Below are 55546 nucleotides of genomic sequence, written 5' to 3'. Positions count from 1 at the left end.
TCCCAGATCTCCTAATTTCTTCAGAGACAATGTTTGTGATTATGCGCGAACCGCTTTGCTTGGAACGAATTAAGAACTATTTTGAGGATTTGGGTTATAGAATAACATGTATTCTTTTTTTGCGTCACCCTGCCACTGGATTAGACTCGGCGTATTCGCAAATGGTTTCCGCCTTTCAACGCTTTGATAGTTTCCGCGAATTTGCAGATCGACGGTCTTTGCAATTTACTAGACTGCCCTTATGGGGCTCATTCAATAGGTTTCCTGAAATCGAAGTGAGAGTGCTGCCTTACACTAGGGAAGTGAAGTGTGAAGGAGTCGCAAAACGTTTTTTGCAAGAGCTGGGAATCACGGACTTTGGCGCGGCGGCATCCGAGCAGCGTCTTAATGTCGGCGCCGGGCCGAGAGAGGTACACTTTAAGAAATGGGTGCGATTCAATTGCGCTGAAGCAGGAGATACGATTTCTCAGCTGCAAAGAGCGAAACTGATCGAGCTTACAAAAGGTTTGGATTTTAAAGATACTGAGCGTTATCGAGGTCTAACGCCAAGCGTGCTTGAGAACTTTCTCCAAAAGACCGAACAAGCAATCAAACAGGGGCGTGATGCACGTTGGATTGGTGCTTGGGAGCAATTGAAAGAAGACAATGTGGAACAGCTTCTTCCCGCCAATGATCCAGACCTGTTTTCAGATCCTCACTTGAAAAAGATACATGATCCAGAATTGGAGGACCGCTTGCTACAGGCTTGGACGATGGCGAGCCAGGTTAAGGAGCCTGATGGTCAAAAAAAACTTCGTGCGAACACCATAATAGAAGCAATGCGTGAAATGGGCTCTCAAATTTAGACAGGCCCGGCAATTCAAGTCTAAGCTTGGGATGGGGCGTGTATTTGGAATCACCTGCCTTAGTCATTGGCCATATTGGCAAAACTGATTGCCTGAAGTACCCATTTGATTTGCATCGCATTTTGAAACCAAGGTCGGAGGACCTTGCATGGTGGCTTCGACCCAAATTGCAAAGTAACGGCACGAGGTTGGGACACCTCGATGGATCAATGGCTGATTGAGGGCACTATTAACTATTAGTTGCACACGTGACAGCCGCGACCCGATTGCTGAACGCAGCTCTGTCACTACGCCAACTCGCGATGTTATCGGGGTTGGTCGGCATGCTGCATAGCGCAAGTTATCGAGTGTTACATGCAGGCAGTTCCGAATGAAAACGACACGGTATTGCCTAAACCCAATCGAGCAAAATCGCGGCCTAAAGGCACAAAAACATAATCGCACCGCTAATTGTGGGCGCAAGAACGCGGCAAGGCGTCACGAAAGTGGTTGACTGATTTGGAGGCGAGTACCGGAATCGAACCGGTGTACACGGATTTGCAATCCGCTGCGTCACCACTCCGCCAACTCGCCTTTTCAAGTAAAATCAAATACTTGCCGTGGTGTGCGTGGGGTTTTAGCAGCTTTCCTCAGGGTCGTCCAGTGGATTGCGTGCAAATTTGGCGACAAGATTGAAATTCGCGGTACCTCATGACTGAATTCGACAACGATGAAGTTGGGTTGCGGCAACAGGGCCGTTGCTGGCCGGGTCAGGATGTGGCACAAGCCGGACATCCTTGGGAATGAGACGAGATATCCAATGAAAGATTTCGCAGCCCGGCGCCGCACAATGGTTGATACACAGGTTCGACCCTCTGACGTCACCAAATTCCCGATCATTGACGCGATGCTGCACGTCCCTCGCGAAAACTTTGTGCCAAATTCTCAGCGTGAAGCGGCCTATGCCGATGCAGTGATCGATATGGGGAACGGGCGCGCGATGATTGAGCCGCGCACCCTGGCCAAGATACTGGATGCGCTGAACATTTCGAACGATGAGATGGTGCTCGATATCGCGCCTGCCATGGGATATTCCACGGCCGTGGCTGCGCGGATGGCGCAGTTGGTCGTAGGAGTGGAAAGCGACGAGGCGCTTGCCGCTGAGGCGCAGAGCCTTCTGGCCGAGGCGGATGTCGACAATGCCATTATCCATGTGGGGCCGCTTGAGCAGGGCGTTGCTGAACATGGACCGTATGACGTGATCATGGTTCAAGGCGGGGTTGAGCAGATCCCCGCAGAATTGCTGGACCAGCTCAAGGAACATGGTCGAATCGCTTGTTTGTTCGTCGAAGGCAACCTCGGCACTGTGCGGATCGGTCGGAAGTCGGGCGGTCAGGTCAGCTGGCGCGATGCGTTTAACGCCAGCGCACCTGTTCTTGAGGGTTTTTCGGCCGAGTGTGCATTTTCGCTATAGTCCGCCGATAGATTCTACTGCCGCCTTGATTAGTTGAAAACAAGGCCGCAAACTGCCTGCAGGGCAGTGTAATTTCGTTTTGAGAGGATTTCGGTATGCGTGGTACGGCGACAGGTAAGCTGGTCAGGGCGCTTGCAGTGACCGCAGGACTTGCCATCAGCGTGATGCCAGGGCGTGTAGCGTGGGCAGACAACATAACAGACGCCTTCATTGGCGCGTATAACACAAGTGGTTTGCTGGAACAGAACAGGGCGCTGTTGCGGGCTGCGGATGAAGATGTAGCTATTGCGTTGTCGGCGTTGCGGCCCATCATCAACTGGACCGTGCAGGTCAGCCAGGACTATACCCGTTCACGGACTAACAATGTGGTTACGACCAACGAACCTTCTCGGTTCTTTACGGGTCTGACCCTGGGTCAGCTTTTGTATGATGGCGGCGCGTCGATTCTGGGCAAACAGTCTGCGCAGGAAACGGTGTTGTCGACCCGACAAAGCCTGATCGATATTGAGCAGCAGATTTTGATCCGCGCGGCAAACGCTTACTTGGGCGTGCTGCTGCAGGAAGAAACCGTTCAAATCCGCCAGAACAACGTCGAGGTTTCAGCTGAAGAACTCAGGGCGTCGAATGACCGATTTGAAGTTGGCGAAGTGACCCGGACAGACGTTGCCCTGTCCGAAGCGCAATTGGCGAGCTCGCAGGCGGATCTGGCGGTCGCCCGTGGTGAGTTGAGCATCGCGCAGGCCGAATATGTGAATGCGGTTGGTAAAGCGCCGGGGCGCACAGCGGGTCAGCCGAGCCTGCCCAACCTGCCGCGATCCGAGGCTGAGGCCATCAGCCTGGCCCAACGCAACCATCCGGCGATCCTGTCGGCGCAACATCAGGTTCGCGCTTTTGACCTGATCGTGGAGCAACAACGGGCCAATCTTGGTCCGAATGTCAGCCTGAACGCAGACGCAGGGGTGACAGAAAGCTACGACAACAATGATTACATCAACGATGCGACCATCTCGCTGAATTTCAATCAACCCATCTATGCGGGTGGCCGGTTAGCGGCGAATATTCGTCGGGCAATGGCGACACGGGATGCGTCGCGTGCAAACTTGCTGAATGTGCAGAAAAACATCACTCAAGGTGTCACCGATCGCTACGCGGCGTTTCAGGCCGCCAGTGCCAGCCTTAGAGCGTCAACGGAACGAGTTCGCGCCTCGCAAGTGGCTTTCGACGGCATTCGCGAAGAAGCGACATTGGGTGCTCGGACGACCTTGGATGTTTTGAACGCACAGCAAGACCTGCTGGACGCGCAGCTGGCCGAAGTGGCATCGCGCACCGAGCGGTCCCGCGCGGCCTATCAGTTGTTGCAAGCGCAAGGTTTGTTGACGGCCGAGCGCCTGGGTCTGGCGGTTCAGATCTATGATCCGACCTTGTACTATAACTTGGTGAAAAATGCACCAGCACGGGTCAGCAAACAAAGCAAGGATCTGGATCGTGTCCTCAAAGCGTTGCGTCGGGACTGATCGACTATACTATTTGTTGTGAGTTTGGGATTGTTTAACTACACTCGATCCAAGGATAGAGCGGTAGAGAACAATGACTGATAATGTCGTAAAAGCAGGGATCGAAGACGTTCTGTCTTCGGTCAAACGTTTGGTAAGCGAAGACACCCGCAATAAATCCGTCTCGGATCAACAGCCTGCAACAAAAAAGCCAGGACGGCTGGTTTTGACGGATGCTTTGCGTGTCAGCTCATCCAATCAGGCCAATGGGGTTTCTGCTCAGGCCGACTCGGATTCTGAGGTTTCCGACTCGGCCAAACCTATGTTGCTTCGGTCCTGTGATATTGTGCAGGCGGGCAAGCAGCCGGCCAATGCTGCACAGGACGAGCCCGACGCGCCAAAGCCTGCGCGATCGGCGGATGCTGCATCCAGCCTGAGCGCCAAGATCGAAGCCCTGGAAGCTGCGATCGCGCAGACAGAAGATCAATGGGAACCGGATGGTGACAGCGAAGACGCCTATTCCGGAACGCGGTCGCAATCTTTGCCTTGGAATGTGGAAGAAGAATTTGCTGCAGCCGAGTCCATAGGTTCGAATGACGTCAACCTAACTGGCGGTATCGAGGAAGAGGGCGACGCACACGTAAAGGCAGAGTTCATCCGCGCGCCGCGGGAAGAATCCGAGGTGGTTGCAGAGGCTGCCGACAAAGATCGAACGATCGATATGGATGAAGAAGATTTGCGCGCTTTGATCGCTGAAGTTGTCCGGCAGGAATTGCAGGGCACGATGGGCGAGCGGATAACGCGAAATGTTCGCAAGATGGTCCGACGCGAGATTGCGCGCGCCTTGGCCGCAAAAGAACTGGATTGAACCTCAACCGCGCTGAGGCGGCTGGGCAAGGCTTAGCAGCAGATCAAGGTCCATGTGGCGTTCAAGATGATCTGCCAGATCGTCCAGCGCCTGTTCCACGCCGTCCTCATAAGTGACGTCAGAGGTCACGCCCAACTTTGAAAGATAACGTGCCCGGAACGCGTCGGACGAAAAGATGCCGTGCAGGTAACTGCCCTTGATCCGTCCATTGGCGCTGGCGGCACCTTCCGGTTTTCCATCGACCTCCAGCCACGCCCGGTCGCAATCAGAGCCGTTGGTGTGACCCATGTGGATTTCATACCCGCTGACCGGTTCCCGGTCAGGCAGGGCATGAGCCGAACGCAGAATGACTTGTTTCTGTCCGCCCATAACGGTGTGAACGTCCAGTAAACCCAACCCGTCGACCTTTCCGGGTCTGCCATCGACGCCATCTGGATCAGAGATGGTCTTGCCCAGCATCTGATACCCACCGCACAGTCCCAGAACATGCCCGCCACGCCGGACATGGCCGTAAAGATCGATATCCCACCCCTGCGCCCTGAAGTAAGTCAGATCCCCTATGGTGGACTTGCTGCCGGGCAGCAGAACCAGATCAGCGTCGCCGGGCAGGGGGCGTCCTGCGGGAATGATCTCAACGCTCACACCAGGCTCAGCTGACAGCGGGTCGAGGTCATCGAAATTGGCCATACGTTCGAGCTGAGGCACGACGACCTTGCACTTACCTCCGGTATGGGACCGAATGTCCATCATATCCTCGGCAGGCAATTTCCATGCGTCGTGAAACCATGGAACCACGCCCAAACACGGCCAGCCTGTGCGGACGGCAATGTCGTCGCGCCCTTCGTCGAACAAGGACACATCCCCTTTGAACCGGTTAACGGCAAAGCCCCGAATCTGGGCCAGATCGCCGTCGTCCAGCACGGCCTGCGTGCCGACGATCTGCGCGATCACGCCGCCGCGATGAATGTCACCGACCAGAACCACCGGAATACCTGCGGTACAGGCAAAGCCCATATTGGCGATATCACCCTTGCGCAGATTGGTTTCGGCTGGACTTCCCGCGCCTTCGATCAGGACCAGATCAGCATCTGCACAAAGCCGGTCGAAGCTTTCCAGCGCGGCCCCCAGCAGCTTGGACTTGTCCTTGCGGTAATCTCCGGCCTTCATAGTTCCCGCGCGCTGCCCTTGAACGATGATCTGCGCGCCGGTATCCGTTTCAGGTTTCAGCAGAATGGGGTTCATGTCGGTATGGGTCGCCCGCCGCGCTGCACGGGCCTGAAGCGCTTGCGCGCGGCCGATCTCGCCCCCGTTCTCGGTGACGGCTGCGTTGTTCGACATGTTTTGTGGTTTAAACGGAGCAACCCGCATGCCACGCCGGGTAAAGGCCCGCGCAAGCCCGGCCACAAGAACCGATTTTCCGACATTGCTGCCAGTGCCTTGAATCATGATGGCGCGAACCATGGTTTGTCTCCTATATGTCGGGGCGCAGATGACCTGATTTGAACCGGAAGGGAAAGCCCCGGATGAACACGCCAGCGCATCTTTTGATCGGTGCCGCCGCTTTTGCCCGGCCGCCGCAGGGGCGTATCCTGTTGGCCGCCTTGCTCGGGGCGGTGCTGCCGGATCTGTCTCTGTATCTCATGGCGGCGGTGTCGCTGTTTGTTCTGGGTATTCCGGAACAGGTGGTCTTTGGGCAACTGTACTATTCGCAGGCCTGGCAGACCGTCTTTGCCATCGACAACTCCTTTATCATCTGGGGGTGTGCACTGTTATTGGCAGTTTGGCGTCGCTGGCACTTTGTCGCTGTCGGGGCTGCGGCAGGTCTTTTGCATCTAGCGACAGACTTCTTCCTGCACGCCGGGGACGGACGACAGCAGTTCTGGCCGCTGAGCGATTGGGTGTTTCACAGCCCAGTCAGCTATTGGGACAGCAGCCATCACGCTTTGTGGGTGGCACCAGTTTCTGCGGCAGTGTGTTTGGCCGCTTATGTTGTGCTTTGGCAGCGTGGCCTGCCTGTTTGGGGCAGGGCCATGTTTGGTATCATGTTGGCGGCTGAAATTTGGGTGGCGCGCCAGTGGCTGTTGTTTTTTTAGGCGCAAAACCGCGAAACAAAGCAAAGAAAAACGCGCTCTGACGGGCAGAGCGCGTTTTTTCTGGTGCGAAATCGCCTGGGATCAGGCGGCTTCAGCCTGCTGAGCGGCATTGCGACGCTCGCTTTCTTCGCGTGACAATGCGACCGAGGTCCGCACGCCACGGCCAACGAACTCCATCAGTCCGCTGACAACCCGTTCGTTAGGGTCAATACCTGCGCAGGACAGCACCTCGCGCCCATCGCGCGAACGTGCCCAGCGGGCGATTTGTTCGGGGCCATTGCCGTATTTCTTGTCGTCGGCGATAGCATCGTCAAGTGCAGCCAACACAACGGCCGCGAAAAGTTTGCGCGCACGATTGCCTTGCTCGTTGTTAAAGGCAGTGCCGTCAACGAAATCTCTCATCTCGTCTTCCTTGTTGTTCTTGCTCTTGCATTTTCGGCGTGAGGGTCCTTATGACCTATTAGGTGCGATTCGGATACAGCTAAAATGCATAGTTGCGTTGCGTCACTTGCATGGCTTGCTGCAAGTGCAGCACTAGGTGTCGTTGTCTTGTCAGGTGTGGTCCCGCCAGATATAGGGACCGCAACTGATGCATCAACCGTTTGTGAAGGATTTATGTAATGCCCAAGATAAATGGGAACGAAATTCGCCCCGGCAATGTGCTTGAGCATAACGACGGCCTGTGGGCAGCGGTCAAGGTAGACCATGTAAAACCCGGCAAAGGCGGGGCATTTGCCCAAGTGGAACTGCGCAACCTGCGCAATGGCTCGAAATTGAACGAACGCTTCCGGTCAGCGGACAAGGTTGAACGCGTCCGCCTGGAACAGAAGGACCAGCAATTCCTGTACGAATCCGACGGGATGCTGGTGTTCATGGATACCGAGACCTACGAACAGATTGAATTGCCAGCAGATTTACTGGGCGAACGTCGTCCGTTCCTGCAAGATGGCATGACCATCGTCGTTGAATTCTACGAAAGCGAAGCGCTGAACGCGACGCTGCCGCAGAAAGTGACTTGCCAGATCGTCGAGACCGAGCCTGTCGTAAAGGGCCAGACGGCGGCAAATTCGTTTAAGCCTGCGGTACTGGACAACGGCGTGAAGGTCATGGTGCCGCCTTTCATCGGACAGGACGAAATGATCGTCGTGAATACCGAAACGATGGAGTATTCCGAACGCGCGTGACGTTTCGTCACTTTTTACAAGAGACCGCGCAGGCATTCGCCGCGCGGTCTTTTTTTATGCGTTAGGGCGATGACGATACCGTGTTGGGTCGGGTCCAAACAGTTCCAGCATCAGTTCATACTTGATGCGATTGGCGCTGACCTGGCGATAGAAAGCGATCAGAAATGCAGTCGGCCCCTGTATACGGCTAAGGCCACTGGCGGCGGCCACAACGGTGCCCACATCCGTTTTCCCCTGTAACACCAGATAACCGCCCAACATCAGAATGCCGACGGTTCCCGCTCCGTTGATCACGCTTAGCAGGAATTTGGCCGACAGTTTCCACAGGAACATACGTCGCCGCGTGTCATAAATGTCGTCAAACATAATGTTGATGTCCCGCTCAACCGCTTCCATATCCTCGGTCGTCAGCCGGTCTGTGGCGCCGCGCAGGATATGGACACGCTCTGCCACGAAAGTGTTCACTTTGCGTTGCGAAACCAGAACGATGATGATCTGCGGCACGATCATCGAGAAGGCGATCAGCCCAAGTCCCGGTTGCGTGGATGAAATATAGCCGATTACGCTTATCAGCGTACCGATCTGAACCACCGGATCCGAGAATGCGCCGCCCGCAAATTTCCCCAGTTCTTCGGCTTCGGCGGAAATGGCCGTGGTCATGGTGCCTTTGCGCAGGTCCGCGCCCGTTTCCTTCAGATCGGTTGAACGCCATAGCAGGCGCTGCCGGATCAGTCGGATCATGTCTTCACCTAAGGTACCCGCGCGGTACCCTAAAACCCATTTCAGCCCCAGGCTCAGCAGGATAACGGCCATCATACCAATACCCAATTGGATCAGCTTTTCAGTGCCGACATCATCCGCCGTCAGATGGTTGACGATATCGCGTTGAAACTCCAGCGGAACGGCGGCAAGCGCCGCAATGGCGATGGACAGTACGATAAGGATGATCTGCCGTCCGGCACTGGCGCGCCAGATCGCGGAATATAGTCGAAACATGGGTGTATCCGGTTTGACCTGTTTCCCTCAGTTTGGCAGGGCTGGGGAACAGGTTCAAACTTGGGGATGTGTGTCGACGAGGAGTTCGTGCTGATTAGGCAACAAGCGGTACTTAGTCGGTAAGTCGCACCGTCGCCTCGCCCGCCTGCATTTCGCCGCCTGCGCGGTCGAAACGCAAATAGGCGATGGCGTGGCCCCCAGATTGAGTGAACAGGGTGCCGGCCGATTTGCCGTTGGCTGTGATCTCGGTCCCCACGGGCGCGGTGCCGTTGACAACAACGCGACGCAGGCCCTTACGCAATTCGGTCTTGTGCTTCATGCGCGCGGTCACTTCCTGACCTACATAGCAGCCCTTTTTGAAATCCACGCCGTTCAGCGCTTCGAACCCAGATTCGAGGATATAGCTGTCCTGGGTCAGCTCAGTACCCGCTTCGGGAATGCAGTGCTGAACGCGCAGGGCATCGAAATCGGTGCCATCATCCTGTTCGGGTGCCGCAGAATACATACGCCAGCCCAAGGCAGGGTGCCGCGGGTCGGGCAACGCGTTCTCTGGCGCGCAACCTGACCCGCGGTGCAGGTTCAGGTCGGTGCTTTCGATCGCCACATCTGCACGCAGCTTGTACATGCTCAGACGTTTGATCAGATCATCGGCAAGGTGCTCGGCCACATCCAGCAGAACGCCATCGCCATCGCGCTTGAGGAAGAAGTCTGCCAGATACTTGCCTTGCGGCGTCAACAGCGCGGCATAAACAAGCCCGTCATTTAAACCCTGAATGTCATTGGTGATCAGGTCCTGCAAAAAGCTTTCGGTGTCCGAGCCGGTCAGGCGCAGGATGCGGCGGGTGGGCATGGCTTGGTCCTCGTCATTTCCCTTGGCCTCGTGATATAGGAAGATCCGCCGCCAAGACCAGAGGGTATCAGACGTGCCAGCCCCGATCTCTGTTGTTATTCCGACCCTGAACGCTGCCGATGCCTTGCCCGAATGCCTTGGGGCATTGATGGAAGGGCTGCACGCCGGGCTAATCCGGGACCTAATCATAAGCGATGGCGGGTCTGCCGACCTAACACTGGAAATCGCGGAAGAGGCCGGAGCCCGGATTGTGACAGGTACGCCTTCGCGCGGCGGGCAGTTGCGACGGGGTTGCGCAGAGGCTGGTGGGGATTGGGTGCTGATCCTGCATGCTGACACCGTATTGGAAAGGGGCTGGAGCGAGGCGGTGAGCGCCCATCTATCCAGCACAGGACCTGCGGCTTTCCGGTTGGCTTTCCGAGCGCGGGGTATTGCGCCGGGATGGGTCTCGGGCTGGGCCAATCTGCGCAGCCGGGTTTTCAGGCTGCCGTATGGGGATCAGGGGCTTTTGGTGCCACGCGAAATCTATCACGCTGCAGGCGGCTATCCCGACCAACCTTTGATGGAGGACGTGGCGCTGGTACGTAGTTTACCCCGGATCACACTTCTGGATGCGCGGGCCTTTACGAGCGCGGAGCGGTATGAGCAGGCGGGCTGGATTCGGCGGGGTAGTCGGAATCTGTGGACTCTGCTGCGTTATTTTCTGGGGACGGATCCGCAGGTGTTGGCGCAGGCGTATCGGCGATAAGTGTCGTACGCAGCTCGACCAGCGATTTCCCCAACCGAAACGGGGCCGCAAAGCTGACAAGGCAAAGGGCCACGATTTGCAGAACCAGTATATGAGCATTGGCCTGCAAATATTCCCATTCGTCTTTCAATTTGCCGACCTGATCGATCAGATCATCATAGCTTTGGGCCAGGATCAGGTAGTCCCCGGCAATGGCTGGTACTTTCCGGCGCATGTTGTCGATAGCGGTCTGCGTTTCGTCGTCCAGCGAGGTGAAGACCAGAAACTGGTCGATATCGAAGGCGTCAGCCTGCGCGGCAGCGCTGCGCATTTCATCCATGTCATCCTTGGCTTGACGTCCGAACAGGAAATGCAGGCCTTGTAATGGGGCGACCTCATTGGTGACGGCAATGAACAACGGCAATTCTGAATTGCTGGCCGTTGAAGCCGACAGGAACTCGACCTTGTCGCACAAAACGGCCGTGTCCGGATCAAAGGCAGGATCACAAAAGCGCAGGCGAAACCGTGCCGCGTCGCGATCAAAAGCCAGAGTGGCCGCATAGGCCACGTCGATCTGACGATCCAACCGAGAGCTGTCCGAGGTGTACAGCCCGGCCAGAACAGCGACCAGCGCCCCAATGCCGCCCAGAACGACCCAAACCAGGTCGGCCAGCTTCCAAGCCCGATGCCCCGCCGGTTTGCGGAACAGAAATGCCGTTCCGATCGATCCCACTACAAAAAACAGAATCAGCAAAGGCAGTTGGTTGTCGGTCACAAAACTCATGAATTCGATCTTAGGACCTGACCTGCGTCCTGCAACAGGGATCACGGGCAGTTGTAACATCTTACCGGATGCTCATACTGACCGAAGAGCCACGGGAGATTTCGATGACAAAAGAAATTGTTCTGATTCATGGGGCATTTGCCGGACCCTGGTGTATGCAAGATTACGCGACCTTCTTTCGGGATCGCGGATGGACTGTACACACCCCCGCCTTGCGCCATCATGGCGGTGATCCGAAAGCAGACCCTGACCCCGGGCTGACTGAAACCAGCGTGTTGGATTATACCAATGACATAACGGAATTTGTACAGGGTCTGGACAGCAAGCCGGTTCTGCTGGGTCACGCCATCGCGGGTGTTGTTGCGCAGCAGGTGGCCTCACGCGGTTTGGCCAGCGCTATTGTTTTGATTAACCCTAATGCGCCCTGGGGCACGTTGCCTGAAACCGACGACGAACGCGCCGTGCCGCGGGCGTTGATGGAAGGCGGGGCCTTCTGGAAACAGCCCATGCGGGTTGAGTTCGACCTGATGGCGCCCTTTGCCCTAAATAAAATGGACGTGGCCCAGCAACACGCCGTGTTCGATCAATTGGGGGCTGAAAGCGGGCGCGTGATGTTCGAAATGTTCTTTTGGATGTTTGATGACGATCACGCGATAAAGGTCGATTTCGAAAAGGTCGACTGCCCGGTTCTAGTCGTTTCCGGTGCAGAAGACCGGGCGGTAAACCCCGACACCTGCCGCGCATTGGCAGAGCGGTACGGGAAACGCGGAACCTTTTTGCTGATTCCGGACCACGCACATTTTCTGTTTTTGGAGCCGGGCTGGCAGGGGCCTGCTGAGCAAATCGAAAGCTGGCTTGGTCAACAGCCCATGTGAAACCGGGTTGACAAAAATCGGCGTTTTGGCCGAGATCGCGCCAAGTGAATAGGGCCAGAGACCCTTTTTGCGCATAGTATCTGCGGGAAAGGTCCGGGCATGACCCTGTTTGTCATCCTTATCATTCTGTCTGCGGCACTGCTGCATGCGGTCTGGAACGCCATCGTCAAGACAGCGGCGGATCGCACGACGATGTTGGGCCTTGTTGCTTTGGGCCACGTGTTGCCGGCAGCCGTGATGGTGATGGTCCTGCCATTGCCCAGTGCTGAAAGCTTTATCTACATCTTGCTCTCGACCGTTGTGCATTTCGGGTATTACTTCATGCTTGGCAAAGCCTATCAGCATGGCGATCTGAGTGTGGTCTACCCAATTGCGCGGGGCATCGTTCCGGCGCTGGTTTCACTGTGGGCGATGGTTCTGGTGGGCGAGGTGCTGCCATTGCAGGCATGGGTTGGCATTGCCCTGATTGCATTTGGCATTCAGCTAAGCAGTTGGAAGGCGCTGCGCTCGGGCGTGGGTCGCAGCGCGTTGGGCTTTGCGCTGGGCACCGGGTTCTGTATTTCGATCTACTCGGTTGTGGATGGGATCGGCGTTCGGCTGTCAGGCAATACGCTCAGCTATTGGGCCTGGGGGGCTTTCCTGCATCTTTTCATTGCAGGCTTTGTCGGGATTAAGAAGCGCGCAACCTTGAGATACCTGCCGACCAAGGTCTGGATAACAGGTATTCTGGGCGGGCTGGTTTCGATGACCGCCTATGGGCTGGTGCTGTATGCCAAGAACTTTGCGCCGCTCGGCGCGGTCTCGGCGCTGCGGGAAACCTCGGTCATCTTTGCTGCGCTGATCGGGTTCATCTTCCTCAAGGAAGGCAATTGGATACGACGGCTGGGCGCTGCCGTACTTATGGCCATGGGAGTCGCACTGATCGGTCTTGCTGTCTGATCAGGAGCGCAGCGCTTAGTTGTTGGTCGAGAACGTGCTCTGCGGTCTCCATTTCAGGGTCCCGTCGCTTTCACGGTGACAACGCAGCAAGCGTTCCTGAACTGTGCTGACCGTAGAGGTCACGGTGTTGTCGCCGACCATAAGAACAAAGGCGTCTTCGGAATAGGCTAAGCCTTCGTAATAGCAAAACCGGGTCTCGGCCCCGTCGGGGATCGGTGAAGCCAGACTCAACGTCTGCTGCGCCACAGCTTGCGAGGCCAAGACTGCAAAAGCCAGTCCAAAGGTCAGTGTTTTCATATCATCCTCCCGTCCTGCAAATCTTTGTCGGCTTAGATATACCGGACGCCCGGACCTCAAGTCAGTGTCGTTATGATAAGGTAAGTTTAACGGGATCAAAGGCTCAGGCAAAGACAAATTGCCAGCGGCACTTTTTGCCGTCGGGCCAAAGCCCATGTGCGGACCTTGGCAACCCGGTTTTATTCGGCAAGCGTAAGTTCGAGTTACTGTGACGCGGCTTCGGACTGCAGCTCTCGGAAATAGCTGATTGTCGCTTCCAACCCTTCTTTCAACTGCACCTTGGGTTCCCAGTTCAGCAAGGTCCGGGCCAGAGTGATGTCGGGCTGGCGTTGCTTGGGGTCATCCTGCGGAAGGTCCTTGAAACTGATCGGTGTGTCGGTGCCCACAAGCGCCTGAACCTCACTGGCCAGCTCGTTCATCGAGAATTCATTGGGATTGCCCAGATTGACCGGGCCGGTGACGTCTTTGTCGGTCTCCATCAACCGGATGAACCCTTCGATCAGATCATCCACATAACAGAAAGACCGGGTTTGTGTACCGTCGCCAAAGATCGTGATCGGCTCACCCGTCAGGGCCTGCATGATGAAGTTCGACACGACGCGCCCATCGGCGGGGTGCATTCTGGGGCCATAGGTGTTGAAGATGCGGGCCACCTTGATCTCTAACCCCATCTGACGGTGATAGTCGAAGAACAACGTCTCGGCGCAGCGTTTGCCCTCGTCATAGCACGAGCGTGGACCAACCGGGTTGACGTTGCCCCAATAGTCTTCGGTCTGCGGATGGATGGTCGGGTCGCCATAAACCTCAGAAGTTGAGGCCTGAAAGATCTTGCATTTCAGACGTTTCGCCAGCCCCAGCATGTTGATCGCGCCATGCACGCTGGTCTTGGTCGTCTGCACCGGGTCGTGCTGGTAATGCACGGGCGAGGCCGGGCAGGCGAGGTTATAGATCTCGTCCACTTCCACAAACAGCGGGAAGGTCACATCGTGGCGCATGAACTCGAACCGCGGGTTGTTGTGCAGATGGTCAATGTTGCGCTTGGTGCCGGTGAACAGGTTGTCGACGCACAAAACCTCATGCCCCTGATCCAGAAGCCGGTCGCACAGATGCGAGCCCAGAAACCCGGCCCCACCGGTTACGAGAACACGTTTTCGACTGTCATAAAGGCGGGCCATTGCAAATCCTTAATCGTTAAATCCAAGCCAGCTTGTCACAGGGAAGCCGGGTCTTGGTTTGATTAGTAAACCGAAGATGTTTGAATTGCAGTAGATTTTGGTTTTTTGAGGGCGCGTGTGGTGTTGGTGTGTCTTCTGTCTAGCAAACATTTAACTTGGGCGTGTTCAGTGCATTTTCCAAGTTTCGAAATACCAGTTTTAATTTGATGCAATTCGGGTAAACAAAAGTTGGTTTTCGTACGCAATCTCAACTTCTTTGAAAATGTCAAATACTGCCTCAGCATTGAGTAAACCAACTCTAAAAGGTGGGCAAACTGTAGCGGGATTTGTGCTTTCAATTCCAAGTTGTTTTTGCCGCTCGCGCGCGTCGTTAGCAAGCCGTAAGTTGTTCTGCGAGAATACTTGATCAAACGCTGCGCTTGCTTTCTCGCGCAAAATGCAAATGCTCTCCAAGCAAGCCTTTGCTAGACTTTCGACGTGTTTTTGAGCTTTTTCAGGTGGTGGCAAGTACCCATCGTGTGCGCATTTGTTACGAGTCTTCCTAACTTTATCTATAAACTTCAAGTCAATCGGCAAATGGCTAGCGTTTTGAGTAGCCCATAATTCGGACGCGAGAAGATAGGCACCAATGTTCCGTTCGGCTGTATTGGTTGATTTGTCTATCCGTTCTAAGCTTTCGAACGTTGTTTCTTTCGTTGCGGCCATAACCTTGGTAGCAAAGTTCAAGAATAGCTCGATTGCTGTAACCGATAAAATTACCGCTTCCGAGTAAGCTTCGTTGTGCAAAGCTAAAAGCGATTTCTCAAAAAAGACTTCGAACTTTTCACCTTGCAAGATGAGAAAGGTTTTTTCAGAACTGGATGGGCAGGTCGTTTCATAAAACCCGGGCGCTGTAACAGAGGCCAACTCCCTGTGCCCACATGGTATTCCTGTTGCTGCTTGGCATGCCATGCAACTAATCAGGATTTTCATCTTAGGCCTCTAAACATCCAACTCCTCCACAAACCGCGCGTTCTCCTGAATATATTGGAACCGCAGTTCGGGCTTCTTACCCATCAGGCGCTCGACCAGATCGCCGGTCTCGCCGGGTTCGTCCTCGTCGATGGTGACCCGGATCAGTTTGCGGGATTTGGGGTCCATCGTGGTCTCTTTCAGGTCCTTGGCATCCATCTCGCCCAGACCTTTGAAACGCGATACGTCGATCTTGCCCTTGCCGCCGAGACCTTTCTCAAGCCACTCGTCGCGCTCGGCCTCATCCAGACAATAAACGCGTTTGGCGCCTTGGGTCAGGCGGTACAGAGGCGGGCAGGCGAGGTACAGGTGGCCCGCGTCGATCATCGGGCGCATCTGGGTAAAGAAGAACGTCATCAGCAGCGAGGCGATATGCGCCCCGTCCACATCCGCGTCGGTCATGATGATGACCTTGTCATAGCGCAGGTCGTCGACGTTGAATTTGGTGCCAAGACCCACACCCAGCGCTTGGGTCAGATCGTTGATCTCGGCGTTGGTGCCCAGTTTCGAACTGGCCGCGCCCAGCACGTTCAGAATCTTACCGCGCAGGGGCAGTAGGGCCTGCGTTTTTCGGTCCCGACCCATTTTTGCCGAACCGCCCGCAGAATCGCCCTCGACGATGAATAATTCCGTGCCGTCCCGTGTTGAACTACTACAGTCCACCAACTTGCCGGGAAGACGAAGTTTCTTAGTGGCGGACTTGCGTTGTGTTTCCTTCTCGGCCCGTCGGCGCAGGCGTTCCTCAGCTCGCAGGATGAGGAAATCCAGGATCGCGCCGGCGGATTTCGTGTCGGCGGCCAACCAGTTGTCGAAATGGTCTCGGACCGAGTTTTCGACCAGCCGCTGGGCCTCGACCGTGGCCAGACGGTCTTTGGTCTGGCCTACGAATTCCGGTTCGCGGATAAAGCAAGATACCAGCGCGCAGCCGCCGGTGATCAAGTCATCGCGAGTGATCTGACCGGCCTTCTTGTTGTTGATCAGTTCTCCGTAAGCCTTGATCCCCTTTAGGATCGCGGCCCAGAACCCCGCCACATGGGTGCCGCCTTCGGGCGTGGGGACGGTGTTACAGTAGGACTGGATGAACCCGTCGCGCGAGGGCGTCCAGTTGATCGCCCACTCGACCTTGCCGGGCGTGCCGAATTTTTCGTTGAAATCCACGGTACCTGCAAAGGGCTGCTCGGCATAGGTGGACGAGCCGTTCATCGTCTCTTTCAGATAATCCGAAAGGCCGCCGGGGAAGTGAAAGGTCGCCTCGGTCGGTGTTTCACCGTCGTCGATGGCGGATTTCCAGCGGATTTCGACGCCCGAGAACAGGTAGGCCTTGGAGCGGATGGATTTGAACAGGCGTGCGGGTTTGAACTTGTGGTGGCCGAAAATGTCAGGATCGGCGTGGAAGGTCACCATGGTGCCGCGCCGGTTGGGGGCCGCGCCGACCTTTTCCACGGGGCCCAGCGGCACACCGCGCGAGAACCGCTGTTCGAACAGCGTCTTGTCGCGCGCCACCTGCACGACCATTGAATCCGACAGCGCGTTCACCACCGAGGCACCCACACCGTGCAGGCCGCCCGAGGTCTGATACGCCTTGCCCGAGAACTTACCACCCGCGTGCAGGGTGCACAGGATGACCTCAAGCGCGGATTTGTCAGGGAACTTGGGGTGCGGATCGATCGGAATGCCGCGCCCGTTGTCGCGCACGGTCAGCGCGTAATCCGCGTGCAGTTCGACCTCGATCCGGTTGGCATGGCCCGCCACAGCCTCGTCCATCGAATTGTCGAGGATTTCAGCCACCATATGATGCAGCGCGCGCTCATCGGTGCCGCCGATATACATGCCGGGGCGTTTGCGGACCGGTTCCAGCCCTTCAAGCACCTCGATCGAGGAGGCGTCATAGGTATTGGTCGCTTCGGGCGTCAACAGATCGTCGGGCATATGGGCTGCTCTTGTTTTTGAGTTTCTCCCATTATGGCAGGTGATGTGGTCCGGGGGAAGAGGGGCGCGAGGTGTTGTGGAAGCTTTGGGTTGCGCTGGGCACCAAACGGACTCATTGCTGTGCTTGCGACGCCTGGCTTTGCTTTTGACAGCGCTGCAGGATTTGACGGCCGTTCGTCTAATCGCTCATACTTTTGAGAACGCGTTGATAGAACGCGCCTTGTGCATCCTCACCAATAGGTCCCTCGACCCATTCCCGGTCCAAATTCAGTGCTCTTGCGGGTACGATTTGCCGGGCTATTTCGGGCGGTGTGGTTTCGCCAGACGTTCCACCTTCCCAGTCGTGAAAGGCTGACGAATACCGCACGACGGCTCCACTCGTCGGTAAATCGAGCAAGCCGCCTTCGGCAAAGAACGTCAAACCGTCGCCCATTTCTTCCCCGATGAGTTTGAGTCGATGTCCCAAACGATGTTTCAGGATGGCTACAAACACGATCGCTGCGGAGAACGTGAATTTATCGACAAGCACCACAACCTGCTCAATTTCGCTTTGCGAAATCGCCTCGATCAAGGGCATCGCCATAAGAAAATTGCCGCCGGTGTTTCCGCGAACGTCAATTAAGAGCGTTTTGTTTGAGCAGGCTCTCACGCGGTCCGCTGCACCTGAGATGGCTTTAGGAAGTGCAGTTTCACTAGGATCAAAGAAACTTGGCAACTGAATCGAAAGCCCAAGCCCTTGCCAGTCCTTTATCGCTACGAAGGTTTCGGGTTCCCAGGCGGGATCAGTCTTGCCGTGCTCGTTTCTGGGGTAGAGCGACGAGGCAGGAACAGTATTTCTGTTCGCCATTTTCAGATTGGTTATCTGCCCATTTTTGTCCTGCACACGATACTCGGTCGTCGCGTCTTTTGCAGAAAAACCCAAACGGTCCAATGCGTATGGCCAAGCCAGAAGAAGCGGTCCGACGACCTGTTTTCTTTGGGACGTCCCCGCCAGAAATTTCTCTGCCGCGGCTTCGATTTGGCTCAAAGCCGCACCGTTGACTGCTATCAACTCTCCTCGCGGTGCAGTTACTCCTGGTGCCGTCCCACTGACTTGAACGGAACGCCCGACACAAACGAACCTCAGTGGTAGCACCGAGATCGCATCATTGGGGATCAGCCGTGTGTGACCATTGTTTGGAAGTGCCAACAGGCGCATCGCGGACAACAAAAAAGCGTCAATGGAGCCCGCCAAAGCGCATCGCCGGCAGTCATTGATGCAGCTGTCTATTACAGCCTCATTGACCCGCAGAAAGCTGGGATCGGTTGGCAGGACAGTTTCCAAAATTAGCTTCAAGTCTTGCGTCAGAGGCATGAATGACACTGCGCATGAACGCTCATCTATGTCCAGATTGGGCTCATCGTCGTGATTTGCCGAATTCGTCTCGCCACCAGCTCAAAGCGCTCATAGTCTCTGGCCATCAAACAAACACTTCAACAGGACCCCAAATGAGCTGGATCAAAACCATCCCCTTCGCTGAGGCCACGGGCAGGCTGCGCAAACTCTACGACCGTGTGACAGGCCCAGACAACAATGTGGACAACATCATGATGGCGCACAGCCTGCGGCCGCATTCGATGGAAGGCCATATGGCGATCTACAAAGCAGTGCTGCATCACTCGGGCAACAAGATCCCGAAATGGTTTCTTGAGGTCCTGGGCGTGTGGGTGAGCTCTCTGAACCGTTGCGGTTACTGCGTGGAACATCATTTTGCCGGCTTACAGCGGTTACTTGGCGATGAAGCGAAAGGCGAAGCGATCCGGGCGGCGATTGAGGCGCGCGATCCGGCTGCTGCTCCGCTGGATGCAGCGCAGCTGGCTGCCATGATCTATGCCCGTAAACTGACCGAAACGCCGGGGGATATGGTCGAGGCGGATGTGATCGCCCTGCGCGAGGCCGGATGGGACGACGGAGAGATCCTTGAGGTCAATCAGGTCTGTTCGTACTTCTCTTATGCAAACCGGACAGTTCTGGGGTTGGGATGTTCAACCGATGGCGACGAATTGGGTTTGTCGCCGAACAATTCTGACAACCCCGACGATTGGGGGCATCGTTAAGACACTAGAAAGGTCAGGCCGTTTGGACCCAATCCAGAATGGCCTGTGCAACGTCCTGCGGTTTTTGGTGATGTAGCCAGTGGTCAGTGCCAGGAAACGTGACACGGGTCAGGTCGGGCGCGAAGGTTTCCAAACCTTCGGTTGCCTCGGGTAAAAGGGCTTTGTCATCCGGTCCCCAAAGCAACAAATGCGGACATCGGACGTGCAGTCGATCAAAGGGTAGATCCGGCAGGTCTGTTGCGGGAAGCCCCGGCTGAGCGACAACCAGTGGAGAGGCGCGATACCAGTTCAGCATCGCCTCTAACCGGTCTGGTCGCGCCCATTCGACTCGGTATTCGGCCATCCGGCTTTCGATCAGCCAATCCAGTCCCATGCCGTGGCGAAAGAACCTTTCAAGCAATGCAAAGTTGTTTTCGGACAATTTTTGCGCTGCATCGGGCGCCCGCAGTTGGTTGATGTATTGCGAGGCCTCTGATTGCGCACCGCCTGCGGCCATGGCGCGTTGAAACGGAACCGGATGCACGCCGTTGGCTATGATAAGTTGCCTCACGAGATCTGGCCGATACATTGCAAGGCCATAGGCCACCGACGCGCCCCAGTCATGACCTAGTATGGTAAACGGTGCACCGTGGCTCTGAATCAAAGCGGCCATGTCGGACACCAGTTGAGATAGGGCATAGCTCTGCACCCCTTCAGGGCACCAGCTTTGGCCATATCCACGTTGGTCCGGTGCAATGCAGTAGAAGCGATCCGCCAGATAAGGGGCGAGATCCGCCCACGCGCCGCCGAATTCCGGGAAACCATGCAGCATCAAAAGCGGTGGCGCTTCCGGTTTGCCCCAAGTTCGGACGTAAAATGGCTGGCCATTGAGGTTGGCAAAAGATGTGTGCATCGGAACCTCTGATCCGCTGAGGAATTTATGGGTTTTTGAGGCATCAATTTGACACCAATCAAAGCGGATATTCGGCGTTTCTGCTAGCCCTCATTCAGGACAGCAGAAAAAGGATAAGTTGTATGGAAGCCATTGCTCCGGTCGAAGCAAAATCCCCTCAGATCAAAGCCGTAGAGGTCGAGGCGGCAAACGCGGCAGAACCCAGCCCCGAAAAGATCCGGCAGGCGTTCGAAAGCGGAAAATACCCCTATGGCCGCAAGATGGCGCGGTCGACCTATGAGGCGCAGAAGGCAAAGCTGCAGGCGGAGCTTTTGAAGGTTCAGCTATGGGCGCAGGACACGGGGCAGCGTTTTGTTTTGTTGTTCGAAGGCCGCGATGCCGCTGGCAAGGGCGGTACGATCAAACGGTTTATGGAACACCTGAATCCGCGTCAGGCGCGTGTGGTCGCTTTGAACAAACCGACCTGGGAAGAAAAGGGGCAGTGGTACTATCAGCGCTACCTTCAGGAACTGCCGACGGTTGGGGAAATGGTGTTCTATGACCGGTCTTGGTACAACCGCGCGGGTGTTGAGCGGGTGATGGGATTCTGCTCGCCTAACGAGTATCTGGAATTCATGCGCCAGACGCCGGAACTGGAACGGATGCTGGTGCGCTCGGGTATTCAGCTGTACAAGTACTGGTTCTCGGTCACGCAGGAAGAGCAGCAGCGCCGTTTCAAAAGCCGCGAGACCGATCCTCTGAAGCAGTGGAAGTTGTCGCCGATCGACAAGGCCAGCCTCAGCAAATGGGACGACTATACCGAGGCGAAAGAGGCGATGTTCTTTTATACAGACACCGCAGACGCGCCATGGACGATCATCAAGTCGAATGACAAGAAACGCGCGCGCCTGAATTGTATGCGTCATTTCCTGTCGACGCTGGATTACCCAGGCAAGAACTTGAACGTAGTGGGGGAGCCTGATCCATTGATCGTTGGACAAGCCCACCACGTCATCCACCGGTCCGAGCATATTCTGGGCGCAACATTGCATCCGGATGCCCGCTAATCCTCAACGCGCCCGTTTTTAATCGTGAGGCGGGCGCTATAGTCTCATAGTGAAATTTTATTGATCCGCTCTTGTCCCGCACCAAGCCCGCGCATATGGCTGGTGCAATGACAAAAGTGATGACATACCCCGCCCATTTTCGGGCGATTGCCGTGCTTGGCTTACCGCTGGTCGGTGGCCATCTGGCGCAGTTTGCCATCGGTTTGACCGATACCATCATGCTGGGTTGGTACGGCGTCGAGGCTCTGGCTGCGGTCACGTTGGCCAGCAGCTATTACTTTGTGCTGTTTTTGTTTGGGGCCGGGTTCGGCTGGGCGGTCATGCCAATGGTTGCCACTGCTGCGGCGGAAGGGGACGAAACCAGTATTCGACGCTCGACCCGCATGGGGCTTTGGCTGTCGTTGCTGTACGCGGTAGTGGTCATGCCGTTGCTGTGGTGGTCATATCCAATCCTGATCGCCATGAAGCAGGAGCCGCAGGTTGCTGAAACAGCATCCGAGTATTTGCGCGTAGCTGGTTGGGGGTTGTTTCCGGCCCTTATCGTGATGGTGCTCAAATCCTACCTTGCGGCCTTGGAGCGCACGCAAATTGTGTTGTGGATCACAGTCGTGGCGGCATTTGTGAACGCGGTGACCAACTATGCGCTGATCTTCGGCAATTGGGGCGCACCGGAATTGGGTGTGATGGGTGCAGCAATCGCCTCAATCGCGACGCAGGTCGTTTCGCTAATCGCTGTTGTCATCTACGTTGTTCGAACACTGCCGGAACACAGCCTTTTTCAGCGTTTCTGGCGACCGGATTGGGAGATGTTCGCCAGTGTATGGAAGCTTGGGGTCCCGATTGGCCTGACCACGTTGGCCGAGGTGTCGCTGTTTGCAACATCGGCTGTGATGATGGGTTGGTTGGGGCAGGTTCCGCTGGCGGCGCATGGAATCGCGCTGAACCTCGCGTCGGCCACTTTCATGGTGCATCTGGGGTTGTCAAATGCGGCCACCATCCGGGCCGGAAATGCGCTTGGACGTCGGGATCGGGCGCATCTGGAGAAAGGCGCAATTGCGGTGACGGGCATGTCGCTGGTTATGTCTGTTTTCACAGTCATCCTGTTTCTGACCTGTGCTGAACCATTGATTTCCCTGTTCATGGAGGCGGATGATCCCCAGCGTGGACAAATCCTGGCCATTGGAACCGGGTTGTTGGCGATGGCAGCTTTGTTTCAACTGGTCGATGGGGCGCAGGTCATTGCGCTGGGCCTGCTGCGCGGGTTGCAGGATGCCAAGATTCCCATGGTCATGGCAGCGCTCAGCTATTGGGTCGTTGGAATCCCGGCGTCGTACTATTTTGGTTTTGTCCGTCAGATGGACGGCATCGGTGTCTGGCTTGGGCTGGTGCTCGGTCTGGCCTTCGCAGCCGTATTGTTGATGGCCCGGTTCTGGATGCACTCGGTTCGTCAAATGCCCGCAGCGGCTGAGCCTGCTTAATCCTTGCTCAGCCGGTCTGCCTTTTTACGAACCAGGACGGTGCGCAGGTCATGCATTGCCATAAGCAACCTGTCAGTCACGTCTTCCAATTGCGCGTCAGTTGCCTTGGACTGAGCCCATTGTGTGGTCAGGTTCAGGTAGTCCACGGCGCGGTGTATGTCGTCGATATCGCGCTGGGCCAACAAGGCCCGGCGCTCTTGCATCCACCGGTCGATTTCAGCGTGATCCTGGTCTGAAAGTGTTCGCTGTCCTTGCGGTTTGACGTCGCCATTTCGGATATTGATGACCGCAATCTGGTCCATCTCAATTCGACGTTGGCGATTTTCCGTATCGACCCGAAACACTGCAGCCCCGTTTTCACGGATGCGAAAGTAATATTCGGGAAGATCGGCAGACATGGTCACCTCAAGGAAGCACAGAAACGCTGAATGCGGCTGCAAGCCTCGGTCAGCGCCGCATCGGACGTAGCGTAGCTGACCCGGAAATTTGGCGAAAGACCAAAGGCAGCGCCGAAGACAATGGCAACATCTGCCTCTTCCAACAGGGCAGTAGCAAAAGCTTCGTCCGTGTCGATGACCGTTCCGGCAGGAGTTGTTTTACCAATCAGCCCGGCGATTGAGGGATAAACATAAAACGCACCCTCCGGCGTCGGGCAGGTGATGCCGTCGATCTCGTTCAGCATCCGCACGACAAGATCGCGGCGGCGTTTAAACATCTCGTTATTTGGGGCCAGAAATTCCTGCGTGCCGTTCAACGCCTCAACCGCTGCCCATTGGCTGACCGTACAGGGGTTCGACGTGGATTGAGACTGGATTTTGCGCATCGCCGCGATGATCTCGACCGGACCTGCGGCATAGCCGATGCGCCAACCCGTCATCGCATACGCTTTGGAAACCCCGTTGCAGGTGAGCGTCCGGTCATACAGGCGGGGCTCCACTTCGGCGGGGGTGCAGAATTCAAACCCGTCATAAGCAAGGTGCTCATACATATCGTCCGACATGATCCAGACATGGGGATGGCGCATCAAAACATCTGTCAGCTCTTTCAGCTCTTCACGGCTATAGCCCGCACCGGTGGGGTTCGATGGAGAGTTAAAGATAAACCATTTGGTTTTTGGCGTGATCGCTGCTTCAAGCTGATCGGCAGTCAGTTTGAAATTGGTTTGCAGCGACGTTTCCGCAATCACCGGCGTACCACCCGCCAGCAAGACCATATCTGGATAGCTGACCCAGTAAGGGGCGGGGATTACGACCTCATCACCCTCATTCATCGTGGCCATCAGAGCGTTGTACAGCGTCTGCTTGCCACCGGTGCCTACCGAGATTTGCGCAGGCGCATAGTCCAGCCCATGATCACGCTCCATCTTGGCGCAAGCTGCCTGTTTCAGCTCGGGGATACCGTCGGGTGCGGTGTACTTGGTCTTTCCTGCTGCGATGGCCGCAACGGCTGCGTCTTTTATGTTCTGTGGCGTGTCGAAATCTGGCTCACCCGCGCTGAGGCCGATAACGTCTCGCCCGGCGGCCTTCAATTCGGCTGCTTTTGCCGTCATGGCGATGGTGGGCGATGGTTTGACGCGTGACAGTGTCGCAGACAGGAAACTCATAGTCGGCCTCGGTTTGTATGTTCAACCCGACTGTCATAGGGTGCGCCTGAAAGACGTTCAAGTTGTATAGAAACTCTGAATTGGAGACCCAAGTGACTGATGAAAACGACTGGTATGGTCCGGATTCTGCGACATTTGGGGATCGCCTGGCAGGGGCGCGCGAAGCTGCGGGCATGACACAGGTGCAATTGGCGCGTCGACTTGGGGTAAAAAAGGCAACTGTTTCCGATTGGGAAAACGATCTGTCCGAGCCTCGGGCGAACCGCTTGTCGATGATGGCCGGGATGGTCAACGTGTCGATCATGTGGCTTCTGACCGGTGAAGGCGAAGGCATGGATGCTCCGGTCGAAGAAGGTGAAGGCGGCATGGAGTTGTCTACCGCAGTCGCTGAGTTGCGCGCCATTCGCGGGGAAATGCGCGCCTGCGCCGAGCGTGCGGCGCGGCTTGAGAAGAAAATGCGCCTGATGTTGGAGCAGAAGCATTGAGCGAACCCCGGGAGGTGCGGATCAAGCGTATGAAAATGCGCTCGATGCGGCGTGGAATCAAGGAAATGGATATTATCCTGTCGGCCTATGCAGATCGCAATCTCGCCGACATGGACGACGCTGGGTTGGATGTCTTTGACGCGCTGCTTCATGAAAACGATCAGGATCTTTATCAATGGGTGACAGGGCAGGTGCCGCCGCCTCAAAAGTTCGCAGATCTTGTGTCGAACATCGCGCAAACTTTTCAGAAGTAAGGGACATTCCAACTTAACTGAATTTTCGGACTTTCCATTCATCGTGTCCCAAACAGCACGACTGAATCGGAGGGTCGGATGAGTATGGAAATGCAGGTCTCCGGACCGGGAACCAAGGGCTTTATGACCAGCTATCTTGAGGCGCTGGCCCTTGTGGAACGGTTGCACAGGTTGCTGTTGGACGTCATCAAGGATGAGTTTGAGCGCGTCGGCGTGTTGGAAATCAACGCTGTACAGGCGCTGCTGCTGTTCAACATTGGTGATCATGAGGTCACGGCGGGTGAATTGAAAAGCCGCGGCTACTATCAAGGCAGCAATGTCAGCTACAACCTCAAGAAACTGGTTGAGATGGGATACATGCACCACCAACGGTGTGAGATCGACCGCCGATCCGTGCGCGTGCGCCTGACGCCGCGTGGCAGGGAAATCCGCGATATCGTTTCCGATCTGTTTGCGCGCCAAGCCGAAGGTCTTCAGGGCAGGGGGGTGTTGGAACTGGAAGGGATTGAAGACATCACGACATCGCTACGCCGCGTCGAGCGGTACTGGACCGATCAAATCAGATATATCTACTGATGAGGGCGGGCTTCGGACAGAACGAGACTGTCTAGTTCTCGGATCAGTTTGCGGGTCATGGCCTCTGCGTAGGCCTCAAACCCCAGGGCGACTTCAACGAATGCGTTTGGACCGGATATAACCCACGCATTGTAATATGCCGAAAGTTCTCCAACTTGCACATAGCGCCTGTCTCCTGAACTTGGATCATCCGCACCAATAACTAGCCCGTTGATCGTAACACCGCTGTCGCGCAAGGCTGTTCGCACATCTCGCGGATGAGGTCCGAGGTTGTGTTTGCCGTCACCGGATAAATCCAGGGTGCGCCGCCAGCATGTTCTTTGCTGGTTCAGCAGGTCCACCCCAAACACCATAGCAGCGCCCACTGCCGTCCCTTGGGCCGTCGCCTTTCGCGAGGTTTGGAAAAGGCGCTGGCTGATTGCATTCAGATCGGCAGCGGTTTGAATTTCGGTCCAGTTCAGTAGCATCCTCTCATGCCCTGGTTCCGTCCATTCAAAAATCGCCAACCGCATGGATGTTGAACCGTTCGCCAGCATCAGTTGGCTTACTTCGGGATCGCGCAGAGCAGCAGCCAAACCTTCGACCTGCAACCTGTATTCACCGCTATCGACAGATGCCGAAACATCCAGACCCAAAGCCAAGGCATGCCGGCATTGTGCAAGGGCGGGCTCTGAAAACAGGCAAAACAGAATGACCAGCAGGCGCGCCGTCATTGGTCGTCGACCTGTACTGAACCAATTTGCAGCCCGCTCAGTTCCCGCTCCAGTTTTTTACGCATCGCGCGTTCGAAGTCTTCAAAGCCTTGTGCGACTTCCAGAAAGGCGCCCGGGCCATGCAGGACGTTGTTTTCGAAAAAAGGGATGAGAAAAAGTTCCCCTTCGAAATCAGCGGCGTTTATCACCAGGCCATTGACGACGATGTCATGGTCAAAGAACCGTTGATACGCGATTTGGGGTCCATAGCCGTCATTGTTGGACCCGTCTCCTGACAGATCTATGGTGTGAAATAGACAGGGAGGCGCGCTTTGGAATAGTTCTGCCCCGAACCGCAAAGCGTGCCCCATGGCCGTTGCCAAGCCTTCATTGGACCGGATCGACTGACTTATCCGGGTCGCCGCAGCCGCAAGATCTCTGTGATTTTCGATCAAGTGCCAGTCGAGGATAACGTGCTGGGTACTTTGCCCGCTCCATTCATAGACGGCCAATGCAACAGGTAGAGGAGATGAGAAGAAAGCTTCTTGCACTTCAGGTGCCAGAAGTGCCGCAGCCAGTCCCTGTCGCTGCAAAATGTCTTCCGCGTCGTCGACCGAAACTGAAATGTCCATCGCCAGGGCCAGTGCCAAACGGCACTGCTCGGCCTGGATTGGGCTGGTCACAAGGGCCAGCCCCAGTGTTATGACCCACCTGATCACCAGTGGCCAGTGCTCTCCATGCTGGCCCAGGGCTCGGCCGGCTCAAGCGCGTCGCCATTTTGCAGCAACTCAACCGAGATGTTGTCAGGTGAACGGACAAACGCCATGCGCCCATCGCGAGGAGGGCGATTGATGGTCACGCCATTGTTCTGCAAATGCTGGCACACTTCGTAGATGTTATCGACACCATAAGCCAAGTGTCCAAAATGACGGCTGTCGCTGGGCAGGTCATCATCGCCATCCCAGTTGTACGTCAGCTCAATCGGAGCGTCTTCCTGGCCGGGAGGGGCCATGAAAATCAATGAGAACCGCCCCGCTTCGCTGTCATACCGACGCGTTTCCTTGAGACCCAAAAGCTCATAAAACGCTATGGATTTTTCCAGATCCTTCACCCGGACCATAGTGTGCAGATATGTCAGCGCCATTGCGGCCATCCTTTTTCGATTAGTTTTGCCAGCAACTTAGCGCACTGGTTTGATGTGTCGAGAGCGCCCTGCGACCGAAATCAAAAATTGCGCAGGTTGCGGCATATATCGCGGTTCCGATGCTGCGATTAGCGAGATATAGTAGAAGGCGACTCATTGCCAGAAAGGAAGATTTCATGCCGCTGTCCGCCGACCACCAGGCCGAGATCGAAGCGCAACGCGCCCAATCGCATCCAACACGTCGCGTCGTTTCAGCGGGAATGGAAGACCATTTGTACACCGCTCATCAGGTTCTGGACCACGGCTTTGTCCGCGTGATCGACTATATGGGCGATGACGCAGCGATCTGTCAGGCAGCCCGTGTTTCTTACGGCAAAGGCACCAAATCGGTTCAGAACGACGAAGGACTGATCCGGTATTTGATGCGGCACTGGCATTCGACCCCGTTCGAAATGTGCGAGGTCAAACTGCATGTAAAACTGCCCGTTTTCGTGGCGCGTCAGTGGATTCGGCATCGTACGGCCAATGTGAACGAATACTCAGCGCGTTATTCGATTCTGGATCGCGAGTTTTATATCCCCGCACCCGAACATGTGGCAGCACAGTCTGAGGTGAACAATCAGGGTCGCGGATCAGCGTTGGAAGGCGAAGAAGCCGCCCGTGTCCTGGAAATCCTGAAAGCTGACAGCACCCGCTGCTACGACAATTACGAGGCCATGATCAGCCAGGATGGGCAACAGGGTCTGGCGCGTGAACTGGCCCGGATGAACCTTCCTGCGAATATCTACACACAGTGGTATTGGAAGGTCGACTTGCACAATCTGTTCCATTTCCTGCGTCTGCGTGCGGACCCTCATGCGCAATACGAAATCCGCGTATATGCGGATGCGATGTGCAAGATCGTCGCCGACTGGGTGCCGTTTGCTTACAAAGCGTTCGAGGATTACCGGTTGGGCGCAGTCAACCTTTCCGCGCAGATGGTGGAGAGCCTTCGGAACATGTTGGCTGGCGAGACGGTCACGCAAGAAAACTCTGGCATGACTGCCCGTGAATGGCGCGAGTTCGAAGCGATCATTCGTAAGTAATGCGCATTAACGCATAGCACTTGTCTATACATTGTGTCATGGAATCGTTACGTTGGTTCCATGACCCATGTTTTTAAAACTGCTTTTTGTTTGGTCTTTGGCCTAGCTTTGCCAGCGCAGTCTCAGTCTCCTATCGCTGAAATTCTCTGTGAGCCGACGCCCCGGTTGCACCAGAAATTAAAAGGCCAATTTGCGTCCAAGCGCGTGGCCACTGGCGTTCGTGGACCTGAACAAATCATGGAAGTTTGGTCAAACCAGCGCGGCGATTGGACGATGGTAGTGACCTATGCGACCGGCACGTCCTGCATCGTTGCCATGGGCGACAACTGGTTTTCTCACGACAGGTCAAAGCCCGCGCGAGGGTAATGGAACAATTCCGGTGGGGGGCGGGTGACGGCCGGAAATTGGCCGTCATCCTGAAATTTTTCACTCCGCGCGAGGCGGGTGGCGTTACAACGGCTTCAAATCAGCTGCCATTTGGCGGCCGTCGCGTCCGTCCTGCAACTCGTATGAGACTTTTTGATTGTCTGCGAGTCCGGTGAGGCCGGACCGTTCTACGGCCGAGATATGAACAAACACATCCTTGCCCCCCTCATCAGGGGCAATAAACCCATAGCCTTTCGTGGTATTGAACCATTTCACGGTGCCGGTTGGCATGTCCCGTGTCTCCTTCTACTTACGCATTGTCCCACAAATTGGTGGGGGCTGTGGTTGGCGTCATCGTAAACCCAACTGTTTCGCGTTTGCAGAACAGTCCAATTTACATGTTTCACCTTTTTCAACATTGCACGGTGAAGTAAAAAATCAAGAATAACTGCCAAAAACGGGCGTGATTGCCTAAAATCGAAGCACGAGCGGGAGTATCAAAAAGATGAAGCTTTATGGGTTAAAGACTTGCGACACGTGTCGTAAGGCTCTGAAATCGTTGCCAGATGCAGAGCTTGTTGATGTCCGGCAGGATGGTGTTCCGGGCTCTGTGCTGTCGCAAGCTTTTGTCGAGTTCGGCAATGCTCTGCTCAATACCAGGTCAACCACTTGGCGCGGTTTGGACCAGAGCCAGCGCGAAAAAGCACCGATGGAGCTGCTAAAAGAACACCCGACGTTGATGAAGCGCCCGTTGATCGAGAAGGACGGTAAGCTTCTGTTGGGCTGGACCGCTGAAACCCGCACCCAGCTTGGCATTTCCTAAATGGGTGCTTATTTGCCCAAGATCAGAAGTGAGGATTTTCAATGCGCAATGCCGCAATGATTTTGGGCGTTATTGCCGGGCTGATCGGTATGATCGTCGGTTTTTTCGGGTATGCCAAAGTGGTTGTCGTCGACCATGTTGGCGAGATTGATGGGGTTTTAAGCCAGGTCGATAACCCTGGCCTGATCCAGGCCCTTTCGATTATCGCGCCCTTGCTGGCGATTGCCGGAGGGGCAATGGCGCCTGCGCGAGCTCTGATTGGTGGGGTTTTGCTGCTGATTTCAGCCGGTGCTATGTACTATGCGTTTGGGTTTGGTGTCTTCACCATGTTCCCGATCGCATTCGCCAGCGTTGCGGGCTTCCTTGGGCTGGCGGCAGGAAAACCGGACCAGCCCAAAGCACATTTCTAGATCATTTCAGGCGCAGGAGGCGGTCCAGCGAAAGCGGTCCTGCGCCGTTGATCACAATGACCAGCATCAGGAAGGTCCACAGTGTGCGCTGATCCATGATAGAGGGAGCCGCGTCGAACAGGCTGCCCAGTTTCACGCCGTGGCCGGTGACGTCAACCAGGGTTTGCACCCATATGAATCCAATCATTCCCAACGCGGCAAGGCGTGTGAAAAGCCCAACCAGCAGCAGGGCAGGCAGAACAAATTCAGCGACTGTTCCGAAGAAAATGACGATACGCTGGAAGAATGTCATCTGCGAAACATCCCACAGCACCGCTTCCGCAGCCTTGGGGAAAATCTGGCCGAAGGCTCCGCTGGATGGCGAAAAGATCGAACCGTCGATCTTCAGCATGGCTGAGTTCCAGTAGTAAACCAACAGAACTGCAATGAAGACCAGCCGCGCAAGTGTCGGAGTCAGCCAGTTGGACGCATTGTCCACCTTCTCAAGAGCAGAGTTGTGAAGTGAGATCAGGGCAGTCATGTCTTCGGCCTTTCGATAGTCACGGAAGTTACAGCACCGCCCTGCAAAAGCAGTGCCAGAGTGGTTCCCAGGTCAAACTCGGGTGCCTCGGCAGCGGCTTTTTCGAACGCTGCACCGATTGTGTCCCCGTTTTGCATATGGCCAATCCAGTCGGCCCCGCCTGACGGCAGCAAATGAGGCTCAGGATCGTATTCAGGGCGCGTGATCAGTACGTCCTCGGCGCGCGCCTGAGGTTTTGGCGCGTCGGCTTCGGAGTTGAAACGCCAGATCGAATGAATCGGCCAGTCCGATCGGATCACGTGCATGGCTGGGGCAAATTGCAATCGCGCCTGCATCACCTGTTCAGGATCAACTGCCAATGCATCTGCGGGTGCAGGTTGACTGTCTGCCGCGTGGTAGGACCGGCGCAAGGCCAATTCCAACCGGGCAATGTCGGGCAAGTATCCAAGATGGGCAAGCTGCTGCATTCCGGCCAGAAAACCAGGAAATGCCTCGCCATAGAACATCATGAGCGGAGATGACGGGGGATGTTGGCGCAGGAATATCCCGGCCAATCCGTCCATGTTCTGCGGGCCCAACAGCTTGGTGATAACGGGGAAGGCCTGATGCATTGCTTCGGTCAGGGAAACCGCGACGTTGTTGCGGTACACACTAAACCTGCGGCCCGCCGGTTGCGCCTCAGCGTCTAACAACCCATCTGGAACCGGCGCGGACGCATCCATCATGGCGGCGCGAAACTCGGACTGGGACACGCTCATGCCGGTACCTTGTCCAGTGCGGCCTGAGCGCGAACCGCTTCCTCGCGCAAAACCGGCCAGTCGGGAACATCGGTGTCCCATTCGACCAGCAGCGGCTTGGGACCGGATTGTTCAAGGACGTAGTCTAGCAAGGCCCAGACCGGATCAACGACCTCGCGCCCATGACTGTCGATCAAAAGCGGATGGCCGTGGTCGTCTTCGTCTTCGTCATGGCCGCCCAGATGGATTTCGCCCACTTTCTCAAGCGGATAGGCGTCGATGTAACCTTGCGGCGAGAAGTCCAGATTAGTGGCAGCGACAAAGACGTTGTTCACGTCCAGCAACAGGCCGCAACCAGTGCGTTGGGCAATCTCGCGCAGGAAATCGGGCTCGGACCAAGTGCTTTCTTCAAAAGCCAGATAGCTGGATGGGTTTTCAAGCAGCATCTGTTGACCAACGGTGTCCTGCACCTGATCGATGTGCTCGCAGACCCGTGTCAGCGTCTCGTCCGTGTAGGGAAGCGGCAAGAGGTCGTTGTAAAAGTGGCTGTCATGGGTGGACCAGGCCAGATGTTCGGAAAAACTGGCCGGCTTCAGCCAGCCGACCAGATGTTTCAGGCGGGCCAGATGTTCGGGGTCCAATGGGCCTTCGCCACCGATGGACAGGCCAACGCCATGGACCGAGATCGGAAAGTGTTCTGAAAGGTGGCGCAGTTGCGCCAAGGGGCGTCCGCCATCGCCCATGTAGTTTTCGGCATGGACTTCCAGCCACGAAACGGGCTGTGCATGGTCAAGTATCTGAGCGAAGTGTTGCGGCTTGTACCCCACGCCCGGTGCAGCGGGCAGGCGGTTCGAGCGGAGCGCATCATCCAACATGGGTCAGTTCCTTGATCACGAAAGGGAAGGGCGGGCGAACTGGCCCGCCCCCTTGATCCGTTTGGTCGACCTTATGCCGGCAAGTCGCGGTCCTGGGCTTCCAGTGAACCTTTGCGCGGTGTGCCGTCTGCCTGTGCCGGAAGTTCGATATCCGCGCAGGTACCAGCGTCAACCAGCGTCCATGCGTTGCCTTGATAGTCAACGGTCGAGGTGCCCGCACATGTGGTGCCGGGGCCTGCTGCGCAGTCGTTCTGACCGGCCAAAGACACGCCATAGCACTTTTCTTTGGCTTGTGCGGTTGCTGTGGTTGCAGCACCCGATACGGCGGCTGCGACTGCGGTTGCGATAACCAGGGATTTAGCTGTGTTCGACATCTCGGTGATCCTCTTGATGACTGGGTATGTCTGCTTGTGACACTGATAAAACTAGTGGCTTGTCGGCCAGAGTTAAATTCACGAGCCCGTGTCTCACAAGCGCGTCAGGGGGCGGCATGCCCTCTTGAAGCCTAATGCATTGTTTTTGATGAAGAAAGGGTGAAATGTTACAATCCGGCCCCGTTTTAAGGGCCGGATTGCCAGAGATATACCGCTGAATGTTACAGCTGATCCGGGGGGGTAGATGCCTGCGACAGCTCATTTGTTACAACATCAAGCGGTTGAACCTGTGTCTGTTTTTCACCCAGACGCCGGACGCTGACAGTGCGTTCTTCAACCTCGCGGTGACCAACGGCCAGAATCACGGGCACTTTACCGACTGAGTGCTCGCGGACCTTATAGTTGATCTTTTCGTTGCGAATATCGGCCTCGGCACGCACACCTGCAGCGCGCAGGGTTTCAACAACTTCGGCAACATAGGCGTCGGCCTCGGAAGTGATCGAGGCGACCACGACCTGACGCGGCGCCAGCCAGAAGGGCAGCTTGCCGGCGTGTTCTTCGATCAGAATGCCGATGAAGCGTTCGAATGAACCCAATGTTGCCCGGTGCAGCATCACAGGGCGATGTTTGCCGCCGTCCGCTCCGATATAGGTGGCGTCCAGACGTTCGGGCAGAACAAAGTCCACCTGATGCGTCCCGCATTGCCAATCCCGGCCGATTGCGTCGGTCAGAACAAATTCGAGCTTCGGACCGTAAAACGCCCCTTCTCCGGGGTTGAGTTCAGGTTCGATCCCTGCGGCACGTGTTGCGCTGAGCAAAGCAGCTTCGGCCTTGTCCCACACCTCATCCGACCCAGAGCGTTTTTCCGGTCGATCCGAGAATTTGACCGAGAAGTTTTCGAATCCGAGGTCTTTATAAATCCCGGACAAGAAACGAATGAACTCGGCAGTTTCGGATTCAATCTGATCTTCGGTGCAGAAGATGTGACCATCATCCTGCGTAAAGCCGCGCACGCGCATGATACCGTGCAAGGCGCCCGAGGGCTCATAACGGTTGCATGATCCGAATTCTGCCATCCGCAGAGGCAGGTCACGATAGGATTTCAAACCCTGATTGAAAATCTGCACGTGGCACGGACAGTTCATCGGTTTCAGGGCATTTATCGCCTTTTCCCGCGCATGTTCTTCGTCCACTTCGACGATGAACATGTTTTCCTGATATTTGTCCCAGTGACCCGAGGCTTCCCATAGTTTGCGGTCAACGACCTGAGGGGTGTTGACCTCGACATAGCCGCCCTTGCGTTGCTGGCGGCGCATGTAGTCCTGCAATTGCGTGTAGATGGTCCAACCGTTGGGATGCCAGAAGATCTGCCCGGGGGCCTCTTCCTGCATGTGGAACAGGTCCATTTCACGACCAAGCTTGCGGTGGTCGCGTTTGGCAGCCTCTTCCAACATGTGCAGGTGGGCTTTTAGCTTTTCCTTGCCGGTGAAGGCCACGCCATAGATGCGTTGCAACATCGCGCGGTCACTGTCACCACGCCAATAGGCACCAGCGATGGACATCAGCTTGAAGGCGTCGCCCGGCACCTGACCGGTGTGCTGCAGGTGTGGACCTCGGCAGAGATCCTGCCAGTGACCATGCCAGTACATGCGCAGCGGTTCGTCGCCCGGGATGGATTCGATCAATTCGACCTTATAGGGTTCGTTGTTGGCCTTATAGAATTCGATCGCGCGGTCACGGTCCCAAACCTCGGTGGTCACGGGGTCGCGCTTGTTGATGATCTCTTTCATCTTTTTCTCGATCAGGCCGAGATCTTCGGGCGTGAACGGTTCGGCCCGGTCAAAGTCATAATACCAGCCGTTTTCGATGACTGGGCCGATGGTGACCTTGGTGGCAGGCCAGATTTCCTGAACGGCGCGCGCCATAATATGGGCCAGATCGTGGCGGATCAGCTCATTGGCCTGATCTTCATCCTTCATGGTGTGGATTGCGATCTGCGCGTCGGCTTCGATGGGCCATTGCAGGTCCCAGTGGTGGCCGTCAACGGTGGCCGAGATAGCCTTTTTGGCCAGCGAGGTCGAGATATCGGCTGCCACCTGCGCGGGCGTAATGCCTGCGTCATAAGATCGTGCATTGCCATCGGGGAAGGTGAGTGAGACGGATTTTGAATCCAAGGCCATGGTTCGGCTCTCCTCGTCGGTTTGGCGCCCACTGAACGCCCGGTTGCGGGTTATGTGTGTTGGGTCGATTTGGCAGGTAGGGGGTCTGGTGTCAAGGGCAGGAGCGAGGGGCCAGCCCCTCGCGCACCCCGAGGTATTTAGAGCCAGATGAAGAGGGATCCGGGAATTGCACTTGGGTACGTGGCGTGCATGATGCTGCGAAAGGAAAGAGGATTTCATGGCAACGACAAGTTTTCTGGAGACGGCGCAGGGCCGTCGGTTGGCCTATCACAAAAGCGAGGGCGCGGGACCGACCATCGTTTTCCTGGGCGGTCTGAAGTCTGATATGGAGGGCACCAAGGCCGTGCATCTGGAGGCCTGGGCGCAGGCGCGGGGACAGGCGTTTTTGCGGTTTGATTACTCCGGGCACGGTGAAAGCTCGGGGGAATTTACCGATGGCTGTATCGGCGATTGGCATGAAGACACCGTTGAGGCGGTGGCGGCGCTGACCGATGGCCCATTGGTCGTCGTAGGGTCTTCGATGGGCGGATGGCAGGCATTGTTGCTGGCCAAGACGCTGCCAGATCGAATTGCGGGCATGGTCACAATCGCCGCCGCGCCGGATTTTACCGAGGACGGGTATTGGGCGGCATTCAGCGATGAACAAAAAGCCGCTTTAGACAGCGTTGGTCATGTCGAACTGCCCTCGGACTACATGGAGCCCTACATCATTACCAAACGAATGATCGAGGACGGACGGCGGCGATTGGTCCTTAGAGACCCGCTTTACCTGCCCTTTCCGGTGCGTTTCCTACAGGGAACAGCGGACACGGCGGTGTCGACGGAAACTGCGGTGCGGTTGCTGGATCACGTGACCGGGCCGAACATGCGCTTGCTGCTGGTCAAGGACGCAGACCATCGCTTTTCGGACGGGCCCTGTCTGGGGTTGATCGAAAACGCGGTTTTAGATGTGTTGGGAGCTAACTAATGCGGCGCTTTGGTTGGGTTCTGGGGCGGATTCTTCTGGCACTGATTGTCGTCGGGGGTCTGATCTTTTGGTTCGGACCGCGAGAGGATGTCGACCTGAATCCAAGCTTTGAGTCCCGCAAATTTGGCGAAGGGGTGCAGGTCTATTTTGAAAGCACCGAGGCGTCGTTTGATGATATCGTTACGGGCGTCGAAAAACGTGTGATCTGGCAGGACGGCTTCAAAGAACAACGCACACCTTATTCTGTTCTATACATCCACGGATTTTCAGCCAGTTCCGAAGAAATCCGGCCCGTTCCAGATCTGGTGGCTGACGCACTTGGAGCAAATCTTGTTTACACGCGATTGCAAGGCCACGGCCGCGATGGGCCCGCCATGGCGGAAGGCACGGCAACGGGCTGGATGCAGGACACAGCCGAAGGTCTGGCTGCGGCGCGCGCTGTTGGGGAAAAGGTCATCGTCATCTCGACCTCGACCGGCGGCACATTGGCGGCGGCGGTGGCGCTGGACGCCGACCTTAGTCAGAATGTGGTCGGGATGGTTTTTGTATCCCCGAATTTCGGGGTGAACACCGCGGCGGCATGGGTGCCGACATTGCCTTGGGCGCGGCATTGGCTGCCGTTGCTTATGGGGCAAGAAAGGGATGTATCAGGGCCGGATCCAGAAAAGAACAAGTATTGGTCCGCTGTCTATCCCTGGGAAGCCGTCGTACCGATGTCCGTTCTGGTGGATACGGTTTATGCACTGGATTTCTCGCAGGCATTGGTACCTGCGTTGTTCTGGTTCTCGGACGACGATCAGGTTGTGCGCCCCGACAGGACACATAAGGTCGCCGAGGCCTGGGGTGCTCCTGCAACGGTCGAGTTGGTCAAGATGGGGCCGGGGGACGATCCCGCGTCACATGTCATCGCAGGGCGGCTGATGTCACCGGGGCAGACCGATGCCGCCGTCACGGGTATCCTGGAGTGGTTGAAAGAGCTTGGGGTTCAGTGAAGCCAGATCAGAGGTAAGGAGATAGAATGCGAAAACCGGGAAGCATGTGGAGCCTCGAGACTTTGGGTCGCGTCCGCTTGTCCCGGCACTTCTTCATGCGTGACTTTCTGTATTCCGAGATTGGCAATTTTCACCAGCAACAGAACATCCCTGACAACCCGGATCTGGCGATTGAAACAGGGTGTGCGTTTTGCGAAACCCTGCTGGACCCGTTAGAGGAAACCTTTGGCCGCATTGCCGTGCGGTCAGGGTACAGGTCGCCGTCGCTAAACCAGTTCGGCAATGAAAACCGGCTAAATTGCGCCCACAATGACAATCCGTTGGAATGCCATATCTGGGATCGCGGCGAAGGCGATGCGCGGATCGCCGGAGCGTCAATCGTCATCCCCTGGTTTGCGGATCAATACGGGCAGGGGCGAGACTGGCGGGATTTAGCGTGGTGGATGCATGATCACCTGAACTATTCCGAGATTTGGTTCTTTCCGAAACTTTGCGCGTTCAATCTTGTGTGGCGGCCCAAACCAATGCGCAGGATTGACAGCTACATTGCCCCGCGCGGATGCTTGCTAAAGCCGGGTGCCGAACCCGGTGAAGACAAATCCGAGCGCCAGAGGCGTTACGTGGATTTTCCCGCATTTCGGGCCCTCGCCTATCCGTAAAGTTTCCCTTGCCCGGCCGTGGCAAACCTTCCATCCTGAAGAAAAAGCAAAGAGTTCGGAAAACCGAGCAAATGGAGGCCCCTGCGTGATCGAGCCGCTGGTGTTCTTGCCTGGATTGATGTGTGATGCCCGACTGTTTCGCCCGCAGATCGAGCTGTTGTCCCGTACGAGGGCGGTGACCGTTGCGCCCATTTCTGGTGGCGAGCGCATCGAAGAAATTGCTTCGGGGTTATTGGACCAACTGCCGCATCGCTTCGCGCTGGCCGGACTCAGCATGGGTGGGGTCGTGGCTTTGGAATTGATCCGGAGAGCGCCGGAGCGAATTTCACGCCTGTGTCTGATGGCGACTGACGCTCAGGCCGATACACCGCAAATAGCCGCCAGTAGAGAAGATCTGATCATCGCGGCCCAAGGCGGGCGGTTGGAAGACGTGATGCGCAAACTTGTGGGGTCGGACGCTCTGGCACCGGGGCCGAAGCGTATTCCCATTCTCAATGATCGTTTGACGATGGCCGAGGGGCTGGGCTCTGAGGTATTTGTGCGTCAGATGCGGGCATTGCAGCGCCGCCCGGATCAGCAGGCCGCTTTGCGGAAAATCAAGGTTCCTACCTTGGTTCTGTGCGGCACGCATGACACTCTGACACCGGTTCGACGGCATTCCTTTATGGCCGATCTGATACCAGAGGCTGAGATACTTGTTCTTGAAAACGCGGGACACCTTTTGACCCTGGAAGCGCCAGATCAGGTCAACGAAGCCTTGCACACCTGGCTGAGTGCACCACAGCGTTTCGATTACGGATAAAGTGCGGCACGTTCGTCTTTGGATATCACGACGGGCGCCGCGACGGGTTCGCCGGTTTTCCTGTCGAAAAACGGTGTATTCTTCCAACGGCCAGACAGACGCGAAATCGCAACACGGCGTATCAGTCCGAAAGCGGCGAAGCTAATCTTTTCGTGCTTTTGTTTGCCATTGGGCCGAGGCACAAATCCACGGGTTGTGACAGGACCCAAATCAGAAATGTCATCGGTGATCCTGCGCACCAGAAAACCGGCAAAGGGAAGTGATGCCCCTGGTGGCGTTGTCGCCAGCGGTGTGTTGCAGCAGTTGGCATACCATCGCAGCATGCCATTGGGGCTGAGCTTCATGACCGCCAGGAATTGGCCGCCAGCGGAAATCTCAATTTCATCAGGCGCCATCTGCAGAATATCGACGGCTCCGGGCGCGGGGTCCGGTTGTTTGAAGTACAATTGCGCGGCCCGGCAATCGTGGCAGAAACACTCGACATGCGTCCCTTGCCGGACACCCCTTGCCGATATGCGCCCCTGCAGACTGCCGCACCGACAGGAAAAGGCGAGACCGCTATGCGCAGGCTCGCTCATGTCGCTCAGGCTACTTTGTTGGTATTCGCGGCGCGTCGGCGCGTCTTGCGGCTGTTTTCATTCATGAAATCAATCACAAGCGGGCGGATGTTGTCACGCCAACTGCGGCCTGCGAATATGCCGTAATGGCCTGCGCCGGGTTCCACATGGCTTGCCTTCTTGCTGTCGGGCAGGCCGGTGCACAGATCAAGCGCGGCGATACACTGACCAGGGGCCGAAATGTCGTCATTTGCCCCTTCGACCGTTTTCACTGCAACATTGGTGATCTTGGACATATCCACCTTGTGGCCAGCTACGACAAACTCGTTCCGGGCAATCTCGCGGTTCTTGAAGACGCGCTCGACGGTCGACAGGTAAAACTCGGCGGTCATGTCCATGACTGCCAGATATTCGTCATAGAAGCGATTGTGCGCATCCAAATCCGAGGCTTCCTCGCGAATGACACGTTGAATCTGATCCGAAAACGCCTTGGAGTGCCGTTCGGCGTTCATGGACATGAAAGAGGCCAGCTGCAACAGGCCGGGATAGACCATGCGGCCAACGCCTTTGTATTTGAAGCCAACACGCTGGATCATCGTCTCTTCCAGCTGCCCCATTGTCACGCGCCGCCCAAAATCCGTCACATCGGTTGGGGTCGCATCCGGATCAACCGGCCCACCGATCAGGGTTAGAGTGCTGGGCTGGGCTTTTGGTTCGACTTCGGCCAAATAGGCTGTGGCCGCAAGGGTCAGAGGCGCAGGCTGACATACTGCAACAACATGCGTGTCTGGGCCTAGCTCTTTCATAAAATCGACAAGGTATAGGGTGTAATCCTCGACATCGAACTTGCCGGCAGACACAGGAATATCGCGCGCATTATGCCAATCGGTGATGTAGACTTCGCAATTGACCAAAAGGCTTTTGACAGTCGAACGCAGCAGCGTTGCATAGTGGCCCGACATCGGGGCGACAAGCAGCACCTTGCGCGGTTGTTCTTCGCGGCCGTTGACGCGAAAATGGACCAGATCGCCAAACGGGCGTTCCAGAACCGTTGTAATTTCGACCAGATGGTCTTTGCCGTCTTCGCAGGTGAAAGTGCGGATGCCCCAGTCGGGCTTCACAACCATGCGTTGGAAGGTGCGTTCTGTCACCTCGCCCCAGGCCGCCATCCAGTTGAAAGCGGGGTTGGGAACCATGGAAAACATCGGGTAAGAGGCCATCGCGCTGGCTGTGGCACCAAGCCATTGGTTGGTGTTGCGCATGGTTTCCATAAGGTCGTAGGTCATCATATAGCGCATAAATGGGGCCTCCTGAGTGTCAGTCTGATAGTTCGGACCATTCGTCGCTTTGCCCCCCAGCACCCACGACGTTATTCTGCATAGCAGCGAGGTTAGGGGGGAATTGTTAAAATGACAACAAGTGAAGACCAAATGCCAGACGTATCAGACGAACACATTGAACGCCTTAAAGAAAATATGGAAAAGGTCGAGCAACTCTCGAAGCGTTTGATTGAGGTCATGGCTACTAAAAAGCCTCACACACCTGCATTAGATGGCCCGAATCAAGAGCTTTTCGCACGAGCAGCAACGGCATATTGGGCCGAAGCTTGGCAAAATCCCGCCAAACTGTTGGAGCAGCAGATAGAATTCTGGGGAAAGTCTGTTCTGAACTTTGCTGAAGCGCAGCGTGCGTTGACAAAAGGCGAAGCGGATGACGAAATCTCCTCCCCCGGAGACAAGCGCTTCTCGAACCCCTTGTGGGAAACCAACCCCTATTTCCGTTTGATCCGTCAACAATACCAAACCAACGCCCAGGCTATTGCGCAAGCTGTCGCTTCGGTCGACGATCTTGATACCAAGGACAAGCGGCGCTTGCAGTATTTCTCGCAGCAGATCATCGACATGATGGCGCCGACCAATTTTCTGGCGACGAACCCGGATGCTTTGCAAAAAGCGGTCGAGACAGAAGGCCAATCGTTGATCAAAGGGCTGGAGAACCTTGTTGCCGACCTGGAAGCCAACGATGGCGAACTGGTGGTAAAGCTGGCGGACGAAAATGCGTTCGAGGTCGGCGGAAACCTGGCAACCTCACCGGGTGAAGTGGTCTATCGCAACCGGATGATGGAGCTGATTCAGTACAAGCCTGCGACAGACACTGTCTACGAGACACCAATCGTCCTGTTCCCGCCCTGGATCAACAAGTTTTATATCCTGGACCTCAAAGCACAGAACAGCATGATCAAGTGGATCACCGAGCAAGGCTACACCCTATTTGTTGTCAGCTGGGTCAATCCGGATGAAAGCTATGCCGAAACCGGCATGGAAGATTACATTCAGGACGGCTTTTTGACGGCAATCGACGTTGCCAAGAAGATCTGCAAGGTCAAACAGGTCAACGCGGTCGGCTACTGCATCGCGGGCACTACTCTTAGCCTGACTCTTTCGCTGATGAAGCAGCGCGGGGATAAGTCGGTCAAATCAGCCACGCTGTTCACGGCATTAACGGATTTTTCTGATCAGGGTGAATTCACGCCTTTCCTGCAAAACGACTTCATCGACGGGATTGAGGAAGAGGTGAACAAGGAAGGCGTGCTGCGCTCGTGGATCATGGCGCGCACGATGTCGTTCCTGCGGTCACGCGACCTGATCTATGGACCAGCCATTCGCAGTTACATGATGGGCGAGGTGCCTCCGGCCTTTGATCTGCTCTACTGGAACGGCGATGGCGCGAACCTTCCCGCGAAAATGGCCGTCGATTATCTGCGCGGCCTGTGTCAGCGTAACGAGTTCGCAACAGACGGTTTTGAGCTGTTGGGACACAAACTGTCCGTCAGCGATGTAGATGTGCCTTTGATGGCCGTTACATGCGAAACCGATCATATCGCTGCCTGGAAAGACTGCTACCGGGGCGTTCAGAAAATGGGATCGCGTTCGAAGACTTTCGTGGTTTCCGAGTCGGGCCATATCGCAGGCATCGTGAACCCTCCGAGCAAAAAGAAGTACGGACACTACACCAATCCAGACCTGAAACTGGATTCCGACACTTGGCTTAAGGAGGCAGACTTTCATGAAGGGTCCTGGTGGCCGATGTGGGACGCATGGCTGAAGAAACGGTCCGGGAAACAGGTGCCCGCACGCGTTGCCGGCGATTCGGAATACCCAAGCCTAGCTCCGGCTCCGGGTACCTATGTTTTGGCAAATCCAAACGCCTGATTTCATTTTGAAACTTAAATTTTTCTGCATCGCAGCAAGAAAAAACTTGCAATGCTGCGATGCAGCAATCATATTGTCCTCAAGCTGATGAAGCCCGGGGTGGGCCCGGACCGGCTAAAAGGATTAGGACAATGGCAAAGACCCAAGACTTTAGCGCGATCATGAAAGACATGATGGGCGCATTCCCGGTGGACACCACCGCAATGGAAGACGCATTCAAATCGACCGCTTCGCTGAACGAAAAGCTGTCGGGCGTTGCTTTGGAAGCTGCTGAGAAATCGGCCGAGATCTCGAACAAATGGACCAAGGACACCCTGGCCAAGCTGACCGAGATGTCGAAAGCAAAGACAGAGCCTGCTGACTACGCAAAAGCGGCAACCGATTTTGCAAGCGCGTCGGCTGAAGTCGCAGCTGAAAACCTGGCTGCTTTCGCTGAAATCGCGAAAAAAGTTCAGACCGAAACCGTCGAGCTGCTGATGGCTGCTGGCAAAGACGCTGCAGAAGAAGCAACTGCTGCTGTCAAGAAAGCAACCAACGACGTGACCACTGCTGCTAAGAAAGCCGCAGCGGCCAAGTAAGAACGTCCGCGATAGGCACCTTATCCTCCCTAAAGGTGCAATCGCGTTGGGCAGGTCCATTGACCTGCCCTTTCTTTTTGTGCTGCAGTCGCATAACCTGTGCTGCAACGCATCATCCTTGGGGAGGGTACCCGGTGTCGGACCAAGAAAAACCGCTGCTGATCAAGCGCTATGCCAGCCGTCGGCTGTATAACACCGAGACCAGCGATTACGTGACGCTCGAAGATATTGCGGGGTTTATCCGTGATGGACGCGAGGTTCAGATCATCGACCTGAAAACCGGGGATGATCTGACACGTCAATATCTTCTGCAAATCATTGCTGAACATGAAAGCCGCGGTGAAAACGTACTGCCGGTTAATGTGCTGAACGATCTGGTCCGCAGCTATATGGTGCCGGGTGGGGGTATGATGCCACAATTCCTGCAAAGCTCGTTCGAGATGCTTCGTGAAAGCCAAAGCAAGATGATGGAGAATATGAGCGCCATGAACCCGATGTCGCAGATGCCGGGATTCGACGCGCTGCAAGCGCAGCAACAAGCGTTCCTGAAAGCCATGACTGGTGGTTTGTCCAGCGGCTGGTCCTCGCCTGACGCGGAAGAGGAAAAGGCCGAGCCGAAAGAGGATCTGGACGACATCAAGAAACAACTGGCAGAGCTTCAGCAGAAGCTGTCCAAGCTGAACTGAAATCGAAAAGAAAAGGCCCGCAGTTAAGCGGGCCTGTTTTTTTAGGTGCCATAGACCGGCATCGGGCCGGTCACTTCGCCCACAGAAGCCAGCAGAATATCCGCGATCACATCCAGCTCTTCGCGTGTTAGTCGCACGGGAAGGCGCACGTCGCATGCTTTCATCAGCATGGCGCGGGTTTGGGGAAGCTCGAATTTCTCGGGCAAGAACTGCCAGTTCCAGAATGCACGGGCATTGTCCTCGCTCAGACCAAAGACCTGCACTTTCACACCACGTGCCTCGGATGCGGCGGCAAAGGCGCGAATCTCGGCCTCGTCCATGCCAACAAGATTGAACTGGATCGAGTCGGGCGCTCGCCTTTCAGGTGCCAGCGGTGCGGGAACATCGATATAGGGTGATGTGTTCAGGCGCTCGGCCACATAGTCGTGATTTGCCAGGCCGTCGCGAACACGGCGCGCAAGTTCAGGGATCTGAGGACGGATCACCGCCGCGCTCAGATTGCTGAGACGCAGGTTATACAGCGGCAGTTTGTTCTGCCAGCGGGCAAAGGCCTCTTCCAACTCGGAAGAGTTGTCGCCGTGCGGAGTTTTGTGCTTCTTCCAGTTATGCTCATACGCGCCAGACATGATGACGGCGCGGGCCACCATATCAGCATCATCCGTGACCAGTATGCCGCCTTCGCCTGCGTTGATCATCTTGTAAGACTGGAACGAGAAACAGCCGACCTTGCCAATGGTGCCAATATTGCGGCCATGCCACGTGGTGCCCAGCGAATGCGCTGCGTCCTCGATCACCGGGATGTCGCGCGCGTCGCACAGGTCCATGATGGCATCCATGTCTGACGTATGTCCGCGCATATGGCTGATGATCACGGCTTGAGCGTTGCCCAGCTTGGCCTCGAAATCTACCATGTCGATGCGATAGTTTTCACCCACCTCGCACAGAACCGGAATGCAGTCCGCGTGCACGACAGAAGAGGGCACTGCGGCGAAGGTAAAGCCGGGTATCAGAACGCGTGCGTCGCGAGGCAAATCCAGCGCCTTGAGCGACAGGAACAGCGCGGCCGAGCAAGAAGAAACCGCAAGAGCGTATTTCGAACCCAGCAATTCCGCGAACTCGGCTTCCAGCAAGGCCACCGGGGCATCTTGCGGTGCGGTATAGCGGAACAGATCGCCTGATTGCATCAAGGCGTCGATGGCTTCGCGGGCGGCTGCGGGGATGGGTTCGGCGTCATGAACGTTTGGTGGAAGCGTCATATTTGGTTTTCCCGAATTCTATCTTTGGGAAAGATAAAGCTATTCACGTGGCAAGCCAAGCGCTCATTCCACGCTGCGGCGAGAATTCACCAATCTGTCATAATGTTTAAGTGGATCAGACCCCAAGACGGTCGCGCAGCGCGAACCAGGTCATCGCAAGTACCAGCAGCGGGTTGCGCAGGGCGGGTCCGCCGGGAAAGGGCAGGGCAGGCACACGCGCCATTGTATCGAACCCTTCAGCCTGTCCCTGTATTGCCATGGCCATGAGTTGTCCGGCATGTGTCGCAGTGCCGACGCCATGACCGGAATAGCCCGAGGCCGACAGGATATTTGGTGCCACGCGGGTAAGATAGGGCATTCGCCGCATGGTTATTGCGAGCGTTCCCCCCCAAGCATAATCGATTTTGACATCGCGCAGATGCGGGAAAATCTCGGTCATGGGTTTGCGAACCTTGGCGGCAATATCTGAAGGGAAACGGTAGCCATAGCTTTCGCCGCCCCCGAACAACAGTCGACCATCCGCACTCAGGCGGAAATAGTTCACAACGAACTTGGTATCAGCAACCGCGACATCCTGTGTCAAAACACGTCCGGCATCGCTGCCTAGTGGTTCGGTGGCGGCAATGAAGTTGTTGATGGGCATGACCCGAGAAGCCACAGAGCGATCGAGGTCGCCCAGATAGCCGTTACACGCCAGGATCACATGCTCGGCCCGAACGGTCCCGTTAGAGGTATGGAGTACTGCAGGTCGTGCTTCATCAATCCCGGTGACCTCGGTGTTTTCGTAGATCCGCACACCCGCTTTCGCCGCCGCGCGCGCCAACCCCAAGGCATAGTTCAAGGGGTGAAGGTGCGCCGCGCCCATATCCAGATAGCCGCCTTTGTAAGCCGGGGACGGGCAGAGCGCGCGGCCTGCGTTTTCATCCAATAGCTCAATCTGATCATAGCCATACCGTCCCGACAGATGACCGGCGTGATCATGCAGCTCTTTTTGCTCTGAAGAGCTTAGGCCCAAAACCGCAATTCCGGGTTTCAAGTCGCAGTTGATTTGGTGTTTGGCGATCAGAGACTTGACCAGATCCTTGGCGTCTTCGGCCAAATCCCACAGCTTGGTAGCATCTGCATCGCCAACAAGGCGTTCGAGATCTTCCTGATCCATCCGTTGCGCACTGCCCAATTGGCCACCATTGCGACCGGACGCGCCGAAGCCGACGCGATGGGCTTCGAGTAACACGACGTCGAACCCGGCTTCGGCCAGATGCAGCGCTGCTGACAGGCCGGTGTAGCCACCACCTACAACGCATACGTCTGCTTTAGTATCCTTTGACAGAGCAGGAAAACGATCCATCGGGTTCGCAGTCGCAGCGTACCAACTGGCAGGGTATTCGCCCTTGCGGTCATTCGAATAAAGCAGGTTCACGGCGTGTCTCAGACGTTGATCAACAGATGCTCGCGTTCCCACGGAGAGATGACCTGCAGGAATTCCTCGTACTCAGCCCGTTTCACGATGCCGTAGACGCGGGCAAATTCGGGCCCAAGGACCTCATGCAGGGCCGTAGCCTCGTCAAACAGATCCAGCGCTTCCCCCATGACCTGAGGAATATCCCCTTCGCCTTCATAAGCGTCGCCATAGAATTGGCGGCGGGGGCGCTCCTGTTCGACCAGGCCCAGATAGCCGCAGGCCAGTGACAATGCGATGCCCAGATACGGGTTGCAGTCCATCCCAGCGATACGGTTTTCGACACGGCGCGCCGCGGGGCCAGAAAGCGGGACGCGGATGCCGGTTGTGCGGTTGTCGCGGGCCCATTCCAGATTAATCGGCGCTGCATGGTCTTTCACATAGCGTCGGTAGGAGTTCACATAAGGCGCCATCACGGCCAGGCCGGCGGGCAGATGGTTCTGTAACCCTGCAATAAAGTGGTAGAACGCGTCCGTCTCACCGCCCTGCGGACCGGAGAAGAGATTCTCTCCCGTTTCCATGTCGATGATCGAATGGTGGATGTGCATGGCCGATCCGGGCTCTTCCTCGATCGGTTTGGCCATGAAAGTCGCAAAGCAGTTGTGGCGCAATGCAGCTTCACGGATCAGGCGTTTGAAGTAAAACACCTCATCCGCCAGCTTGATCGGATTGCCGTGACGCAGATTGATCTCTAGCTGTCCGGCTCCACCTTCCTGCGTGATGCCGTCGATCTCGAACCCCTGATGTTCGGCGAAATCATAGATGTCGTCGATCACCGGACCAAACTCGTCCACTGCTGTCATGGAATAGGCCTGTCGTGCCGCCGCCGGGCGGCCAGAGCGACCCATCATAGGCTTGATGCCCTGTGCCGGGTCGACATTGGGCGCGACCAAGAAAAACTCCATCTCGGGCGCGACAACGGGTTTCCATCCCTTGTCGTGATAGAGCTGCACAACACGCTTAAGAACATTGCGCGGGCTGTACGGTATAGGATTGTCGTCCCGGTCATAAGCGTCGTGGATCACCTGTAGCGTCCAGTCTCCGGTCCAGGGCGCAGCGGAGGTGGTCGAGAAATCGGGTTTCAGGATCATATCCCGCTCGATAAAGCCATCTTCACCCGCGGCCTCGCCCCAGCCACCTGTGATGGTCTGGTAGAAAATGCTGTCGGGTAGGTGGAAATACGACTGCTTTGCAAACTTCGAAGCAGGCACAGCCTTACCCCGTGCGATACCAGGCAGGTCCGAGATGATGCATTCAACCTCGTCCAGCCTCTGTCCGTGGAAATACGCTTTGGCGGCGTCCGGCAGTTTATCAGTCCAATCAGCCATCAGGCTCTCTCTTTCTTTAGAAACTCGGCCATTTGGCGCGCGATTCTTGCATTGTCATCGGGTGCAGTTTCACGGTTTGCGGCTGCTCGCATAAGGTTATCGGGAACCACGCCTTTGCCGCGTGTCCGCATCAGGCCCGAAACGAATCCGTTAGAAAATTCTGGATGCGCCTGAACTGTCCAGATCGTGTCTCCATAGGCCAGCATCGCGTTTTCGCAGAATGCATTCCGTCCCAGAACACGAGCCTGATCAGGGAGTTGTACAACCTGATCCTGATGCCAGGCATTTAGCCAGACCTTGTCCCCATCATAGTCATACTCTGTCCGCCCCACGGCCCACCCGCCCGAGAATTTCTCGACCTTGCCACCTAGGGCCTGCGCAATGATCTGGTGGCCAAAACACACGCCAATGAGCGGCCTGCCGCTTTGGTGGATCTCTCGGACCAACGCTTCCAGCGGTGCAATCCAAGGCAGGTCGTCATACGCACCATGGCGCGATCCGGTGATGACCCAACCATCTGCGTCATCGGCTCCGTTTGGGAAGACATTGTCCACAACCGCAAATGTTTCGAAATCAAACCCGTGGCCATCAAGAAGTTTGGGGAACAGAGCGTCGTAATCCCCAAATTCATCCTGCAGCACATCTGGGGTGTGGCCGGTTTGTAGTATGCCGATTTTCATGTGACACCAAATTTGATCAAATTCATTCTAGCTGAGTCCGTGCAGGGCGGCAAGAGGGTCAAACCGCCTCAAGATAGCTCAGCCAGTGTGCCTCTGAAGGAATATTTTCAAATCGGGCAATCTCTTGCCGCTTGGTCATTGCCAGGTACCGGATTAGATCGGCAGGGAACAGGCGGGCGATCAGGGGATCTGCCTCAAACCGGTCTATTGCCGTGGACCAGTCTGGCATCAACTGCGGCAGGTCCGGATGATCGTAGGCGTTTCCGGTGATTGGGGCAGGGGGCTGCAGCCCGTCTTCGATACCTATTAGGGCTGCGCCCAGAACCGCACTCAGCATAAGGTATGGATTGATGTCGCCCCCAGCAACACGGTGTTCAATGCGACGTGCTGCCGGCGCGCCACCCGGAATACGAATGGCCGCGGTTCTGTTCTCGTAGGCCCAGCACGCTCCGGTCGGCGCATGTGCGCCCGGCACAAGTCGCGTGTAAGAATTTCCATGCGGCGCAAAGATCAATGTGCTGCCAGGCATGGCCGCGACACAGCCCGCTACGGCCGACGTCAGAAGCTCTGTGCCTTCGGGCCCGCCATTGTCAAACACGTTACGCCCGTCTTGATCCAGGACCGAGAAGTGCACATGCATCCCATTGCCTGCATCCTCGGCGTAGGGCTTGGACATGAAAGTTGCCGCAAACCCGTGTTTGCGGGCCAGCCCCCGCGTCAAGGCCTTGAAAAGCCACGTATCGTCAGCGCAGCGCATGGCGTCTTGGTGGTTCAGGTTTATCTCGAACTGGCCCACGCCGCTTTCTGAAATGGCAGTCTGCGCCGGGATTCCCATGTCGGCGCAACCGTCATACAGGTCAGTGAAAAACGCTTCGAAGGCGTCCATTTCGGCAACTGATAGAACGGCCTCATGCGAAAGACGGCGACCGGTGATCGGATTCAACGGAGGCTGCGGTTGCGGGCCAGAGGTATCGACCAGAGTGAACTCTAGCTCGGTTGCAGCCAAAACCGACCAGCCACGCTGTGCATAGCGCTCCAACGTGGTGGCCAGGGCATGGCGCGGGTCTCCGGCAAACGGAGTCCCGTCGTCGTCAAAAAGGCTCATTGGAACCAGCGCCGTTTCATTTACAAGCCAGGGAACCGGCACTGGTCCACGTTCCGTCGGGCGTAACACGCCATCGGCGTCGCCTGTTTCAAAGACCAGAGGGCTGCCGTCGATATCAGCACCCCACAGATCAACGTTCAAGGCCGAGAACGGCATCCGCACCGCACCTTTTTCCAGCTTGTCTGCATAATTGGCGGGGACGCGTTTGCCACGCATCTGACCGTTCAGGTCACATGCGGCAACTCGGAAATTGTGCAGGGCGCTCAGGTCCATTGGGGGCTCCGTCGGTACTTTTCCCCCGAGATGTACTTCAATGGATTTGCTTTGTCATCAAATTTGATCAAATTGTGCGGGTAGCAAAAGGGCGTCGACGTAAGTAACGCCGACGCCCTAAAGTTTTCGGTCAGGCGAATGTAACGCCGTTTTCCGCCATCGGCAGGGTCGTGACCTTAACGCCCGTCAGGGCGCGGATCGCATTCGCCAGCGCCGGAGCGGATGGGGGCGTGCCCGGCTCACCCACACCGGTCGGTGATTCAGCCGAAGGAACGATGTGCACGTCGATGGCCTGGATGTCACTGATCCGCAGTGGCTCGTAATCCGGGAAGTTTGTCTGATCCACGGCACCGCTGGTGAGCGTGATCTGATCGCGCATGACGTGGCCGATGCCGTAACCGGCACCACCTTCGATCTGCGCCTTGATCACGTCGGGATTTACGGCGATTCCGCAATCGACGGCACAAGTCACCTTTTCGATGCGAATGCCGCTGTCCACGTCGCCGGACACTTCGACAACCTCGGCAACATACGAACCAAATGACTTGTGCACCGCGATGCCCTGCGCATGACCAGCCGGTGCATTTCCCCAACCCGCCTGTTCGATAGCCAGTTTCAGAACGCCGGCCTTGCGGGCCTGGTCGGCATTGGTCGCATCGTTCAGATGTGCCAGACGGAATTCAACCGGATCACGCCCTGCTGCTTCGGCAGCTTTGTCCATCATGGTTTCCATGACATAGGCCGTATGGGTGTGACCCACCGAACGCCACCACAAAAGCGAGGTCGCCTTGGCCGTGTCGGTCAAACCCAGCGACATGCCCGGGATGGCGTAAGGACTGTCTGCGATACCCTCGACCGAGCTGTGGTCGACGCCGTCATGGACCAGCACAGACTCAAACGGTGTGCCTTTCATGATCGACTGTCCCGCAACCTTATGCTGCCAGCCGACAACGTTGCCCTGACCGTTCAGTCCGACACGGACCTTGTGGCCGAAAGCAGGACGGTAGTATCCACCGCGGATGTCATCTTCGCGAGTCCAGACCAGTTTCAACGGGCGCGTACGATCAGTAAGTACAAAGGCCAAGGCGGCTTCGACCTGATAATCCGCATCCGGAGTGGCGCGGCGACCGAAGGACCCACCTGCAAGCAGTGTCTTGATCTGGATTTTTTCCGGAGGAAGCCGGAAAATCTCGGCGAAGGCGAAATGGGTGATCGTGGGGATTTGCGCAGCGTCGTGCAGCAGGATGCCACCATCTTCGGTTTGTTCGATGGTGCAGTTCATTGGCTCCATCGGGGCATGCGCCAGAAGCGGGAAGAAGAATGTCTCTTCGATCACCGTGTCCGCACCGTCGACTGCCTTCGCAACGGCTGCCATGTCCGCTTTATTCACATTGTGCTGTGGCTCGGCGTCCAGAGCGGCACGAATCTTGGCCTCGATCTCATCCGAATTGCGCGTTTCGGCTGCGGATATGTCCCACTCGACCTCAAGCGCATCACGGGCCTGAATCGCAGCCCAAGTGTTTTCGGCGTAGACAGCGACGCCCGCATTGTTGGGCAGAGTCGCAGCGTTGATGAAGCCCTTAATCTCTTTCGCGACACTATCGTCAAAGCCAGTAACAGTGGCACCGCGCGCCTCAGGGCGTTTGATCATGGCGATCATCTGGTTGGGTAAATGCAAATCCATACCATAGATCGCCTGACCGTTGCCCTTGATGGCTGAATCCTTACGGCGCACATCCGGGTTGCCGATCAAACGAAACTCTGACGGATCTTTCAGGCGCGGCTCTGCCGGAGCTTCGAGCTGCGACGCAGCCGCCACAAATTCGGCGATTGGAGCTTCGTTGCTGCCCGCCTTCACAACACCTTCATCGATCGTCACGCCCGACGCGTCCACGCCCCAGGCTTGCGCGGCGGCTGTGATCAGCATCTCACGCGCAGCGGCACCGGCCTGGCGGTATTGCTGCCATGAGTTGGCGATAGCGGTCGAACCGCCGGTACCCTGGGCCTGACCAAATGCAAGGTTGGCGTAAACTTGGGGGTTAGACGGTGCAAAGTCATATTCGATCTGGTCCATCCGCAGGCCGATTTCTTCCGCAATAATCGTCGGCAGACCGGTCGCTGGGCCTTGACCCATTTCAAAATGCTTCACGATCGCAGTCACGGTGCCGTCGGCATCAATCCGCACAAACGGATTGAGCTGAACGTTCTCGGACGACGCTGCGGCAATCGCGCCATCGGGACGCGCACCAACCAGCAGAACCGCACCTGCGGCAGCTGCACCCTTCAGAAACCCCCTGCGGGAAGTGTTGATAGTCATGAATCAGGCCTCCAGAATTTCAGATGCACGCTGGATACCGGCGCGGATACGTTGGTAGGTCGCGCAGCGGCAGGCGTTGCCGTACATGTATTCGTCGATCTCTTCGGCGCTGGGCTTGGGGTTCTCAGACAGTAGGCCAACGGCCGACATGACCTGACCAGACTGGCAGTATCCACATTGGACGACATCAAGCTCGACCCAAGCTTGCTGGACGGCCGAGCCGATCTTGTCCGCACCGATCGCTTCGATTGTGGTGATCTCGGCATCTTCGACATCTTCGATATACGTCTGGCACGAGCGGACGGGTTCTCCGTTCAAATGCACCGTGCATGCGCCACAAGAGGCAACGCCGCAGCCGAATTTGGTTCCGGTCAGTTTCAGTTCATCCCTGATTACCCAAAGCAAGGGGGTGCCGGGTTCGGCTTCGACCGTATGCGTCTCGCCGTTCAGTTTCAGATTTATGGCCATGAGGGGGTCTCCGTGTTGGCTTGTTGCCCGAGTCGGTAAACTGGCGGGTTTACATGTGGCACAATACTTCGCGCCTGTAAACTCCTGCGTTTACCTAGGGTTTGACCGGCCCCCGTCAATAGGTCTATAGCTCGGGTATGAATGAATGCAGCACACCGAATGCGTCCAAGTCCGCACAGATCATCGAAGCTGCCGTGGCCGAGTTCCAGGAAAAGGGTTTTGCCGCAGCAAGCATGGATCGCATTTCTGCGCGGGCCGAAGTGTCGAAGCGTACGCTGTACAAGTATTTTGAAAGTAAAGAAAATCTGTTCCGGTCTATCGTGATCGAATTGTCCAGCCGTTTTGCCGAGGTGCTGGAAATCCGGTATGAAAAGGGTCGCGATATTCGCGAGCAACTCACCGAGCTGGCTTGGGCCGAGGGACGAATTCTAATGCTGCCGGATGTCATTGCGATGGCGCGGATGGTCATCAGCGAAACCTTGCGCAACCCTGTGCTCGCGGCTGAGGCGCAGGGCAAACTGGATAAGACCGCTACATTTATCGCCATGCTCAAAGATGCGGCTGAAGATGGGCAGCTGAGAATCGACGACCCCGAACAGGCCGGGCAAGAGTTTATCGGCCTGATCAAAGCACGCGCCTTCTGGCCTTTGTTGTTTACCGGCGGAACGCTGACCAAGGCTGAGATGGAGGACACGATCGAAAGCAGTGTTCAGATGATGATCAGCAGATACGGCATCGATCCGGACTTGCCCGCCTCTTGAGCGCACGTGGGTGTCGCGTAGGCCACACATTGCGTCAACAACACTGCACCGATCCAGCTTAACCTTTCGCAATGCGCGGCGGCTTGCGGAAAAAAATAGATGCAGCTATCAAATTCTTCCGAAATCGGCCAATCGGCATTGAAAGAACGTGCGCTTTGCCAACCAGCCCTAACCATCCAACTGCAACTCAATTTGGGGCTCCAGAAGCGGCGGTCCCATGGCGTCTGTCGGCCGCGCGAAATCCTTGGCATTCTGTCCTGATCGAAAAGAACGCGACCCAACATCGGATTTCAAATTATCAATACGACGGCTGACTGCTGATTTCGGTGTTTTCAGTTCTTACGCGGTACGGCGAAGTCCCGAAATCGCGCTACCACTTCAAGGGTTAACAGTGAGCTCTTGGGTGACAATTTTCGTAAGTGGAACATCATATCAATTTTGGTATGAGTATGAGCACAAAAAAGCAATGGGAATGCAAAGCAAAACAGTTCTAACTCTCTACCAGGTTTCTCCAAGGGAACAGATGAGCGATGAACAGTTACGTAAAGCCACCCAAGTGGGAAAACCCCAAGGTCAAGCTCTTTCCGCATCAGGTTGGTTTTACTTGTCCTCCGCATGACTTTGACGCGGCCCCGTCTGATTTCTTGCGCATGGCACCGCGCAGTGTTGGTGTGCACGGCCGTATGCTTCATGTGCCGGACTATGCTCACCGGCTGGATCAACGCAAAAAGAACTTCGGCCTGCTGGAAGAATTCATGGAATGCATGGCCAACAATGGGGCGGACGTCTGTGGGCAGGTCGGTTCAAATTGGGTGCATGCCAGCGGTCTGGGTGTAGAAGGTATCCGTCAGCATATCGAAATGCTGAGCGACAAGTACGAAACACCGTTTCACATGGCAGGCTATTCGATGGTTGAAGCGCTGCGTGATCAGAATGTGGAAAAGGTCGCGCTCAACGCCTGCTATCACAGGGACACTTGGTATCAAGGCACAGTTGGGTTCCTGAAAGAAGCCGGGTTTGATGTGGTCTGGGCCGGTAACTTTTTTGATCAGGGTTGGTTCAACAGCCAGGAAGCGGTCGATGATTGCATTTGGTGTTTTGAAGAAGAGCTGATCTACAAGTCCTTCGATTATACTGCTGACAAGGCCCCCAATGTCGATGCTTATCTGATCAACGGGATGAGCAATTATCGCCGCCCGTCCGACGGTATTGCCCAGCGTCCGGTTCACTATGAAGTCGAACTGGAGAAACGGCTTGGCAAGCCGGTCATTGGCCATGACACCGCGCTTTACTGGCGCATTTTCAAAACCCTGGGCTTGGCTCCGGAAACCCAGCAGGGCAGCCTGCTCTCCTCACTGAAAGACTGAAGCGAATGCACAAGATTGTAGCTCTCTGGGCGATTCCCCGCTCTACCTCGACCGCGTTTGAATGGATGATGCGCCAACGTGGCGATCTGGATTGCCTGCATGAACCATTTGGCGAAGCCTGGTATCAGGGTGAAGACCCAATGTGGCCGCGTTTTCAGGAAGGTGAAGTCACAACCCCCGGCCTGACCCTGGAAAGTGTGTGGGACGATATCAAAGCCCGTGCCGCAAAAGGGCCGGTCTTCATCAAGGATTTCCCACATTATATCAACCATATGTGGGACCCCGAATTCTTGTCGCATTTCACACATGCCTTCCTGATCCGCGACCCGGCCAAGACGATTTCGTCCATGTACAACAAATGGCCGGATTTCGATGAGCTCGAGGTCGGGTTCCCCGAGCAGCGCGCTTTGTTTGATCTGCTGACAGCCTTGAACGGCGGCAAAAAACCTCCGGTTGTTGACAGTGACGACCTGCTGGAAAACCCGCATGACATGACCCGGGCATTCTGCGATGCGGTTGGCATCCCCTTCGTCAAAGAGGCTCTGACCTGGAAAGCTGGTGGCGACCCGTCCGAGCATAGTTGGTGGGACGGTGGGTCTTTTCATGCCAACCTGGCCCAGTCTACCGGTCTGAAACCGCAAAAACGAAAGTACGTTGAAGTGGCTGATGCCCCTGAACGCGTGCGCCGTGTGCACCGTCGGATGAAGCCTCACTATAATCACCTGTACAAGCACCGCATCCGCGTGTCGGAAACTGCCTGAAAAGAAGCAAGATGAAAAAGCGAGTCAAAACAGCGGCGGTTTCACGCCCCGCTAAGGTTATGCCTTACGGTCCAATCCCGGAACTTTATGTGTCCTATGAGTCTGCCCAGAAACTTAAGTTCGAAGCTTCTGATCTGACCAGCCATGACCTGAGCCCGCGTC

At 56.1% G+C, this 55546-nt stretch carries 59 protein-coding genes and 1 tRNA gene; 29 read left to right on the top strand and 31 right to left on the bottom strand.

All coding sequences use genetic code 11. The annotated features are described in order from the left end of the window. Positions 1 to 29 precede the first annotated feature (29 nt). Positions 30 to 845, top strand: coding sequence for a hypothetical protein (locus GS632_RS15635; protein ID WP_171177473.1), 816 nt, complete (start codon positions 30 to 32; stop codon positions 843 to 845). 499 nt (positions 846 to 1344) lie between these two features. Here GS632_RS15635 and GS632_RS15630 read toward each other — a convergent pair. Continuing rightward, positions 1345 to 1418, bottom strand: a tRNA-Cys gene (locus tag GS632_RS15630). Positions 1419 to 1644: 226 nt separating this feature from the next. Here GS632_RS15630 and GS632_RS15625 point away from each other — a divergent pair. From GS632_RS15625 to GS632_RS15615, 3 genes are all read left to right on the top strand, one after another. Further along, positions 1645 to 2298 carry a protein-L-isoaspartate O-methyltransferase gene (locus GS632_RS15625; protein ID WP_171177471.1) on the top strand — a complete coding sequence of 218 codons (654 nt, stop codon included), beginning with the start codon at positions 1645 to 1647 and terminating at the stop codon, positions 2296 to 2298. Positions 2299 to 2393: 95 nt separating this feature from the next. Continuing rightward, complete coding sequence (locus GS632_RS15620; protein ID WP_171177469.1) at positions 2394 to 3812, top strand: TolC family outer membrane protein; 1419 nt, start codon at positions 2394 to 2396, stop codon at positions 3810 to 3812. A gap of 73 nt (positions 3813 to 3885) precedes the next feature. Then, on the top strand, positions 3886 to 4659 hold the full coding sequence (locus GS632_RS15615; RefSeq protein ID WP_171236522.1) for a hypothetical protein: 774 nt from the start codon (positions 3886 to 3888) through the stop codon (positions 4657 to 4659). 3 nt (positions 4660 to 4662) lie between these two features. Here GS632_RS15615 and GS632_RS15610 read toward each other — a convergent pair whose 3' ends face one another. Further along, a complete protein-coding gene (locus tag GS632_RS15610; RefSeq protein ID WP_171237147.1) occupies positions 4663 to 6120 on the bottom strand; it encodes a cobyric acid synthase in 1458 nt (485 codons plus the stop codon). Positions 6121 to 6182: 62 nt separating this feature from the next. On the opposite strand from GS632_RS15610, the gene GS632_RS15605 reads away from it, so the two are divergent. Beyond that, complete coding sequence (locus GS632_RS15605; RefSeq protein ID WP_171237148.1) at positions 6183 to 6752, top strand: cobalamin biosynthesis protein CobQ; 570 nt, start codon at positions 6183 to 6185, stop codon at positions 6750 to 6752. 81 nt (positions 6753 to 6833) lie between these two features. Here GS632_RS15605 and GS632_RS15600 read toward each other — a convergent pair whose 3' ends face one another. Then, the gene (locus GS632_RS15600; protein WP_037310273.1) at positions 6834 to 7154 is read right to left on the bottom strand and encodes a DUF6280 family protein; all 321 of its coding nucleotides are present in this window, start codon (positions 7152 to 7154) and stop codon (positions 6834 to 6836) included. 218 nt (positions 7155 to 7372) lie between these two features. Between GS632_RS15600 and efp the strand changes: the two genes are divergently transcribed. Beyond that, a complete protein-coding gene (gene efp / locus GS632_RS15595) occupies positions 7373 to 7936 on the top strand; it encodes an elongation factor P (protein WP_171177461.1) in 564 nt (187 codons plus the stop codon). Between the two features lie 54 nt (positions 7937 to 7990). Here the strand turns inward: efp and GS632_RS15590 are convergent, their stop codons facing one another. After that, positions 7991 to 8932: an ABC transporter transmembrane domain-containing protein gene (locus tag GS632_RS15590; protein WP_171177459.1), complete on the bottom strand. Its 942-nt coding sequence runs from the start codon at positions 8930 to 8932 to the stop codon at positions 7991 to 7993. A 112-nt stretch (positions 8933 to 9044) separates the two neighbouring features. After that, positions 9045 to 9782, bottom strand: a complete 738-nt coding sequence (locus GS632_RS15585; RefSeq protein ID WP_171722173.1) for a folate-binding protein YgfZ — start codon at positions 9780 to 9782, stop codon at positions 9045 to 9047. 73 nt (positions 9783 to 9855) lie between these two features. Between GS632_RS15585 and GS632_RS15580 the strand changes: the two genes are divergently transcribed. The 3 genes from GS632_RS15580 (at position 9856) to GS632_RS15565 (ending at position 13107) form a co-directional block, all read left to right on the top strand. Beyond that, on the top strand, positions 9856 to 10530 hold the full coding sequence (locus GS632_RS15580; RefSeq protein ID WP_171177454.1) for a TIGR04283 family arsenosugar biosynthesis glycosyltransferase: 675 nt from the start codon (positions 9856 to 9858) through the stop codon (positions 10528 to 10530). Between the two features lie 867 nt (positions 10531 to 11397). After that, positions 11398 to 12168: an alpha/beta hydrolase gene (locus tag GS632_RS15570; protein ID WP_171237150.1), complete on the top strand. Its 771-nt coding sequence runs from the start codon at positions 11398 to 11400 to the stop codon at positions 12166 to 12168. Between the two features lie 99 nt (positions 12169 to 12267). Further along, positions 12268 to 13107: a DMT family transporter gene (locus tag GS632_RS15565; protein ID WP_171237151.1), complete on the top strand. Its 840-nt coding sequence runs from the start codon at positions 12268 to 12270 to the stop codon at positions 13105 to 13107. Between the two features lie 15 nt (positions 13108 to 13122). On the opposite strand, the gene GS632_RS15560 is transcribed toward GS632_RS15565, so the two are convergent. From GS632_RS15560 to GS632_RS15540, 5 genes are all read right to left on the bottom strand, one after another. Next, positions 13123 to 13404 carry a hypothetical protein gene (locus GS632_RS15560; RefSeq protein ID WP_171237152.1) on the bottom strand — a complete coding sequence of 94 codons (282 nt, stop codon included), beginning with the start codon at positions 13402 to 13404 and terminating at the stop codon, positions 13123 to 13125. Positions 13405 to 13607: 203 nt separating this feature from the next. Continuing rightward, positions 13608 to 14579: a UDP-glucuronic acid decarboxylase family protein gene (locus tag GS632_RS15555; RefSeq protein WP_171237153.1), complete on the bottom strand. Its 972-nt coding sequence runs from the start codon at positions 14577 to 14579 to the stop codon at positions 13608 to 13610. A gap of 198 nt (positions 14580 to 14777) precedes the next feature. Continuing rightward, positions 14778 to 15551, bottom strand: a complete 774-nt coding sequence (locus GS632_RS15550) for a hypothetical protein (RefSeq protein WP_171722172.1) — start codon at positions 15549 to 15551, stop codon at positions 14778 to 14780. 9 nt (positions 15552 to 15560) lie between these two features. Then, on the bottom strand, positions 15561 to 17519 hold the full coding sequence (gene parE, locus GS632_RS15545; RefSeq protein WP_171237155.1) for a DNA topoisomerase IV subunit B: 1959 nt from the start codon (positions 17517 to 17519) through the stop codon (positions 15561 to 15563). 178 nt (positions 17520 to 17697) lie between these two features. Beyond that, the gene (locus tag GS632_RS15540; RefSeq protein WP_253284490.1) at positions 17698 to 18717 is read right to left on the bottom strand and encodes a peptidase S41; all 1020 of its coding nucleotides are present in this window, start codon (positions 18715 to 18717) and stop codon (positions 17698 to 17700) included. 290 nt (positions 18718 to 19007) lie between these two features. On the opposite strand from GS632_RS15540, the gene GS632_RS15535 reads away from it, so the two are divergent. Further along, a complete protein-coding gene (locus GS632_RS15535) occupies positions 19008 to 19616 on the top strand; it encodes a carboxymuconolactone decarboxylase family protein (protein WP_171237157.1) in 609 nt (202 codons plus the stop codon). Positions 19617 to 19629: 13 nt separating this feature from the next. On the opposite strand, the gene GS632_RS15530 is transcribed toward GS632_RS15535, so the two are convergent. Continuing rightward, on the bottom strand, positions 19630 to 20508 hold the full coding sequence (locus tag GS632_RS15530; protein WP_171237158.1) for an alpha/beta fold hydrolase: 879 nt from the start codon (positions 20506 to 20508) through the stop codon (positions 19630 to 19632). A 122-nt stretch (positions 20509 to 20630) separates the two neighbouring features. Here GS632_RS15530 and ppk2 point away from each other — a divergent pair, with 122 nt between their 5' ends. Together ppk2 and GS632_RS15520 are read left to right on the top strand one after the other, a co-directional pair. After that, positions 20631 to 21554 (top strand): polyphosphate kinase 2, encoded by a 924-nt coding sequence (gene ppk2 / locus GS632_RS15525; RefSeq protein ID WP_171177435.1) that lies wholly within the window; start codon positions 20631 to 20633, stop codon positions 21552 to 21554. A 107-nt stretch (positions 21555 to 21661) separates the two neighbouring features. Beyond that, the gene (locus GS632_RS15520; protein WP_171722191.1) at positions 21662 to 23032 is read left to right on the top strand and encodes an MATE family efflux transporter; all 1371 of its coding nucleotides are present in this window, start codon (positions 21662 to 21664) and stop codon (positions 23030 to 23032) included. On the opposite strand, the gene GS632_RS15515 is transcribed toward GS632_RS15520, so the two are convergent. Next, on the bottom strand, positions 23029 to 23430 hold the full coding sequence (locus GS632_RS15515) for a hypothetical protein (protein WP_171177431.1): 402 nt from the start codon (positions 23428 to 23430) through the stop codon (positions 23029 to 23031). The genes GS632_RS15520 and GS632_RS15515 overlap by 4 nt on opposite strands. Positions 23431 to 23432: 2 nt before the next feature. Next, positions 23433 to 24635: a pyridoxal phosphate-dependent aminotransferase gene (locus GS632_RS15510; protein ID WP_171722171.1), complete on the bottom strand. Its 1203-nt coding sequence runs from the start codon at positions 24633 to 24635 to the stop codon at positions 23433 to 23435. Positions 24636 to 24727: 92 nt separating this feature from the next. On the opposite strand from GS632_RS15510, the gene GS632_RS15505 reads away from it, so the two are divergent. The 3 genes from GS632_RS15505 to GS632_RS15495 all read left to right on the top strand — a co-directional run bounded on the left by GS632_RS15505 (position 24728) and on the right by GS632_RS15495 (position 25950). Continuing rightward, positions 24728 to 25120, top strand: coding sequence for a helix-turn-helix transcriptional regulator (locus GS632_RS15505; protein WP_171177427.1), 393 nt, complete (start codon positions 24728 to 24730; stop codon positions 25118 to 25120). Continuing rightward, complete coding sequence (locus tag GS632_RS15500; RefSeq protein WP_171236801.1) at positions 25117 to 25374, top strand: succinate dehydrogenase assembly factor 2; 258 nt, start codon at positions 25117 to 25119, stop codon at positions 25372 to 25374. Before GS632_RS15505 ends, GS632_RS15500 begins: the two co-directional genes overlap by 4 nt. Positions 25375 to 25452: 78 nt before the next feature. Next, positions 25453 to 25950, top strand: a complete 498-nt coding sequence (locus GS632_RS15495) for a MarR family winged helix-turn-helix transcriptional regulator (protein ID WP_171722170.1) — start codon at positions 25453 to 25455, stop codon at positions 25948 to 25950. Here GS632_RS15495 and GS632_RS15490 read toward each other — a convergent pair. From GS632_RS15490 to GS632_RS15480, 3 genes are read right to left on the bottom strand one after another with little or no spacing between them, the layout of a single operon-like run. Next, the gene (locus GS632_RS15490) at positions 25944 to 26663 is read right to left on the bottom strand and encodes a DUF1194 domain-containing protein (protein WP_171237162.1); all 720 of its coding nucleotides are present in this window, start codon (positions 26661 to 26663) and stop codon (positions 25944 to 25946) included. The two genes, GS632_RS15495 and GS632_RS15490, sit on opposite strands and share 7 nt — an antisense overlap. Then, a complete protein-coding gene (locus GS632_RS15485; RefSeq protein ID WP_171237163.1) occupies positions 26660 to 27361 on the bottom strand; it encodes a DUF1194 domain-containing protein in 702 nt (233 codons plus the stop codon). The genes GS632_RS15490 and GS632_RS15485 overlap by 4 nt, the downstream gene beginning before the upstream one ends. After that, positions 27358 to 27786, bottom strand: coding sequence for a VOC family protein (locus GS632_RS15480; protein ID WP_171177416.1), 429 nt, complete (start codon positions 27784 to 27786; stop codon positions 27358 to 27360). The genes GS632_RS15485 and GS632_RS15480 overlap by 4 nt, the downstream gene beginning before the upstream one ends. 176 nt (positions 27787 to 27962) lie before the next feature. On the opposite strand from GS632_RS15480, the gene thyX reads away from it, so the two are divergent. Together thyX and GS632_RS22295 are read left to right on the top strand one after the other, a co-directional pair. After that, positions 27963 to 28871, top strand: coding sequence for an FAD-dependent thymidylate synthase (gene thyX / locus GS632_RS15475; RefSeq protein ID WP_171177413.1), 909 nt, complete (start codon positions 27963 to 27965; stop codon positions 28869 to 28871). Positions 28872 to 29108: 237 nt separating this feature from the next. Further along, complete coding sequence (locus GS632_RS22295) at positions 29109 to 29237, top strand: hypothetical protein (RefSeq protein WP_256368730.1); 129 nt, start codon at positions 29109 to 29111, stop codon at positions 29235 to 29237. Positions 29238 to 29321: 84 nt separating this feature from the next. On the opposite strand, the gene GS632_RS15465 is transcribed toward GS632_RS22295, so the two are convergent. After that, complete coding sequence (locus GS632_RS15465; RefSeq protein WP_008758035.1) at positions 29322 to 29528, bottom strand: cold-shock protein; 207 nt, start codon at positions 29526 to 29528, stop codon at positions 29322 to 29324. A gap of 214 nt (positions 29529 to 29742) precedes the next feature. Here GS632_RS15465 and GS632_RS15460 point away from each other — a divergent pair, with 214 nt between their 5' ends. Together GS632_RS15460 and GS632_RS15455 are read left to right on the top strand one after the other, a co-directional pair. Further along, positions 29743 to 30060, top strand: a complete 318-nt coding sequence (locus tag GS632_RS15460) for an ArsC/Spx/MgsR family protein (protein WP_171177409.1) — start codon at positions 29743 to 29745, stop codon at positions 30058 to 30060. A 41-nt stretch (positions 30061 to 30101) separates the two neighbouring features. Beyond that, entirely contained in the window at positions 30102 to 30470 is a 369-nt protein-coding gene (locus GS632_RS15455; protein WP_171237164.1) for a hypothetical protein, read from the top strand. A 1-nt stretch (position 30471) separates the two neighbouring features. On the opposite strand, the gene GS632_RS15450 is transcribed toward GS632_RS15455, so the two are convergent. The 5 genes from GS632_RS15450 to thrS form a co-directional block, all read right to left on the bottom strand. Continuing rightward, complete coding sequence (locus tag GS632_RS15450; protein ID WP_171177405.1) at positions 30472 to 30990, bottom strand: DoxX family protein; 519 nt, start codon at positions 30988 to 30990, stop codon at positions 30472 to 30474. Further along, complete coding sequence (locus GS632_RS15445) at positions 30987 to 31748, bottom strand: DNA-binding domain-containing protein (protein ID WP_171237165.1); 762 nt, start codon at positions 31746 to 31748, stop codon at positions 30987 to 30989. Before GS632_RS15445 ends, GS632_RS15450 begins: the two co-directional genes overlap by 4 nt. Further along, positions 31745 to 32602, bottom strand: coding sequence for a DUF692 family multinuclear iron-containing protein (locus GS632_RS15440; protein WP_171722169.1), 858 nt, complete (start codon positions 32600 to 32602; stop codon positions 31745 to 31747). The genes GS632_RS15445 and GS632_RS15440 overlap by 4 nt, the downstream gene beginning before the upstream one ends. A gap of 71 nt (positions 32603 to 32673) precedes the next feature. After that, on the bottom strand, positions 32674 to 32976 hold the full coding sequence (locus tag GS632_RS15435; RefSeq protein WP_171177392.1) for a DUF2282 domain-containing protein: 303 nt from the start codon (positions 32974 to 32976) through the stop codon (positions 32674 to 32676). 221 nt (positions 32977 to 33197) lie between these two features. Continuing rightward, positions 33198 to 35156 (bottom strand): threonine--tRNA ligase, encoded by a 1959-nt coding sequence (gene thrS, locus GS632_RS15430; RefSeq protein WP_171237167.1) that lies wholly within the window; start codon positions 35154 to 35156, stop codon positions 33198 to 33200. Between the two features lie 217 nt (positions 35157 to 35373). On the opposite strand from thrS, the gene GS632_RS15425 reads away from it, so the two are divergent. From GS632_RS15425 to GS632_RS15410, 4 genes are all read left to right on the top strand, one after another. Next, on the top strand, positions 35374 to 36123 hold the full coding sequence (locus GS632_RS15425; RefSeq protein ID WP_171239081.1) for a carboxylesterase: 750 nt from the start codon (positions 35374 to 35376) through the stop codon (positions 36121 to 36123). Beyond that, positions 36123 to 37115, top strand: coding sequence for a carboxylesterase (locus GS632_RS15420; protein WP_171722168.1), 993 nt, complete (start codon positions 36123 to 36125; stop codon positions 37113 to 37115). The genes GS632_RS15425 and GS632_RS15420 overlap by 1 nt, the downstream gene beginning before the upstream one ends. 44 nt (positions 37116 to 37159) lie before the next feature. Further along, positions 37160 to 37774 (top strand): hypothetical protein, encoded by a 615-nt coding sequence (locus GS632_RS15415; RefSeq protein ID WP_171722190.1) that lies wholly within the window; start codon positions 37160 to 37162, stop codon positions 37772 to 37774. A gap of 85 nt (positions 37775 to 37859) precedes the next feature. Further along, positions 37860 to 38576 (top strand): alpha/beta fold hydrolase, encoded by a 717-nt coding sequence (locus GS632_RS15410; protein WP_171722167.1) that lies wholly within the window; start codon positions 37860 to 37862, stop codon positions 38574 to 38576. Here the strand turns inward: GS632_RS15410 and GS632_RS15405 are convergent. Then, the gene (locus tag GS632_RS15405) at positions 38567 to 39154 is read right to left on the bottom strand and encodes a DUF6151 family protein (RefSeq protein ID WP_171239084.1); all 588 of its coding nucleotides are present in this window, start codon (positions 39152 to 39154) and stop codon (positions 38567 to 38569) included. The genes GS632_RS15410 and GS632_RS15405 overlap by 10 nt on opposite strands. Positions 39155 to 39159: 5 nt before the next feature. Then, entirely contained in the window at positions 39160 to 40431 is a 1272-nt protein-coding gene (phaZ, locus tag GS632_RS15400) for a polyhydroxyalkanoate depolymerase (RefSeq protein WP_171177338.1), read from the bottom strand. 111 nt (positions 40432 to 40542) lie between these two features. Here phaZ and GS632_RS15395 point away from each other — a divergent pair, with 111 nt between their 5' ends. The 3 genes from GS632_RS15395 (at position 40543) to phaR (ending at position 43609) form a co-directional block, all read left to right on the top strand. Then, the gene (locus tag GS632_RS15395) at positions 40543 to 42345 is read left to right on the top strand and encodes an alpha/beta hydrolase (protein ID WP_171236785.1); all 1803 of its coding nucleotides are present in this window, start codon (positions 40543 to 40545) and stop codon (positions 42343 to 42345) included. A gap of 131 nt (positions 42346 to 42476) precedes the next feature. After that, the gene (locus GS632_RS15390; protein WP_171177334.1) at positions 42477 to 42923 is read left to right on the top strand and encodes a phasin family protein; all 447 of its coding nucleotides are present in this window, start codon (positions 42477 to 42479) and stop codon (positions 42921 to 42923) included. Between the two features lie 134 nt (positions 42924 to 43057). Beyond that, positions 43058 to 43609, top strand: coding sequence for a polyhydroxyalkanoate synthesis repressor PhaR (gene phaR / locus GS632_RS15385; protein WP_171177332.1), 552 nt, complete (start codon positions 43058 to 43060; stop codon positions 43607 to 43609). Between the two features lie 41 nt (positions 43610 to 43650). On the opposite strand, the gene GS632_RS15380 is transcribed toward phaR, so the two are convergent. The 7 genes from GS632_RS15380 to GS632_RS15350 all read right to left on the bottom strand — a co-directional run bounded on the left by GS632_RS15380 (position 43651) and on the right by GS632_RS15350 (position 52495). Further along, the gene (locus GS632_RS15380; protein WP_171239086.1) at positions 43651 to 44865 is read right to left on the bottom strand and encodes a DegT/DnrJ/EryC1/StrS aminotransferase family protein; all 1215 of its coding nucleotides are present in this window, start codon (positions 44863 to 44865) and stop codon (positions 43651 to 43653) included. Between the two features lie 115 nt (positions 44866 to 44980). Continuing rightward, entirely contained in the window at positions 44981 to 46285 is a 1305-nt protein-coding gene (locus GS632_RS15375; protein ID WP_171177328.1) for an FAD-binding oxidoreductase, read from the bottom strand. Positions 46286 to 46293: 8 nt separating this feature from the next. Further along, positions 46294 to 47652 (bottom strand): glutamine synthetase family protein, encoded by a 1359-nt coding sequence (locus GS632_RS15370; RefSeq protein ID WP_171239088.1) that lies wholly within the window; start codon positions 47650 to 47652, stop codon positions 46294 to 46296. Then, entirely contained in the window at positions 47652 to 48332 is a 681-nt protein-coding gene (locus tag GS632_RS15365) for a type 1 glutamine amidotransferase (protein ID WP_171177324.1), read from the bottom strand. Before GS632_RS15365 ends, GS632_RS15370 begins: the two co-directional genes overlap by 1 nt. A gap of 58 nt (positions 48333 to 48390) precedes the next feature. After that, the gene (locus GS632_RS15360; protein ID WP_171239089.1) at positions 48391 to 49710 is read right to left on the bottom strand and encodes a glutamine synthetase family protein; all 1320 of its coding nucleotides are present in this window, start codon (positions 49708 to 49710) and stop codon (positions 48391 to 48393) included. A gap of 130 nt (positions 49711 to 49840) precedes the next feature. Then, positions 49841 to 52027 (bottom strand): xanthine dehydrogenase family protein molybdopterin-binding subunit, encoded by a 2187-nt coding sequence (locus GS632_RS15355; RefSeq protein WP_171722166.1) that lies wholly within the window; start codon positions 52025 to 52027, stop codon positions 49841 to 49843. A 3-nt stretch (positions 52028 to 52030) separates the two neighbouring features. Continuing rightward, positions 52031 to 52495, bottom strand: coding sequence for a (2Fe-2S)-binding protein (locus GS632_RS15350; protein WP_171236778.1), 465 nt, complete (start codon positions 52493 to 52495; stop codon positions 52031 to 52033). Between the two features lie 137 nt (positions 52496 to 52632). Here GS632_RS15350 and GS632_RS15345 point away from each other — a divergent pair, with 137 nt between their 5' ends. The 3 genes from GS632_RS15345 to GS632_RS15335 all read left to right on the top strand — a co-directional run bounded on the left by GS632_RS15345 (position 52633) and on the right by GS632_RS15335 (position 55384). Then, positions 52633 to 53256, top strand: a complete 624-nt coding sequence (locus GS632_RS15345; RefSeq protein WP_171239091.1) for a TetR/AcrR family transcriptional regulator — start codon at positions 52633 to 52635, stop codon at positions 53254 to 53256. Positions 53257 to 53786: 530 nt separating this feature from the next. Then, a complete protein-coding gene (locus GS632_RS15340) occupies positions 53787 to 54623 on the top strand; it encodes a hypothetical protein (protein ID WP_171177314.1) in 837 nt (278 codons plus the stop codon). Positions 54624 to 54628: 5 nt separating this feature from the next. Then, positions 54629 to 55384: a sulfotransferase family protein gene (locus GS632_RS15335; RefSeq protein WP_171177312.1), complete on the top strand. Its 756-nt coding sequence runs from the start codon at positions 54629 to 54631 to the stop codon at positions 55382 to 55384. The last annotated feature ends 162 nt before the right edge of the window (positions 55385 to 55546 follow it).

This window comes from Ruegeria sp. HKCCD7296 (genome assembly GCF_013110775.1).
In the GTDB taxonomy this organism is placed as follows: domain Bacteria; phylum Pseudomonadota; class Alphaproteobacteria; order Rhodobacterales; family Rhodobacteraceae; genus Ruegeria.
This window is presented reverse-complemented; position numbering and strand designations above follow the sequence as displayed.

Excerpts from the sequence above, each read along its gene's own strand:
- GS632_RS15635 (WP_171177473.1), top strand. The coding sequence starts at position 30 with ATGTTTGTGATTATGCGCGAACCGCTTTGCTTGGAACGAATTAAGAAC.
- GS632_RS15625 (WP_171177471.1), top strand. The coding sequence starts at position 1,645 with ATGAAAGATTTCGCAGCCCGGCGCCGCACAATGGTTGATACACAGGTT.
- GS632_RS15620 (WP_171177469.1), top strand. The coding sequence starts at position 2,394 with ATGCGTGGTACGGCGACAGGTAAGCTGGTCAGGGCGCTTGCAGTGACC.
- GS632_RS15615 (WP_171236522.1), top strand. The coding sequence starts at position 3,886 with ATGACTGATAATGTCGTAAAAGCAGGGATCGAAGACGTTCTGTCTTCG.
- GS632_RS15610 (WP_171237147.1), bottom strand. The coding sequence starts at position 6,120 with ATGGTTCGCGCCATCATGATTCAAGGCACTGGCAGCAATGTCGGAAAA.
- GS632_RS15605 (WP_171237148.1), top strand. The coding sequence starts at position 6,183 with ATGAACACGCCAGCGCATCTTTTGATCGGTGCCGCCGCTTTTGCCCGG.
- GS632_RS15600 (WP_037310273.1), bottom strand. The coding sequence starts at position 7,154 with ATGAGAGATTTCGTTGACGGCACTGCCTTTAACAACGAGCAAGGCAAT.
- efp (WP_171177461.1), top strand. The coding sequence starts at position 7,373 with ATGCCCAAGATAAATGGGAACGAAATTCGCCCCGGCAATGTGCTTGAG.
- GS632_RS15590 (WP_171177459.1), bottom strand. The coding sequence starts at position 8,932 with ATGTTTCGACTATATTCCGCGATCTGGCGCGCCAGTGCCGGACGGCAG.
- GS632_RS15585 (WP_171722173.1), bottom strand. The coding sequence starts at position 9,782 with ATGCCCACCCGCCGCATCCTGCGCCTGACCGGCTCGGACACCGAAAGC.
- GS632_RS15570 (WP_171237150.1), top strand. The coding sequence starts at position 11,398 with ATGACAAAAGAAATTGTTCTGATTCATGGGGCATTTGCCGGACCCTGG.
- GS632_RS15565 (WP_171237151.1), top strand. The coding sequence starts at position 12,268 with ATGACCCTGTTTGTCATCCTTATCATTCTGTCTGCGGCACTGCTGCAT.
- GS632_RS15560 (WP_171237152.1), bottom strand. The coding sequence starts at position 13,404 with ATGAAAACACTGACCTTTGGACTGGCTTTTGCAGTCTTGGCCTCGCAA.
- GS632_RS15555 (WP_171237153.1), bottom strand. The coding sequence starts at position 14,579 with ATGGCCCGCCTTTATGACAGTCGAAAACGTGTTCTCGTAACCGGTGGG.
- GS632_RS15550 (WP_171722172.1), bottom strand. The coding sequence starts at position 15,551 with ATGAAAATCCTGATTAGTTGCATGGCATGCCAAGCAGCAACAGGAATA.
- parE (WP_171237155.1), bottom strand. The coding sequence starts at position 17,519 with ATGCCCGACGATCTGTTGACGCCCGAAGCGACCAATACCTATGACGCC.
- GS632_RS15540 (WP_253284490.1), bottom strand. The coding sequence starts at position 18,717 with ATGCGCCTGTTGGCACTTCCAAACAATGGTCACACACGGCTGATCCCC.
- GS632_RS15535 (WP_171237157.1), top strand. The coding sequence starts at position 19,008 with ATGAGCTGGATCAAAACCATCCCCTTCGCTGAGGCCACGGGCAGGCTG.
- GS632_RS15530 (WP_171237158.1), bottom strand. The coding sequence starts at position 20,508 with ATGCACACATCTTTTGCCAACCTCAATGGCCAGCCATTTTACGTCCGA.
- ppk2 (WP_171177435.1), top strand. The coding sequence starts at position 20,631 with ATGGAAGCCATTGCTCCGGTCGAAGCAAAATCCCCTCAGATCAAAGCC.
- GS632_RS15520 (WP_171722191.1), top strand. The coding sequence starts at position 21,662 with ATGACAAAAGTGATGACATACCCCGCCCATTTTCGGGCGATTGCCGTG.
- GS632_RS15515 (WP_171177431.1), bottom strand. The coding sequence starts at position 23,430 with ATGTCTGCCGATCTTCCCGAATATTACTTTCGCATCCGTGAAAACGGG.
- GS632_RS15510 (WP_171722171.1), bottom strand. The coding sequence starts at position 24,635 with ATGAGTTTCCTGTCTGCGACACTGTCACGCGTCAAACCATCGCCCACC.
- GS632_RS15495 (WP_171722170.1), top strand. The coding sequence starts at position 25,453 with ATGAGTATGGAAATGCAGGTCTCCGGACCGGGAACCAAGGGCTTTATG.
- GS632_RS15490 (WP_171237162.1), bottom strand. The coding sequence starts at position 26,663 with ATGACGGCGCGCCTGCTGGTCATTCTGTTTTGCCTGTTTTCAGAGCCC.
- GS632_RS15480 (WP_171177416.1), bottom strand. The coding sequence starts at position 27,786 with ATGGCGCTGACATATCTGCACACTATGGTCCGGGTGAAGGATCTGGAA.
- thyX (WP_171177413.1), top strand. The coding sequence starts at position 27,963 with ATGCCGCTGTCCGCCGACCACCAGGCCGAGATCGAAGCGCAACGCGCC.
- GS632_RS22295 (WP_256368730.1), top strand. The coding sequence starts at position 29,109 with ATGGAAGTTTGGTCAAACCAGCGCGGCGATTGGACGATGGTAGTGACC.
- GS632_RS15465 (WP_008758035.1), bottom strand. The coding sequence starts at position 29,528 with ATGCCAACCGGCACCGTGAAATGGTTCAATACCACGAAAGGCTATGGG.
- GS632_RS15460 (WP_171177409.1), top strand. The coding sequence starts at position 29,743 with ATGAAGCTTTATGGGTTAAAGACTTGCGACACGTGTCGTAAGGCTCTG.
- GS632_RS15455 (WP_171237164.1), top strand. The coding sequence starts at position 30,102 with ATGCGCAATGCCGCAATGATTTTGGGCGTTATTGCCGGGCTGATCGGT.
- GS632_RS15450 (WP_171177405.1), bottom strand. The coding sequence starts at position 30,990 with ATGACTGCCCTGATCTCACTTCACAACTCTGCTCTTGAGAAGGTGGAC.
- GS632_RS15445 (WP_171237165.1), bottom strand. The coding sequence starts at position 31,748 with ATGAGCGTGTCCCAGTCCGAGTTTCGCGCCGCCATGATGGATGCGTCC.
- GS632_RS15440 (WP_171722169.1), bottom strand. The coding sequence starts at position 32,602 with ATGTTGGATGATGCGCTCCGCTCGAACCGCCTGCCCGCTGCACCGGGC.
- GS632_RS15435 (WP_171177392.1), bottom strand. The coding sequence starts at position 32,976 with ATGTCGAACACAGCTAAATCCCTGGTTATCGCAACCGCAGTCGCAGCC.
- thrS (WP_171237167.1), bottom strand. The coding sequence starts at position 35,156 with ATGGCCTTGGATTCAAAATCCGTCTCACTCACCTTCCCCGATGGCAAT.
- GS632_RS15425 (WP_171239081.1), top strand. The coding sequence starts at position 35,374 with ATGGCAACGACAAGTTTTCTGGAGACGGCGCAGGGCCGTCGGTTGGCC.
- GS632_RS15420 (WP_171722168.1), top strand. The coding sequence starts at position 36,123 with ATGCGGCGCTTTGGTTGGGTTCTGGGGCGGATTCTTCTGGCACTGATT.
- GS632_RS15415 (WP_171722190.1), top strand. The coding sequence starts at position 37,160 with ATGTGGAGCCTCGAGACTTTGGGTCGCGTCCGCTTGTCCCGGCACTTC.
- GS632_RS15405 (WP_171239084.1), bottom strand. The coding sequence starts at position 39,154 with ATGAGCGAGCCTGCGCATAGCGGTCTCGCCTTTTCCTGTCGGTGCGGC.
- phaZ (WP_171177338.1), bottom strand. The coding sequence starts at position 40,431 with ATGCGCTATATGATGACCTACGACCTTATGGAAACCATGCGCAACACC.
- GS632_RS15395 (WP_171236785.1), top strand. The coding sequence starts at position 40,543 with ATGACAACAAGTGAAGACCAAATGCCAGACGTATCAGACGAACACATT.
- GS632_RS15390 (WP_171177334.1), top strand. The coding sequence starts at position 42,477 with ATGGCAAAGACCCAAGACTTTAGCGCGATCATGAAAGACATGATGGGC.
- GS632_RS15380 (WP_171239086.1), bottom strand. The coding sequence starts at position 44,865 with ATGACGCTTCCACCAAACGTTCATGACGCCGAACCCATCCCCGCAGCC.
- GS632_RS15370 (WP_171239088.1), bottom strand. The coding sequence starts at position 47,652 with ATGGCTGATTGGACTGATAAACTGCCGGACGCCGCCAAAGCGTATTTC.
- GS632_RS15365 (WP_171177324.1), bottom strand. The coding sequence starts at position 48,332 with ATGAAAATCGGCATACTACAAACCGGCCACACCCCAGATGTGCTGCAG.
- GS632_RS15360 (WP_171239089.1), bottom strand. The coding sequence starts at position 49,710 with ATGGACCTGAGCGCCCTGCACAATTTCCGAGTTGCCGCATGTGACCTG.
- GS632_RS15355 (WP_171722166.1), bottom strand. The coding sequence starts at position 52,027 with ATGACTATCAACACTTCCCGCAGGGGGTTTCTGAAGGGTGCAGCTGCC.
- GS632_RS15350 (WP_171236778.1), bottom strand. The coding sequence starts at position 52,495 with ATGGCCATAAATCTGAAACTGAACGGCGAGACGCATACGGTCGAAGCC.
- GS632_RS15345 (WP_171239091.1), top strand. The coding sequence starts at position 52,633 with ATGAATGAATGCAGCACACCGAATGCGTCCAAGTCCGCACAGATCATC.
- GS632_RS15340 (WP_171177314.1), top strand. The coding sequence starts at position 53,787 with ATGAACAGTTACGTAAAGCCACCCAAGTGGGAAAACCCCAAGGTCAAG.
- GS632_RS15335 (WP_171177312.1), top strand. The coding sequence starts at position 54,629 with ATGCACAAGATTGTAGCTCTCTGGGCGATTCCCCGCTCTACCTCGACC.